This window comes from Ensifer sp. B1-9, assembly GCF_050474445.1.
GTDB lineage: Bacteria > Pseudomonadota > Alphaproteobacteria > Rhizobiales > Rhizobiaceae > Ensifer.
Genome location: NZ_JBCHVG010000001.1, coordinates 558151 through 614218, shown reverse-complemented (window position 1 = coordinate 614218; position 56068 = coordinate 558151). Strand labels below are relative to the sequence as shown.

General features: G+C 63.6%; 55 protein-coding genes and 1 riboswitch (2 of these 56 running past the window's edge). Of the genes, 27 read left to right on the top strand and 28 right to left on the bottom strand.

Annotated elements, in window-relative coordinates; translation table 11 throughout:
- From ACQ5BM_RS03070 to hemN, 4 genes are all read right to left on the bottom strand, one after another.
- Positions 1-682 carry the 5' portion of a beta-ketoacyl-ACP synthase gene (locus tag ACQ5BM_RS03070; RefSeq protein WP_429807586.1) on the bottom strand. Its footprint begins 521 nt before the window's first position, so the window shows 682 of its 1203 coding nt (coding positions 1-682); it begins with the start codon at positions 680-682; the stop codon falls past the left edge of the window.
- Between the two features lies 1 nt (position 683).
- Positions 684-1169, bottom strand: a complete 486-nt coding sequence (locus ACQ5BM_RS03065) for a 3-hydroxyacyl-ACP dehydratase FabZ family protein (RefSeq protein WP_173516803.1) — start codon at positions 1167-1169, stop codon at positions 684-686.
- Positions 1170-1284: 115 nt separating this feature from the next.
- The gene (locus ACQ5BM_RS03060; RefSeq protein ID WP_089044188.1) at positions 1285-1569 is read right to left on the bottom strand and encodes an acyl carrier protein; all 285 of its coding nucleotides are present in this window, start codon (positions 1567-1569) and stop codon (positions 1285-1287) included.
- Between the two features lie 115 nt (positions 1570-1684).
- A complete protein-coding gene (gene hemN, locus ACQ5BM_RS03055) occupies positions 1685-3034 on the bottom strand; it encodes an oxygen-independent coproporphyrinogen III oxidase (RefSeq protein WP_429807583.1) in 1350 nt (449 codons plus the stop codon).
- 304 nt (positions 3035-3338) lie between these two features.
- Between hemN and ACQ5BM_RS03050 the strand changes: the two genes are divergently transcribed.
- Positions 3339-4076 (top strand): Crp/Fnr family transcriptional regulator, encoded by a 738-nt coding sequence (locus tag ACQ5BM_RS03050; RefSeq protein ID WP_429807580.1) that lies wholly within the window; start codon positions 3339-3341, stop codon positions 4074-4076.
- 116 nt (positions 4077-4192) lie between these two features.
- Here the strand turns inward: ACQ5BM_RS03050 and ACQ5BM_RS03045 are convergent, their stop codons facing one another.
- The 6 genes from ACQ5BM_RS03045 to ACQ5BM_RS03020 all read right to left on the bottom strand — a co-directional run bounded on the left by ACQ5BM_RS03045 (position 4193) and on the right by ACQ5BM_RS03020 (position 9503).
- Entirely contained in the window at positions 4193-4582 is a 390-nt protein-coding gene (locus ACQ5BM_RS03045; RefSeq protein ID WP_429807683.1) for a L,D-transpeptidase, read from the bottom strand.
- Between the two features lie 188 nt (positions 4583-4770).
- A complete protein-coding gene (gene cbiB, locus ACQ5BM_RS03040) occupies positions 4771-5742 on the bottom strand; it encodes an adenosylcobinamide-phosphate synthase CbiB (RefSeq protein ID WP_429807577.1) in 972 nt (323 codons plus the stop codon).
- Positions 5743-6762, bottom strand: a complete 1020-nt coding sequence (gene cobD / locus ACQ5BM_RS03035) for a threonine-phosphate decarboxylase CobD (protein WP_429807574.1) — start codon at positions 6760-6762, stop codon at positions 5743-5745. It lies immediately after the preceding gene.
- A complete protein-coding gene (locus ACQ5BM_RS03030; RefSeq protein ID WP_429807572.1) occupies positions 6759-8060 on the bottom strand; it encodes a cobyrinate a,c-diamide synthase in 1302 nt (433 codons plus the stop codon). Before ACQ5BM_RS03030 ends, cobD begins: the two co-directional genes overlap by 4 nt.
- Entirely contained in the window at positions 8057-8896 is an 840-nt protein-coding gene (gene cobA, locus ACQ5BM_RS03025; RefSeq protein ID WP_429807680.1) for a uroporphyrinogen-III C-methyltransferase, read from the bottom strand. Before cobA ends, ACQ5BM_RS03030 begins: the two co-directional genes overlap by 4 nt.
- Positions 8897-9026: 130 nt before the next feature.
- On the bottom strand, positions 9027-9503 hold the full coding sequence (locus tag ACQ5BM_RS03020; protein ID WP_429807569.1) for a cobalamin biosynthesis protein: 477 nt from the start codon (positions 9501-9503) through the stop codon (positions 9027-9029).
- Between the two features lie 567 nt (positions 9504-10070).
- Here ACQ5BM_RS03020 and ACQ5BM_RS03015 point away from each other — a divergent pair.
- Positions 10071-10856 carry a TSUP family transporter gene (locus ACQ5BM_RS03015; RefSeq protein ID WP_429807566.1) on the top strand — a complete coding sequence of 262 codons (786 nt, stop codon included), beginning with the start codon at positions 10071-10073 and terminating at the stop codon, positions 10854-10856.
- A gap of 677 nt (positions 10857-11533) precedes the next feature.
- Here the strand turns inward: ACQ5BM_RS03015 and ACQ5BM_RS03010 are convergent.
- From ACQ5BM_RS03010 to cobU, 5 genes are all read right to left on the bottom strand, one after another.
- Positions 11534-11959 carry an EamA family transporter gene (locus ACQ5BM_RS03010; protein WP_429807562.1) on the bottom strand — a complete coding sequence of 142 codons (426 nt, stop codon included), beginning with the start codon at positions 11957-11959 and terminating at the stop codon, positions 11534-11536.
- A complete protein-coding gene (cobO, locus tag ACQ5BM_RS03005) occupies positions 11959-12603 on the bottom strand; it encodes a cob(I)yrinic acid a,c-diamide adenosyltransferase (RefSeq protein ID WP_429807559.1) in 645 nt (214 codons plus the stop codon). Before cobO ends, ACQ5BM_RS03010 begins: the two co-directional genes overlap by 1 nt.
- 147 nt (positions 12604-12750) lie before the next feature.
- A complete protein-coding gene (cobN, locus tag ACQ5BM_RS03000; protein ID WP_429807557.1) occupies positions 12751-16707 on the bottom strand; it encodes a cobaltochelatase subunit CobN in 3957 nt (1318 codons plus the stop codon).
- 102 nt (positions 16708-16809) lie between these two features.
- Entirely contained in the window at positions 16810-17874 is a 1065-nt protein-coding gene (cobW, locus tag ACQ5BM_RS02995; RefSeq protein WP_429807554.1) for a cobalamin biosynthesis protein CobW, read from the bottom strand.
- 3 nt (positions 17875-17877) lie between these two features.
- Entirely contained in the window at positions 17878-18402 is a 525-nt protein-coding gene (gene cobU, locus ACQ5BM_RS02990) for a bifunctional adenosylcobinamide kinase/adenosylcobinamide-phosphate guanylyltransferase (RefSeq protein WP_429807552.1), read from the bottom strand.
- A 443-nt stretch (positions 18403-18845) separates the two neighbouring features.
- Positions 18846-18994: riboswitch (cobalamin riboswitch) on the bottom strand.
- Between the two features lie 269 nt (positions 18995-19263).
- Here cobU and ACQ5BM_RS02985 point away from each other — a divergent pair.
- Positions 19264-20259, top strand: a complete 996-nt coding sequence (locus ACQ5BM_RS02985; protein WP_429807549.1) for a helix-turn-helix domain-containing protein — start codon at positions 19264-19266, stop codon at positions 20257-20259.
- Positions 20260-20446: 187 nt separating this feature from the next.
- Positions 20447-21274, top strand: a complete 828-nt coding sequence (locus ACQ5BM_RS02980) for an oxidoreductase (RefSeq protein ID WP_429807547.1) — start codon at positions 20447-20449, stop codon at positions 21272-21274.
- Between the two features lie 118 nt (positions 21275-21392).
- Here the strand turns inward: ACQ5BM_RS02980 and ACQ5BM_RS02975 are convergent, their stop codons facing one another.
- Positions 21393-22016, bottom strand: coding sequence for a class I SAM-dependent methyltransferase (locus ACQ5BM_RS02975; RefSeq protein WP_429807544.1), 624 nt, complete (start codon positions 22014-22016; stop codon positions 21393-21395).
- Between the two features lie 191 nt (positions 22017-22207).
- Positions 22208-23665 (bottom strand): cobyric acid synthase, encoded by a 1458-nt coding sequence (locus ACQ5BM_RS02970; protein ID WP_429807677.1) that lies wholly within the window; start codon positions 23663-23665, stop codon positions 22208-22210.
- Positions 23666-23915: 250 nt separating this feature from the next.
- On the opposite strand from ACQ5BM_RS02970, the gene ACQ5BM_RS02965 reads away from it, so the two are divergent.
- The 5 genes from ACQ5BM_RS02965 (at position 23916) to ACQ5BM_RS02945 (ending at position 28088) form a co-directional block, all read left to right on the top strand.
- Positions 23916-24059 carry a hypothetical protein gene (locus ACQ5BM_RS02965; protein WP_429807542.1) on the top strand — a complete coding sequence of 48 codons (144 nt, stop codon included), beginning with the start codon at positions 23916-23918 and terminating at the stop codon, positions 24057-24059.
- An 80-nt stretch (positions 24060-24139) separates the two neighbouring features.
- Positions 24140-24505: a hypothetical protein gene (locus ACQ5BM_RS02960; protein ID WP_429807540.1), complete on the top strand. Its 366-nt coding sequence runs from the start codon at positions 24140-24142 to the stop codon at positions 24503-24505.
- Between the two features lie 339 nt (positions 24506-24844).
- Positions 24845-25843 (top strand): ABC transporter substrate-binding protein, encoded by a 999-nt coding sequence (locus ACQ5BM_RS02955; RefSeq protein ID WP_429807538.1) that lies wholly within the window; start codon positions 24845-24847, stop codon positions 25841-25843.
- Positions 25844-26137: 294 nt separating this feature from the next.
- Positions 26138-27049, top strand: coding sequence for an ABC transporter permease (locus tag ACQ5BM_RS02950; RefSeq protein WP_429807535.1), 912 nt, complete (start codon positions 26138-26140; stop codon positions 27047-27049).
- A complete protein-coding gene (locus ACQ5BM_RS02945; protein ID WP_429807533.1) occupies positions 27042-28088 on the top strand; it encodes a quaternary amine ABC transporter ATP-binding protein in 1047 nt (348 codons plus the stop codon). The genes ACQ5BM_RS02950 and ACQ5BM_RS02945 overlap by 8 nt, the downstream gene beginning before the upstream one ends.
- Before the next feature lie 225 nt (positions 28089-28313).
- On the opposite strand, the gene ACQ5BM_RS02940 is transcribed toward ACQ5BM_RS02945, so the two are convergent.
- Complete coding sequence (locus ACQ5BM_RS02940) at positions 28314-29186, bottom strand: D-alanyl-D-alanine carboxypeptidase family protein (protein ID WP_429807531.1); 873 nt, start codon at positions 29184-29186, stop codon at positions 28314-28316.
- Positions 29187-29546: 360 nt separating this feature from the next.
- Here ACQ5BM_RS02940 and ACQ5BM_RS02935 point away from each other — a divergent pair, with 360 nt between their 5' ends.
- Positions 29547-30941 (top strand): O-antigen ligase family protein, encoded by a 1395-nt coding sequence (locus ACQ5BM_RS02935; protein ID WP_429807528.1) that lies wholly within the window; start codon positions 29547-29549, stop codon positions 30939-30941.
- Between the two features lie 176 nt (positions 30942-31117).
- Positions 31118-32134 carry a betaine--homocysteine S-methyltransferase gene (gene bmt / locus ACQ5BM_RS02930; RefSeq protein ID WP_429807526.1) on the top strand — a complete coding sequence of 339 codons (1017 nt, stop codon included), beginning with the start codon at positions 31118-31120 and terminating at the stop codon, positions 32132-32134.
- 203 nt (positions 32135-32337) lie between these two features.
- On the opposite strand, the gene ACQ5BM_RS02925 is transcribed toward bmt, so the two are convergent.
- The 3 genes from ACQ5BM_RS02925 to ACQ5BM_RS02915 all read right to left on the bottom strand — a co-directional run bounded on the left by ACQ5BM_RS02925 (position 32338) and on the right by ACQ5BM_RS02915 (position 36362).
- Positions 32338-34308 carry an acyltransferase family protein gene (locus ACQ5BM_RS02925; RefSeq protein ID WP_429807524.1) on the bottom strand — a complete coding sequence of 657 codons (1971 nt, stop codon included), beginning with the start codon at positions 34306-34308 and terminating at the stop codon, positions 32338-32340.
- A gap of 169 nt (positions 34309-34477) precedes the next feature.
- A complete protein-coding gene (locus ACQ5BM_RS02920; RefSeq protein WP_429807521.1) occupies positions 34478-35623 on the bottom strand; it encodes an aminotransferase class I/II-fold pyridoxal phosphate-dependent enzyme in 1146 nt (381 codons plus the stop codon).
- 103 nt (positions 35624-35726) lie between these two features.
- Positions 35727-36362, bottom strand: a complete 636-nt coding sequence (locus ACQ5BM_RS02915; protein ID WP_429807519.1) for a helix-turn-helix transcriptional regulator — start codon at positions 36360-36362, stop codon at positions 35727-35729.
- 186 nt (positions 36363-36548) lie between these two features.
- On the opposite strand from ACQ5BM_RS02915, the gene ACQ5BM_RS02910 reads away from it, so the two are divergent.
- Positions 36549-36896: a hypothetical protein gene (locus ACQ5BM_RS02910; protein WP_429807516.1), complete on the top strand. Its 348-nt coding sequence runs from the start codon at positions 36549-36551 to the stop codon at positions 36894-36896.
- Positions 36897-37187: 291 nt separating this feature from the next.
- On the opposite strand, the gene ACQ5BM_RS02905 is transcribed toward ACQ5BM_RS02910, so the two are convergent.
- The 3 genes from ACQ5BM_RS02905 to ACQ5BM_RS02895 all read right to left on the bottom strand — a co-directional run bounded on the left by ACQ5BM_RS02905 (position 37188) and on the right by ACQ5BM_RS02895 (position 40644).
- The gene (locus ACQ5BM_RS02905; RefSeq protein WP_429807513.1) at positions 37188-39209 is read right to left on the bottom strand and encodes a vWA domain-containing protein; all 2022 of its coding nucleotides are present in this window, start codon (positions 39207-39209) and stop codon (positions 37188-37190) included.
- A 2-nt stretch (positions 39210-39211) separates the two neighbouring features.
- Positions 39212-39739 carry an RNA polymerase sigma factor gene (locus ACQ5BM_RS02900; RefSeq protein ID WP_429807511.1) on the bottom strand — a complete coding sequence of 176 codons (528 nt, stop codon included), beginning with the start codon at positions 39737-39739 and terminating at the stop codon, positions 39212-39214.
- Between the two features lie 155 nt (positions 39740-39894).
- Positions 39895-40644 carry a phosphodiester glycosidase family protein gene (locus ACQ5BM_RS02895; RefSeq protein WP_429807508.1) on the bottom strand — a complete coding sequence of 250 codons (750 nt, stop codon included), beginning with the start codon at positions 40642-40644 and terminating at the stop codon, positions 39895-39897.
- Positions 40645-40797: 153 nt separating this feature from the next.
- On the opposite strand from ACQ5BM_RS02895, the gene ACQ5BM_RS02890 reads away from it, so the two are divergent.
- Positions 40798-41184, top strand: coding sequence for a hypothetical protein (locus ACQ5BM_RS02890; protein WP_429807505.1), 387 nt, complete (start codon positions 40798-40800; stop codon positions 41182-41184).
- 44 nt (positions 41185-41228) lie between these two features.
- On the opposite strand, the gene ACQ5BM_RS02885 is transcribed toward ACQ5BM_RS02890, so the two are convergent.
- The 3 genes from ACQ5BM_RS02885 to ACQ5BM_RS02875 all read right to left on the bottom strand — a co-directional run bounded on the left by ACQ5BM_RS02885 (position 41229) and on the right by ACQ5BM_RS02875 (position 44348).
- Positions 41229-41780: a hypothetical protein gene (locus tag ACQ5BM_RS02885; RefSeq protein WP_429807502.1), complete on the bottom strand. Its 552-nt coding sequence runs from the start codon at positions 41778-41780 to the stop codon at positions 41229-41231.
- Positions 41781-41961: 181 nt separating this feature from the next.
- A complete protein-coding gene (locus ACQ5BM_RS02880) occupies positions 41962-42666 on the bottom strand; it encodes a ferredoxin (RefSeq protein WP_429807499.1) in 705 nt (234 codons plus the stop codon).
- A 107-nt stretch (positions 42667-42773) separates the two neighbouring features.
- Positions 42774-44348 carry a trimethylamine methyltransferase family protein gene (locus ACQ5BM_RS02875; protein ID WP_429807497.1) on the bottom strand — a complete coding sequence of 525 codons (1575 nt, stop codon included), beginning with the start codon at positions 44346-44348 and terminating at the stop codon, positions 42774-42776.
- Positions 44349-44683: 335 nt separating this feature from the next.
- Here ACQ5BM_RS02875 and ACQ5BM_RS02870 point away from each other — a divergent pair, with 335 nt between their 5' ends.
- A complete protein-coding gene (locus ACQ5BM_RS02870) occupies positions 44684-45382 on the top strand; it encodes a corrinoid protein (RefSeq protein ID WP_429807494.1) in 699 nt (232 codons plus the stop codon).
- A 111-nt stretch (positions 45383-45493) separates the two neighbouring features.
- Here ACQ5BM_RS02870 and ACQ5BM_RS02865 read toward each other — a convergent pair whose 3' ends face one another.
- Positions 45494-45607, bottom strand: coding sequence for an entericidin (locus ACQ5BM_RS02865; protein ID WP_429807674.1), 114 nt, complete (start codon positions 45605-45607; stop codon positions 45494-45496).
- A gap of 82 nt (positions 45608-45689) precedes the next feature.
- Here ACQ5BM_RS02865 and ACQ5BM_RS02860 point away from each other — a divergent pair, with 82 nt between their 5' ends.
- From ACQ5BM_RS02860 to ACQ5BM_RS02800, 13 genes are all read left to right on the top strand, one after another.
- Complete coding sequence (locus tag ACQ5BM_RS02860; protein WP_429807492.1) at positions 45690-46310, top strand: DUF1638 domain-containing protein; 621 nt, start codon at positions 45690-45692, stop codon at positions 46308-46310.
- A gap of 216 nt (positions 46311-46526) precedes the next feature.
- Positions 46527-47120: a hypothetical protein gene (locus tag ACQ5BM_RS02855; RefSeq protein WP_429807490.1), complete on the top strand. Its 594-nt coding sequence runs from the start codon at positions 46527-46529 to the stop codon at positions 47118-47120.
- 231 nt (positions 47121-47351) lie between these two features.
- Complete coding sequence (dmeF, locus tag ACQ5BM_RS02850; RefSeq protein ID WP_429807487.1) at positions 47352-48341, top strand: CDF family Co(II)/Ni(II) efflux transporter DmeF; 990 nt, start codon at positions 47352-47354, stop codon at positions 48339-48341.
- A 27-nt stretch (positions 48342-48368) separates the two neighbouring features.
- Positions 48369-48644, top strand: a complete 276-nt coding sequence (locus ACQ5BM_RS02845; protein ID WP_429807484.1) for a metal/formaldehyde-sensitive transcriptional repressor — start codon at positions 48369-48371, stop codon at positions 48642-48644.
- Between the two features lie 183 nt (positions 48645-48827).
- On the top strand, positions 48828-49601 hold the full coding sequence (locus ACQ5BM_RS02840) for a pyrroline-5-carboxylate reductase (RefSeq protein WP_429807481.1): 774 nt from the start codon (positions 48828-48830) through the stop codon (positions 49599-49601).
- 262 nt (positions 49602-49863) lie between these two features.
- Positions 49864-50043: a hypothetical protein gene (locus ACQ5BM_RS02835; protein WP_429807478.1), complete on the top strand. Its 180-nt coding sequence runs from the start codon at positions 49864-49866 to the stop codon at positions 50041-50043.
- A 45-nt stretch (positions 50044-50088) separates the two neighbouring features.
- On the top strand, positions 50089-50892 hold the full coding sequence (locus tag ACQ5BM_RS02830) for a formyl transferase (protein WP_429807475.1): 804 nt from the start codon (positions 50089-50091) through the stop codon (positions 50890-50892).
- Positions 50893-51233: 341 nt separating this feature from the next.
- Positions 51234-51536, top strand: a complete 303-nt coding sequence (locus ACQ5BM_RS02825) for a virulence factor (RefSeq protein ID WP_429807473.1) — start codon at positions 51234-51236, stop codon at positions 51534-51536.
- Positions 51529-52131: a methylenetetrahydrofolate reductase C-terminal domain-containing protein gene (locus tag ACQ5BM_RS02820; protein WP_429807471.1), complete on the top strand. Its 603-nt coding sequence runs from the start codon at positions 51529-51531 to the stop codon at positions 52129-52131. The genes ACQ5BM_RS02825 and ACQ5BM_RS02820 overlap by 8 nt, the downstream gene beginning before the upstream one ends.
- Positions 52128-53219: a methylenetetrahydrofolate reductase gene (locus tag ACQ5BM_RS02815; protein ID WP_429807468.1), complete on the top strand. Its 1092-nt coding sequence runs from the start codon at positions 52128-52130 to the stop codon at positions 53217-53219. The genes ACQ5BM_RS02820 and ACQ5BM_RS02815 overlap by 4 nt, the downstream gene beginning before the upstream one ends.
- Positions 53220-53317: 98 nt before the next feature.
- A complete protein-coding gene (locus tag ACQ5BM_RS02810; RefSeq protein ID WP_429807465.1) occupies positions 53318-54283 on the top strand; it encodes a methyltetrahydrofolate cobalamin methyltransferase in 966 nt (321 codons plus the stop codon).
- A 156-nt stretch (positions 54284-54439) separates the two neighbouring features.
- Complete coding sequence (locus ACQ5BM_RS02805; RefSeq protein WP_429807463.1) at positions 54440-54778, top strand: hypothetical protein; 339 nt, start codon at positions 54440-54442, stop codon at positions 54776-54778.
- Between the two features lie 188 nt (positions 54779-54966).
- Positions 54967-56068: the 5' portion of an ASKHA domain-containing protein gene (locus ACQ5BM_RS02800; RefSeq protein ID WP_429807460.1), read on the top strand. The gene runs 971 nt beyond the window's last position; the window shows 1102 of its 2073 coding nt (coding positions 1-1102); the start codon lies at positions 54967-54969; the stop codon falls past the right edge of the window.

Genomic DNA, 56068 nt, shown 5'->3' with positions numbered 1-56068 from the left:
GGTGCCAGTCGCCGAGCGCGTGGCCCTGGATGGCTTCGATCAGGAGAATGATGTCGAGACGTTCGGCCGAGAAGGCGCCGCCGACGAGCGTATGGCTCGATTGGCCGGCCTTGATGCGGGCAAAGGCGGTTTCGATCGCCGAGATGCCGGCCGCTTCCTCGCCCATGAAGGTGCGCGACGAACCGGTGACCTTGTGCACGATCGAGATGTTGCCGGCGAGCAGGTTCGAAAGCTGCGCGAGGAACAGCGTCGGGCGCAGTTCGGTGGTCAGCTTTTCGTTGAGGAGCTGTTCGCGATCGTTGCGCTTCAGCGCTTCGTCGACGATCAGCGAGTCGACGTTGATGTCGCGCTCGCCGCCACCGGCAGCGACGATCATGTCCATGCTGCCGCAGGCTTCGAGATTGTCCTTGAGGCCGGCATCATCGAGCGCCAGGCCGGCGGCGAAGACGCCGAGGCGCTGCCAGTTTTCCATCTGGCGCTGGTCGCCACGCTTGGCGATCTGCTGCGACCAGTCGATTTCCGGCAGCGGATGTACCGGATAGGGGCTGAACTTCTCGGTCTCGACGCGCACGGCCGGCGAAGCGTCGGCGCTCAAGAGGGCCAGATGCGGCTCGACGCCGACGCCCTGGCTGGTGACGATGCCGACGCCGGTAATGACAACGTCGTTTGCGGATTTGGTCATCTTACTTCTCCGAACCGGCTGTCGCCGAAAGAGCCGCCATCAGGCCCAGTTCCTCGGCCCGCTTGCGAACGATATCGCCGAGCGGAACCTGATCGAACGGCATCGTCCTCAGTTTGAGCTGGGCGTCGCAGACCTTCTTGCCGGCCGAGGTAATCTTCGCCTTGGTAACGGCAAAGCCCGACCCCTCATGCTCGAGGAAGGCCTCGATCTCGAGTTCGGCCGAGGGCTCGACGAAGGTGCGCATCTTGGCGCCGTCGACCGACATCAGGAAGGGCATGGCGGCAAAATTGGTGGCGGCGAGCACCAGGAAACCGGAGGCCTGCGCCATGGTCTCGATCAGGAGCACGCCCGGCACCAGCGGGTAGCCTGGAAAATGGCCTTCGAACACCGGGCTCTTCTCGGGAACGACGGACCGCGCCGTCAGCCGGCCAGCCGAAAGATCGACCGTTTCGACACGATCGATCATCTGGAAGTATTCAAGGAGCATTGAGGCTCACCCTGTTCGTTTCGGGCTCAAGTAAAAACGCCAATGCCGCCTGTCAAGCGCGGGGCGCGACGGGCGGCATTGGAATTGGTGCGGCAAGGCTTGGGCGGAAGCCCGATCAGCCCTTGGCAGCCCGCAGTTCGTCGATCTTGGCGCAGAGGTTCTTCAGAACGAAATACTCTTCGGTCGAGACCTTGCCTTCGTTGACTTCCTGCGTCCACTGCTCGAGCGGGATCTTGATGCCGAATTCCTTGTCGATCGCGAAGACGATGTCGAGGAAGTCCAGGCTGTCGATGCCGAGATCGTCGATCGTGTGGCTTTCCGGCGTGATCGTCTCACGATCGATCTCGCTCGTCTCCGCAATGATGTCGGCAACCTTGTCGAATGTAGCTGTCACGCGCATACCTCTAGTAACTTAAGTCGAGTCTCGGCGATCCTATAGGTAAATGCGCCACAAAAGCCAATGGCCTTGATTGCAACCGTTCGCGAATTGAAAACCGGTGTTGCAGGCTTACGCCTCAAACGGCGACCGAATGCCGCCCGCGACCATTGCCGAGATAGGCGTCGAAGTTCGCCGCCACCGATCGCGCAAAGGGCCGTCCGCGTTCGGTGAGACTGAAGACACCGTTTTCGATCGTCGTTAGCCCGTCGGCGTCGCGCGCCCGGAAAAGCCGCGCCTCCTCGACCACCGCGCCGGCCAACCCCGGAAATGCCCGTTCGACCTCGTCAAAGGAGAAGGCGAAACGGCACATGATGTCGGCGATCACTTTTGCTCTCAACCGGTCGTCCGGCGTGAAGCGATAGCCGCGAGCCGCCGCCATGCCTGCCTGCTCCACATGGCGCAGATATTCGCCGGTCGCCGGCATGTTCTGGACATAGCCCTGACGGAAGTGGCCGATCGCCGAGGCGCCGAGGCCAACAAGCGTTTCCGCCGCATCGTCCGTATAGCCCTGGAAATTGCGGCGGAGGCGCCCTTCCCGGCTGGCGCGCGCCAGGTTGTCTTCGGGCTTTGCGAAATGGTCTATGCCGATCGCCTCGTAGCCGGCCGACAGCAGCATGTCGGCCGCCCGGCTCATCTGCGCGAAACGCTCGACCACGCCGGGCAGGCTCTCGTCCGGAATCATCTTCTGGTGCGTCTTCATCCACGGCACATGCGCGTAACCGAAGAGCGCGACACGATCGGGCGCGAGTGTCAGCACCGCCTCCATCGTCCGCTCCAATGACGAAAGACTCTGATACGGCAGCCCGTAGAGGACGTCGCAATTGACCGAGCTGACACCCCTCGCCCGCGATGCCTCGATCGCATCGCGGGTCTGCTCGTAGGTCTGGATGCGATTGATCGCCTTCTGCACCACCGGGTCGAAATCCTGGATGCCGAAGCTCGCCCGCGTCATCCCGATCGCCGCCAGCGCATCGTGACGCGCCTCGTCGAGGTCGTTCGGATCCATTTCGACGCTGATCTCGCAATCCGGCGCGAAGGTGAAGTGATCGGTGAAGCTGCGCTTGAGCGCGATCATGTCCTCCGGCCGGACGAGCGTCGGCGAACCGCCGCCGAAATGCAGCGCCGTTACCCGGGCTTCACGGTTCACCCGCCCGCCGACCGATGCAACCTCGCGATGCAGGCCCTGCAAATAGGTTGCGACGGGATCGTAGCGCAGCGTCTGCTTGGTGTGGCACGCACAGAACCAACAGAGCCGGTCGCAATAGGGCACATGGGCATAAAGCGAAATCGCCTCGCCCGGGCCGATCGCATCGAGCCAGCTTTCATAGTCCGTAGGGCCCACCGCCTCGGAAAAATGCGGGGCGGTCGGGTAGCTGGTATAGCGCGGCACCGGGCCTGCATATTTGAGGATAAGCGCGTCTTCCATCGGTCTCTCCGCTGTCATGACGATGGCATAGGGCGGATGCGCGAAGACGCCTTTGATTTTGATCAAGTCGCCGAATTAACACGTTAAAATTGACAATGCGCAAGTCAGCATGAGACATTGTTTCGCGCTTTCGGAATTAGCACCTGTCAACTCTTGATTTAACGACCCGCATCCTCTTTGGTCATCCTGCTGCATGCTTCCTTTGAAGGAAAAAACAGGCAGCACTTCAAAGTGCCACGGCGGCCTTTGCGCGTCTCATGAGACGCGCGGCGCCGTAAGAGCAGCGACATGCAGGTAGAAAGAATTGCAGATCGTGAACGAACATCGCCGCAAGGATATCCATAACTCGGACATTCCGGCCGTCTGCGTGGCCTGCGAGGCGCGTCATGGCGGCGTTTGCGGAACGCTCACCCCGGATCAGCTGCTCGACCTCAGCCGCCACTCGACCCGCCGCAGCATCGAGCCGGGCCGCGAGGTCGTCGGCCAGGGTGAAACGACCGACAGCTACGCCAACATCATCAGCGGCGTCGTCAAGCTCAGCAAGGTCCTGGCCGATGGCCGCCAGCAGATCGTCGGCCTGCAGTTCGCGCCCGACTTCATGGGTCGTCCCTTCACCCGCGAAAGCGCGCTCACGGCGGAAGCGGCCGTCGACACCGATATCTGTTGCTTCCCGCGCAACGTAATCGAGCGGCTCGTTTCCGAGGCGCCGGGTCTCGAACACCGGCTGCATGAGCAGGCACTGAAGGAGCTCGACGAGGCGCGCGACTGGATGCTGACGCTCGGGCGCAAGACCGCCCAGGAGAAGGTGGCGAGCTTCCTCTATATCATCGCCACCCATATCGATCCGGAACACGGAACCGCGAAGGAATTCGACCTGCCGCTCTCCCGCGCCGACATCGCCGACTATCTGGGCCTGACAATCGAAACCGTCAGCCGGCAGATCACCAAGCTGCGCAAGGACAACGTCATCCGCATCGAAAACAGCCGCCACGTCACCGTGCCGAGCCTCGACCGGCTGATGGATGTGGCCGGCATCGATTGAGCGGCGCTCGGCGTCGCTGCGCGGGCGTCGCGACGCTGCTCCCCGTACTCTATTTTCTTGAGCGGGATTACCCCCATCAGCGAACCGGACGAAACAGCACGGGCAACGCCGAGCCGTCAGCGCGTGATGACGATACGCGTATTCGCCAACCCGTGCTGCTGCGCCAGTGCGAAGAACTCGGCGGCGTTGTTCGGATGCAGCCGTACGCAGCCGTGCGATGCCGGGCGCCCGAGCCGCTTGATGTCATAGGTGGCATGAATGGCGTAACCGCCATTGAAGAACACCGCAAAGGGCATGGGGGCGTCGTCGTATTTGCTCGAGCGATGGTAACGCGAGAGCCATTTTGCCTTCCAGCTGCCGCGCGGCGTGACATAGCCCCTGCGGGCGGTAGACACCTTCCAGCGATACATGACGATGCCGTTCTGCGTCACGGTCATGGTCTGCGAGGACAGGCTGATATCGGCAATGAGATTGGCGGCGTTCACCGGTTGAACGGAAAATTGCATCAAGGCGGCGACGAGCACGGTCAAAAGCGCATTCCGCATGCTTCGCTCTCTCCGGGAGGGCAATACTTGCCGGTGGCACCAGACATCCGAAGAGAATAACCGGCCGAGTATGAAGCAATCTTAATACATATGGAAAGCAAAGTGTTAACGCGAAACTCGTTTTCGCAGGACGGGCGCCGCCGACGCGATCAAATCAGCGCGACGGCCAGAACGACAACGGTCATCACCGTGCAGGCGCCATAGAATACGGCGATGCCGGCATCGATATCTTCGCTTCGCGCAATGGCGCGCCCCGGACCGTTGATCATCGGCTCGCTGACCTTGACGCCGCCATAGATGCGCGGGCCGGCAAGCTGCAGGTCGAGCGCGCCGGCCATCGCCGCTTCCGGCCAGCCGGAATTCGGCGAGCGGTGCAGGCCGTGGTCGCGAAGGGCTACAACAAGCGCATCCTTGGCGGCGCGCGCGCCACGGTGGATCAGCGCGCCGGCAGCGACCAGCAGGATCGAGAGCCTTGCTGCCGGCAGATTGGCGAGATCGTCGAGCCGCGCCGAAGCCCAGCCGAAGTGCAGATATTTCGGCGATTTGTGGCCGATCATCGAGTCGGCCGTGTTCAGCATCTTGTAGGCGAGCAGGCCGGGCAGACCGGCGGCCGCATACCAGAAGGCCGGCGCCACGACACCGTCGGAGAAGTTCTCGGCGAGGCTTTCGATCGCCGCGCGGCAGACCGCCGGCTGGTCGAGCGTCTTCGGATCGCGGCCGACGATCATCGAAACGGCGCTCCGCCCCCCTTCGAGCCCGCCTTGCCGCAAGCCCTCGGCGACGCGGCGCACATGATCGGCCAGGCTCTTTTGCGCCAGAAAGACGGCGACCAGCACCGCCTCCAGCAGGAAACCGAGCGGGCCGAAGGCGGTGAACAGGCGATGCAGCAGGTGGCCAAGCCAGGCGCTGACGGCGAGCAGCAGCACGATCGTGGCGACGCCGCGAAACTTGCGCACGCCATCCGCCAGATCCTCGTGGTTCAGCCTGTCATCGAAGAAGGCGATGGCCTTGCCGAAAAAGACCACGGGGTGCGGCACGCGCGCCCATAGCCAGTGCGGATCGCCGACGAGACGGTCGATCACCAGCGCCAGCGCGAGGATGAGAAGCATGGTGCTGGACATTCAGAGTTCCATCCGGGCAAGCGCATCCGCCAGCCGCCGGTCACCTGCCGGATCCGGCGCCAGACCGATTCTGAGCCACGTCGGCGCATAGTCGAACTTGCGGGTCAGAATATGTGCCTCGCAGAGCCGCTCCTGCAGCAGAGCGGCCCTCGGGTGCTCGACCAGCACGAAAAGCCCGGTGCCGCCAATCCGCTTGAGCCCGGTCGCATCCAGGGCCGCATCGAGGCCGGCGCGCCGTTCGCGAATACCGGCCGCAATCGCTGCCGTATCGCCCTGCATCAGCGCGCGGGAGATGGTCAGCGCCGGACCGGAAACGGCCCAGGGGCCAAGCCAATCGCCGAACGCAGCAAGGACCGGCTCGCTGCCGACGACGAAACCAAGGCGTAAGCCGGCAAGCCCGAAGAACTTGCCGAACGAGCGGAAGACGATGAGGTTATCCTCGCCGCGCACATGGCCGGCGACGCTCAGTTCCGGCTCCAGATCGCCGAAGGCCTCGTCGACCAGCAGCAGTCCGCCGCTCGCGCGCTGCCGCGCGGCCAGTTCCAGAAGATCGGCGGCGGCGAAGGCACGGCCGGTCGGATTGTTGGGGTTCACCACGATGACCAGGCCATGCGCGGCGCTCACGGCATCGGCATTGTCGACGCGATCGACGGCAAAGCCGGCCGCCGACAGCACGCGGGCATATTCGCCATAGGTCGGCCCGAAGATCGCGACGCGGCTGCTTGCCGGCGTCTTCCCGTTTTCAGGCATGAGACGCGGCAAAAGCTGGATCACCGATTGCGTGCCGGGCACGGGCAACGGCAGCACGCCATGGGTGCGGTAGTATTCCCGGGCTGCCAGCCGCGCCGCATCGACCGTCTGCCGGTCGGGCAGCCGATGCCAGGCGCGCTCGGGTACCTCGGGTAAAGCAACCGGGCATGGATTGATGCCGGTCGAGAGATCGAGCCAGTCCTCGAGCCGGCCGCCAAAGCGGGCTGCGGCTTCGGTGATGCCGCCGCCGTGAACGATCGGTGCGCTCATGGTGCACCCGCAATATCGATGAGGTGCATGAAGGATCCGGCGACGTTGCCGCGTTTCAGCCCGGCATGGCCGAGATCGTCGCCGGCCGCGTCGCTCACCGCAAACAGCCGGTCGGCAGCACCTTCGGCGACGATGGTCGCATAATGGAATTCGTGCGCCGTCATGGGTCCATCGAAGAAGGCGTTGTCGACAGGTACGACCCGGCGATAGCCGAGGTGCCGCCTGCGCTCGGCGAAACTGGTGGTTAGCGGCAGCAGGCCGAGCATGTCGTAGCGTGCGCCATCGGCGGCGACAAGCCCTTCGCCGAGCACCATATAGCCACCGCATTCGCCGAAGATCCGGGCTCCCCGCCCGGCAGCCGAATGCATGCAGGAACGGAAGGTCGAAGCCGTACTTAAGCGCCCCGCATGCAGCTCCGGATAGCCGCCCGGCAGGTAGACGGCGTCGGCAGCCGGAGCCGGCGCCTCGTCGGCCAGAGGCGAGAAGAACGAGATTTCGGCGCCGGCGCTCCGCCAGTCGAACAGCAGGTGCTCGTAGCAGAAGGCAAAGGCGATATCGCGCGCCACGGCGATGCGTTGACCGAGAGGGCGCAGGCGCTCGATATTCGCGGCCGGTCCGCGCGGAGAGACCGCTGCAGCGCGGCTGATGGCATCGAGGTCGCATGCCGCCTCGACCCGCGCTGCGGCAGCGTCGATGAAGCCTTCGAGCGCTCCATGCTCGCCCGCCTGCACGAGGCCCAGATGACGCTCCGGCAGTTGAAGTGCACTGTCCTGCCGCAACACGCCGAACACCGGCATGCGCACCCGCTCCAGCGCATCGCAGAGCATCTTCTCGTGCCGATCGCTGCCGACCTTGTTGAGGATGACGCCAACCACCCGGATATCGCTGCGGTGATCCGCGTAGCCGCGGACGAGTGCGGCGACCGAATGCGACATGCGGGCGCAATCGACAACGAGAATGACGGCAAGATTGAGCGTCGCCGCGAGATCCGCAGGCGTTCCCGAGCCGTCAGCGGCACCGTCATGTAGCCCCATCATCGCCTCGACGATCAGCATGCGGCCGCCCGCGGCCGCCTGTGAGGCATTGGCAAGCAGCAGTTCCGGGCGCATCGCCCAGGGATCGTAGTTGAAACAGGGCTCGCCCGTTGCCGCCGCATGGAAGGCGGGATCGATATAATCGGGCCCGGCCTTGCCCGGCGCAATTGCCACACCGCGCTTCTTCAGCGCGCGCATCAGCCCAAGCGTCACCGTCGTCTTGCCCGAGCCCGACGAAGGTGCTGCGATCAGCAGTCCGCTCATGCCGGGTTCCTGCGCATGCGATTGGCGAAGGGATCGGCGGCAAGCTTGCGCCCGTCGAGCGCGCCGATCCAGTCGAGTGCCGCCCGAAGCCGCACCACTTCGCCGACGACGACGATTGCCGGCGGCTCCAGCCCGGCCGCCTCGACATCGGCCTCAGCGCGCGAAAGCGTCGTTTCGAGCACCGCCTGTTCCGGCGTTGCGGCATTGCAGACGAAGGCGACCGGCTCGTCCGGCGAGCGCCCACCGGCAATGAGGTTGGCAGTGATCGCGCCGATATGTTTCATCGCCATGTACATGACGATGACGGGTGAGCCGCTGGCAATCCCCTGCCAGTTGATGCGATCCGGCACCAGGCCGGAGGAATCGTGGCCGGTGAGGAAGGTGACCGCGTGATTGACCTCGCGGTGGGTGACGGGAATGCCGGCATAGGCAAGCCCGCCGATGCCCGCGGTGATGCCGGGCACGATGCGGAACGGGATCCGATGTTCGACCAACGTCAGGGCCTCCTCGCCGCCACGGCCGAAGACGAAGGGGTCGCCGCCTTTCAGGCGGAGCACCCGGTTGCCGGCACGCGCGAGTTCGACCAGCCGCAGCGAGATATCGCGCTGTTTCGGCGACGGTTTGCCGCCGCGTTTGCCCGCGAACTCGAACACGGCACCCGGCCGCGCGAGCTTGAGGCAGTCCTCGTTGACCAGCGCATCATGCACGATCACGTCCGCCTGGCGCAGCGCATTGGCCGCATGCAAGGTCAAGAGACCTGGATCGCCCGGGCCGGCACCGACGAGCCAGACCGAACCTTTCTCGAGCGCCGGCAACCCGGCAAAGAGGTCGTCGATCATTCGTGCTGTCCACCCTGTATACCGGCACCGCTTGCCGGTGCCCCTAACTCGATCTGCGAAGAACCGGATTCCATTTTAGAGAAAACCCGGACAAAAGATTGATTCAATTCAACAACGTAAGCACTCATCAGACGACCTCGGCCGCAGCCGGCACGCGCGCCGCCCCGTCTCCCCGTGGGCCGGCAAGCGCCGCCGTCGCATGCGCGGAGACGATCTTCGGCACGATCAGCACGGCCTCTTCCCCGGCGCCGACGAGGGCGGCACCTTCGGCAACGCCATGACAGCCCGTATGGGCAAAGACGATCTCGGAGGGGTTGGCGAGCCGATGAACCTCGGCTTCGAGCGTGACCGCATCGTAAAATGCCGCCGGAACGGAAAAATGTTTCGCCGCCGCCAGGATCGCCGGTTCCTCGGCGCGGGCATCGAGCGAGGCGACCAGCCGGAGATCCGCAGGCGCGGCACCGGCGGCAGCCAAGGCGCGCTCAGCAAGCGCGATCACTTCCTCGGCAGGCGTTCGCCGCTCGCAGCCGAGCCCGAGCACCAGCCCGGCCTCTTCTTTCGTCGTCTCGACCAGCGCGTTATCTTCACGCGATTCCGGACGCAAAATCGCTGCGCGCTTTTGCTGGAATTGCTTGTTTGTCTTTCGCAATTCCGGACGCAAAACCGCTGCGCACTTTTGCTGGAATTGCTTTGGTCCGCTAACCGATGCCATCGGTGGCCGGCTCCCTTCGTCGGTTCTCCTTAACGAAGCGCCGGCTGGAACAGACTGTTCCGGGCCGATCTGGACAGCACCGGCTGAAGGCCCCCTGCCTGGGTCGGCCGCACCGGACGCTCTTTCAGTCCGCCAAGCGGACGCCGTCGCATGTCCGTCATTTTTACCGAAGCACGTGAGACCGGTCAAACCGGATTGCGCCATCGTCATGTCGCGATTGGCGAAGACGGCTACCTATGCACTCTATCGCGAGGACAGCCTCTTCCGGCCGTCGCTCTATCGCCGGCGCCTTCCATCCGAAAACACAGCGACTCAGAACAAGGTTTTGAATCCTTGGCCTTTTGCTCTTTTGCGAGCTGCACCCGCGGCGGCACCGCAACAGAAGGCTTTGCAAAACGCGCCCGGCTCTGACACAAGGCGGAAAAGCCTCTCATGACAGCCCCCTCCTGAGTCCCTCCCGTGCAAGATCTCGCCTTCCACCTGCTCGCCTTCCTGTTTGCTGCCGCCTTCATTGCCGGTTTTATCGATTCGATCGCCGGCGGCGGTGGCATGATCACCATTCCCGCCATGCTGATCGCCGGCATTCCGCCGCTGCAGACGCTCGGCACCAACAAGCTGCAGGCGCTGTTCGGCTCCGGCTCGGCAAGCCTTTCCTATGCGCGGCGCGGACACGTGGACCTCAGGGAGCAATTGCCGATGGCGCTGATGTCGGCGGCGGGCTCAGTGCTTGGCGCGCTGCTCGCGACCGTCGTTCCGGGTGACGTGCTGAAGGCGGTGCTGCCCTTCCTGCTCATCGCCATCGCGATCTACTTCGGCCTGAAGCCGAACATGGGCGATGTCGACCAGCACCGGCGTGTCACGCCCTTCGTGTTCACGCTAACGCTGGTACCGCTGATCGGCTTCTATGACGGCGTCTTCGGCCCTGGCACCGGCTCCTTCTTCATGCTCGGCTTCGTGACGCTCGCCGGTTTCGGCGTCTTGAAGGCGACCGCGCACACGAAGTTCCTGAACTTCGGCTCCAACATCGGCGCCTTCGGCGTCTTCCTTTTCTTCGGCGCCATCCTCTGGAAGGTCGGCCTGATGATGGGATTCGGCCAGTTCCTCGGCGCCCAGGTCGGCTCGCGCTATGCCATGGCCAAGGGCGCCAAGATCATCAAGCCGCTGCTCGTCATCGTTTCGATCGCGCTTGCCGTCCGCTTGCTGGCAGATCCGTCGCATCCCCTCAGGATCTGGCTGGGGCTTTGAGGTCAGGCGCGCGTTCCCGGCTCGCAGAGACCGCAACGAGATGCCGCGGCTTCAGCGAACGTCACTCACTTGACTGTCAGGCCAACATCGGGCGCGCCTGTGGTTGACCAGCATGAGCATTCTTCGCCTGCCGGCCCCGCGCCGTAGCCACATATCTGTTTGGGGGTCTTGCATTGCCGAGGGCTGCGCGCTTCAGCACGCGCCTTTGCCTCGGCTTCGGCCGCGGCCCGTTGCTTTCGGCTCAGCTTTGGCGTCGGAGCCGCCTTTGCTTTCTCCGCCTTCTCGACGACGGATGCGCCGGTCCTGGTCGTTTGGGATGAGCCAGTTTCACTGCATGATGTGATTAGCAAAAGCGATGCGACGGCAAACGCAACTCTAGCAACGGTCTTCAAGCTTCACCCGCGATCTAAACCATGTGGAGCATCTATATGCATGCTTCCAGAAGTCCCTTCAAGGGCCGATCACGCCGCCGGATAACGGGCGCATTCCGCCTCGTTCCGGCACGAGAACGCGCGCCTTCTCAAGAAGCCTTTCATCGCCATCCCCAACGCCTCCAGCAGGCGCTTCATCTCGACGCCGTATACTTTCCAGAAGATCGGGTCGCCGGCTCTGATCGATAGCGCATTGGCGATCAGGTCGGCATGGTGACCGCGCTGATCGGCACGGTGGTGGCAAGTTCAAAACACCGCCAAAAGCAGAGCACCGGCGGCAATGAAAACGACGCCCAACCAGTTCATAAGGTTGAGCTTCTCGCCGAGGAAGAGCACGCCGAAGATCGCGACCATGACGATCGAGAGCTTGTCGATCGGTGCCACGCGCGCGGCATCGCCGAGCTTCAGCGCGCGGAAATAGGCAAGCCAGGAGGCGCCGGTGGCCAGGCCCGACAGCGCCAGGAACAGCCAGGTGCGACCGGGGATCTCCGAGGGCCTCTGCCACTGACCGGTGGCCGCGACGATGCCAGCGAGCACCAAAAGAATGACGACGGTGCGGATCAGCGTCGCGAAATCGGAATTGATCTGCGCGACGCCGACCTTGGCGAAAATCGCCGTCAGGGCAGCAAAGGCCGCCGAAAGCAGCGCCCAGAACTGCCAGCTCTGGCTCATCAGAATTCGACGCCCTGCTGCGCCTTGATGCCGGAGCGGAAGGGATGCTTGATCAGCTCCATCTCGGTCACCAGATCGGCGATCTCGATCAGATCTTCCTTGGCGTTACGACCGGTCAGGACCACATGGGTCATGTACGGCTTTTCCTCCTTCAGGAAGCGCACGACCTCGGCGACGTCGATGTAATCATAGCGCAGGGCGATATTGATCTCGTCGAGCAGCACCATCGAGTTGCGCTCGTCGCGGATCAGTTCCTTTGCCTTTTCCCAGGCCTTCTCCGCCATCGCCACATCGCGGGCGCGGTCCTGCGTTTCCCAGGTGAAACCCTCGCCGAGCGTGTAGAACTGGCAGATGTCGCCGAAATGCTTCTCGATCAGTTCGCGCTCACCGGTCACCATGGCACCCTTGATGAACTGCACGACGGCGCAGGGCATGCCGTGGGCGATATGGCGGAAGATCATGCCGAAGCCGGCGGTCGACTTGCCCTTGCCCTTGCCGGTGTTGACGATGATCAGACCCTTCTCGTCGGTCTTGGTCGCCATGATCTTTTCGCGTGCCGCCTTCTTCTTCGCCATTTTCATGGCGTGGCGGGCATCGTCCTTCTCGGCCGGGGCTTCGCCGCCTACTGTCGTCTCGTCGCTCATGATCACTCCCTCAGTTCTCAAGTTCGCGGGATGGACAGCCGCCCTCGTCCCGCTTCGGCTCATGTCCGCGCTCACTGAGCAGCGAACCGGAACCAGGTCTTTGCTTCCACGCAATTCCGGACGGAAAACCGTCAGCCCGGAACCGCCCTATTCGTTGCCGGCGCGAAGCCGGGTCGCGGCGTTGCCGATATCGGTAAGTTCAAAGCGCGCCGAGTTCGAGCGCGGGGTCCAGAGATTGCGGTCGATCGCTTCGAGGAAACGCTCGGCAAGCTCGGCAAAGGCGGCCGGGTTCTTGTCGCGCAGGAAGTCCGCCACGCGCTCGTCGACGATGAAGGCCTGGTAGGCGGCCTCGAAATGATGGTCGCGCACCGCCCCCGTGGTCGCGGCGAAGGCGAACATGTAGTCGACCGTCGCGGCAATCTCGAACGCGCCCTTGTAGCCGTGGCGCATGACGCCATCGATCCACTTGGGATTGACGACGCGCGCCCGGACCACGCGGCCGATCTCCTCCTCCAGCGAACGGATGATCGGCTTTTCCGGCCGCGAATGGTCGTTGTGGTAGATCACCGGCCGAGCGCCGCTTAAGTGTTCGGCGGCAGCGCTCATGCCGCCTTCGAACTGGTAGTAATCGTCGCTGTCGAGCAAGTCGTGCTCGCGGTTGTCCTGGTTCTGCACCACCGCCTCGATCGTACGCAGGCGTTCCTCGAAAAGATCGCGCTCGGCCTTGCCCTCCTCGCCGGCGCCATAGGCATAGGCGCCCCAGGTAAGATAGGCCTCGGCGAGATCGGCTTTGGTTTCCCAGCCCTTCTCGTCGATCAGCGCCTGCAGGCCGGCGCCATAGGCCCCGGGCTTGGCGCCGAAGACGCGGTAGGAGGCGCGACGGGCCGCCTCCGTGGCGTCCACGCCCTCCGCCTCCAGCCGCCGGGCCTCGGCCCGCATGCGCGCCGCGATCATGTTGTCGGCATCATCCTCTTCCAGCGCGCCAACGGCGCGGATCGCCTTGTCGAAGAGCGCGATCTGGTCGGGGAAGGCATCGCGGAAGAAACCGGAAATGCGCAGCGTCACGTCGACGCGCGGCCGCCCGAGCACGGCGAGCGGCACGATCTCGTAGCCCATCACCCGGCGCGAGACCATGTCCCAGGTGGGCTTGGCGCCGATCAGCGCGAGCGCCTGGGCGATATCGTCGCCGCCGGTGCGCATGTTCGCTGTGCCCCAGGCCGTGAGACCAAAGGAGGACGGCCATTCGCCATAATCCTGCAGATAGCGGCGGATCAGGAGCTCGGCCGATTTCTTGCCGAGCTCATAGGCCGCTGGCGTCGGCACGGCGCGGCTGTCGACGGAGTAGAAATTGCGCCCCGTCGGCAGCACGTCCGGGCGGCCGCGGGTCGGCGCGCCGGAGGGACCGGGCGCGACGAAGCGGCCATCGAGGCCGGTGAGGAAGCCCACCATTTCGGCGGAGCCGGAGCCGGAGATCGAGGGCTTGAGGCGGGTGTCGATTTCATCGAGCACGGCGCGGGTGCTGGCCCAGCTTTCCGGGCAGGTCTGTTCGCCCGCAACGAGATCTGCGGCCAGCAACTCGATCCGCTCGACCGTATCGCCGGCGGTGCGCCAGGGGGCGTCGGACAGATCGGCGAGGATCGATGGCTTCGGGCCGGTCCAGGGGGTGGACATGACGCAGTCGAGCGGGTCGAAGGCGAGCCCCGCATCCGCGGCGATCGCCCGCTGCAGGCTCTGGTCGCCGCCCTCGCCGAGGCCGCGCGGAACGCGCGCCAGCGCCACCGTCAGATCCGTCAGAAGCCGTCCCTCCGGCGCCACGCCGAAGACGTGCAGGCCGTCGCGGATCTGCATTTCCTTGAGGTCGCAGAGATAGGCGTCGAGCTTTTCCAGCGCCTTGTCGTCGCTGTCGCCCTTGTCGATGCCGGCGTCGCTGTCGAGGCCGATGTCGCGCACGAGGTCGAGGATCTGGCGGCTCAAGAGCCGGAGCCGCCGCGGGTCGCCGCCGGCAGCGTCGTAATATTCGTCGACGAGCGCTTCCAGGTCCTTGAGGGGCCCGTAGGATTCGGCCCGCGTCAGCGGCGGCGTCAGATGGTCGATGATGACGGCGCTGGTGCGGCGTTTCGCCTGCGTACCTTCGCCCGGATCGTTGACGATGAAGGGATAGATATGCGGCAGCGGCCCGAAGATCGCCTCGGGATAACAGGTCTCCGACAGGGCCAGCGCCTTGCCCGGCAGCCATTCGAGATTGCCGTGCTTGCCCATGTGCACGATCGCCTGCGCACCGAATTGTTGGCGCAGGAAGGCATAGAAAGCGAGATAGCCGTGCGGCGGCACGAGGTCCGGCGAGTGGTAGCTTTCCTTCGGATCGATGTTGTAGCCGCGCGCCGGCTGGATGCCGACCACAACCTCGCCGAAGCGGGCGAGCGGCAGGGCGAAGCCGCCGTCGAGGAAGAAGGGATCGGCCTCGGGCGCGCCCCAGCGGCCACTGACTTCATCCCGAATCCGTTTCGGAAGCGAATCGAAGAAGGCCTTGTAATCGCTTGACGAAATCCGTTCTCGAATCTCACGGTCATGGCTCGCCGCATTAGTCGGGCCGGCCATCAGGTAACGCATCAGCGCGTCGCCATCCCCGGGCACCTCGCCAACGGCATAACCTTCTCGCCCCATGGCGCGAAGCACCTCGACGGTACCGGCTGGGGTGTCGAGCCCGACGCCATTGCCGAGGCGGCCGTCACGGTTCGGATAGTTGGCCATGACGATGGCGATGCGGCGCTCGGCAGGCCTGGCGCGGCGAAGCTTCGCCCAGTTGACGGCGAGGCTGGCGGCAAAGCGCACACGATCTTCAAGTGGCTCATGACCGACGATATTGGCCTCGACCTTGGCGTCATAGATCGACGCCGCCTTGAAGGAGACGGCCCGCGCAAGAATGCGGCCGTCGACCTCCGGCAGCGCCACGTTCATCGCGAGATCGCGCGCCATCAGGCCCTGCGGCGACGTCTCCCATTGCGCCCGCGACGAGCCGGAGAAGATCACCTGCAGCACCGGCGCGCCGGTCGATTCCAGCACGGTCGGCTGCCGGTCGGCACCCGGCGAGGAAACGGCGAAACCGGTGGCGTTCATCACCACGTCGGGCGCCGCCTCGGCAAAGATCGCCTGCAGCGTGCCGACGGATACGGCATCCTTGAGGCTCGACACGAAGACTGGCAGCGCGCGGACACCTTCTTGCGCCAACGCATCGATCAGTGCCTCCACCGGCCGCGTCTCGCCGCTCTGGACAAGGGCGCGGTAGAAGCAGATGGCGACCGTCGCGTTTGTGGAAGCGTCACCCCCCTCCGCCCAGCCGGGCATCTCCCCCACAGCGGGGGAGATTGGCTTGGGGCGATCGCTCGATCCAGAATTCAGATTGACTGTAGATGCAAGCGCGGCAGTGGCGCCGCTCGACTTGCTGCCAATGGGCAGATCGGCTTGCCCGGAACGCGCCTCACGCTCTCCGCCCGCAGCGGAACGAGCGTCCGCATCCCTACCAACTACCCGCAACCATTCCGGAACCCCGATCACGCCCCTGCCCGGCCACCAGATGCCGGCCTTGAGCAAGGGCTTCGCCGGCTGCGGCTTCTCCGCACCTGTGACCAATGCCTCGGCATAATCGAGAAACAGGCCGGCATTGTCGGCGCCGCCCTCGGTGAAATAGGTCCAGAGTCGCTGGCGATCATCGGCCGCAACCGTCGAGAACGGCTCAAGCCCCGGATCCGGCTTGTCGTCGCCGGGCAGCACCGCGATCTGGAAGCGGTGGGTGACGGCGGCCGCATACAAGGCTTCCAGCAGATAGCGGAAGTAACTGGCCCCACCAAGTGGCCTAACGACGATAAGCTTCGCGTGACGCGCCGTGCGCTCGACATAGATGTCGACCGACATCGGGTGCATCAGGCTCATGAGGCTGGCGATGCGCAGGCTGAGACCACCGTCGCGGCGGCCGTGGGCGGCGGCGATCGAGGAAAGCTCGGTGTCGGCGGCCGAGAGAAACAGGATGTCGGCCGGCGATTGCCCCAGGTCGATAGCCTCGTTGCCGTCGGCGATCGTTCCTTTCTGGGCGAGAAGCAGATGCATTCGTTTTGTCCGTTCGGGCAATCCCGAACGAAACGCCGAAAGCGATTTCCGTCCGGAATTGCATCATTTCAATACGTTAGATCATTTCACTCAAGGAATGATCTAGACGAGCGCGGTGATCGCAGCGCGCACCGCCGCTTCGTCCATGTCGTGCAGGCCGATGACGACGAGGCGCGTGCCGCGCTTTTCGCCGGCCGCCCAGACGCGGTCGTAATACTGATCGATGCGTGCGCCGACCGCCTGGATCAGCAGGCGCATCGGCTTGCCGGGCACGTCGGCAAAGCCCTTGAGGCGCAGAACGTCGTGTTCGGCGATCACGCCTTTCAGGCGGTCGATGAAGGCAGCCGGATCAGCGACCGAACCAAGCTCGACGACGAAGCTGTCGAACTCGTCATGGTCGTGCTCCTCGCCCGCCTCGTGCTCCATTTCGTGGTGCGACTTGCGGTTGGCGATCTCGCCTTCCGTGCCGACACCGAGGCCGAGCAGGATGGCGGCGGCGACTTCGCCGTTCTTCGCCTCGATCATCGCCGGCTTGCGGCTGATGCGGGAGGCCACTTCCTCGCGCACCGACTTGATGCCGGAGGCGTCGATCAGATCGGTCTTGTTGAGGACGATGAGGTCGGCGGCGGTAAGCTGGTCCTCGAAGAGCTCCTCGATCGGGCTTTCGTGATCGAGATTGTCGTCCTCGACGCGCAGCGCATCCACCTTGTCGTGGTCGTCGGCAAAGCGGCCGGCGGCAACGGCGGCGCTATCGACCACCGTGACGACGCCATCGACGGTCACTTCGCTGCGGATATCCGGCCAGTTGAAGGCGGCGACCAGCGGCTGCGGCAAGGCGAGACCCGAGGTTTCGATGATGATATGGTCCGGGCGCCTCTCGCGCTCGAGCAGCTTGGTCATGGTCGGAATGAAATCGTCGGCGACGGTGCAGCAGATGCAGCCATTGGTAAGCTCGATGATGTCGTCCTCGGTGCAGGCCTCCGCACCGCAGCCCTTCAAGACGTCGCCGTCGACGCCGAGATCGCCGAACTCGTTGATGATCAGCGCGATGCGCTTGCCATCGGCGTTCTGCAATAGGTTGCGGATCATCGTCGTCTTGCCGGCGCCGAGGAAGCCGGTGATGACGGTCGCCGGGATCTTGCCGTGGCTGGCCTTCGCAGTGGTCATTTATCAACCCTTCATTTTCAGCGGCAAACCGGCCGCGACAAAGTAAACTTCAGCGGATTTCTCCGCAACGATCTGGTGAAGCCGGCCGGCATGGTCGCGAAACTCGCGGGCCATGCGGTTCTCGGGCACGATGCCGAGGCCGACCTCGTTGGAAACGAAGACGAGACGCGCTTGCGCCTCAGGCAGGTAGGCGGCAAGGGCAGCGAACTCCGCTGCCATGTCGCGCTCTTCGAGCATGAGATTGGTGACCCAGAGCGTCAGGCAATCGATCAGCACGACATGATTGCGATCGTCGATGCGGCTGAGGATGCCGACGAGATCGAGCGGCTCCTCATGCGTCGTCCAGCCGTCGCCGCGGCGGGCCTTGTGGTGGTCGATCCGCTCGCGCATTTCGTCGTCCCAGGCGCGGCCGGTCGCGACATAATGTTTTGCGAGCCCGGACGCTGCGACGAGCTTCTCGGAAAAGCTGGATTTGCCGGAACGGGCGCCACCGAGGACCAGAACGGGTCCGGCGCTGGAGATGCTCATCGCCGCCGCCTCAACACGCCGAGGTCAGCGGCGGCTGGCAACAATCGTTCGGCGCGCCGGCGGCGCGGTGGGGAAAATATCTGTGAGCCAAAACAACCTCCGTGATGGCATTGGAGACCACGGGTCTCCTCGGGCGGAATGCCCATGCCGGATGGCAGGTCTCCTGGCTCACGGCGTCACGGGCCCGCATCGCCTCGCCCGTAAGGGCGAGGTTCCGATGTCAGGACCCGAGCGGCCCGCCTCACCTTCCCGGCGCTTTCCGGTGCCACAACGAACCTTTGTGTGTCGTCTCCGACGCGAGGGCGCTGTGGGCGGTCTCGTGAAAGGCGGACGATTCGTAGAAGAAGAGGCGTCCAACCCGGCTGATCACGATGCCACGCCAGTGGCTTTTCCGGCTCGTTTCCGAATTGCCGCGATTGCCCCATGCAATCGCACGGCAAGCCTAAGCTCCGAGCCCGATGGCGAACCCTGACCGTTCTACAGTCGCGGGGTCGGCTGCGATAAGGATGCCCGATTTGGGTCCATCCGTCACATTCCCAATTATTCCCCCATGTCGCCACGACGAGGGGGAACCATCCAACACCTGATGATTAGGAAGCGGCCGGGGCAAAGTCAATCGACGCTTGCGACACCTCCCCGGCCTCGTTGCGCCGCGCGACGATTTGTCGGCACGGAATAGGCGGGCCGGAGTCCGCCCTAAAGGATAGCGCATCCGCCTAAGCTTTCACCCGGTACGTCTTTTCGCTCTCATCTTGCGCCAAAGCACTATCAGAATGTGCCAATATGCCATCAAGCTCTGGCGCGTCCGTATTCCCATGTGCAGAAAAAAGGGGAACGATGAACTCAAAATTGCAGGCGACCATGTCAAACCGCGTTTATCCCGTGGCCAGATCCATCACCCAGGTGGCCAAGCTGTTGAAAATCTCCGCCGAACAGGCGTTGCGCCGGGCCGGGCTGCCACGTGATATTCTTCGCAACGAGGGCAAGGGCCTGACGCCCGCCCAGGTGTTCGCCCTGTGGCGCGCCATCGAAGCCGAGGCTAACCGGCCCGATCTGCCGCTCTATCTGAGCAAGCTCTTTGCCCACGCACCGTTCACACCGGCCATGTTCTCTTTCTCGTGTTCGCCGGACGTGCGCATCGGGTTCCAGCGCCTGTCGGTGTTCAAACCGCTGATGGGGCCGATGAAGCTGGAGGTCTCCGAGGATGACAGCGGCCTGCATATCGAGATCGGTTCGGTGGACCCGGCTGTTCCGGCCCCACCGCAACTGGTCTGGTTCGAGGCCCTCTACCTCCTGGAATCCGCCCGTTGTTACACTGCAGAACTTATCCAGCCAGCGCAGGTCCAACTGCCCGAGTTGACCAATCTGGGCGAGGACGTGTTGGAATTCCTGGGCTGTAAACCGGACCTTGGCGGCGGAGCGCGCCTCTCCTTGCGCAAGGAAGATGCCGATCTGCCACTGATCACCGAGAACGAGGAATCCTGGCCCGAGTTCGAGAAAAAGTTGCGCCGCGAGATGGAGGCACATGAAACCGACACTCCCATCGTGCTGCGCGCAAAGCGGGTTCTGCATGACATGCTGCCGTCGGGCGAGGCCAATATCGAGGCGATGTGCAGGCGGCTGGCCATGTCGAAACGCACCCTGCAACGGCAATTGAAGGAGGAAGGTGAAACCTTCCAGACGGTGCTGGCATCGACCCGCGCGGAACTGGCGATGCATTATCTCGGCGAAGACGGGCTGAACGTCGAGGAAATCTCCTATCTCCTGGCCTACCGCGAGCCAAACTCTTTCTATCGCGCCTTCCAGGGTTGGACCGGCATGACGCCGGCCGAAGCGCGGGGAATGGTGGCGCACTGAGAAGTCCGATCAGGATCAGGGAAACGGGTGCGATCCGGCTCCCGTTTTGCATATGCGCCAGGAGATAGGGATTTGGCGCGTTCCGATAGTTGATTGGCACAAAGCGATTTTGAAGAAATTCGTGCGGTAAGCCAGATTGATCTCCAACGAACAACGGGCACGACGCCCGCAAGGATTGGAGAAGATCATGGCAAACGTACAGAAAACCGCTCTCGTCACCGGCGCATCCTCCGGCATGGGCAAGGTCATCGCAAAGCAGCTGATCAAGGATGGTCTGACCGTCGTCGTCGCCGCCCGCCGGGTGGAGCAGATGGACGATCTGAAGGCGCTCGGTGCATATCCCGTCGCGCTGGATGTCGCTGACGAGGCCAGCCGGAAATCCGCGGTGACCGAGATCACTGAGAAGTTCGGCGGCGTCGACGTGCTGGTCAACAATGCAGGCTTCGGGCTTTATGGGTCGGTCGAAGACGTGCCTCTCGACGAGGCCCGCTATCAGTTCGACGTAAACCTGTTCGGGGCCGCCGCGCTGATCCAGGATCTGGTGCCCTACATGCGCGGGAAGCGCGCTGGCAAGATCATCAACATCACCTCGATGGGCGGCAAAATCTACACCCCGCTGGGTGCGTGGTATCACGCATCGAAACATGCGCTGGAAGGCCTGTCGGACTGCCTTCGCCTAGAACTGCAACAGTTCGGCATCGACGTCGTGGTCGTTGAGCCCGGCATCATCCAGACCGCATTCGCCAACGTGATGGAGGGCCCGATGATGAGGTTCTCGGGCAATACCCCTTACGGCGCAATGGCGAAGAAGGTCTCCAAGGCCACCGCCGACAGCTACAAGGACGGCGGCGGCTCGTCGCCGCAGGTCATCGCGGACGTGGTTTCCAAGGCCGTGAAGGCCCGCAAACCCAAGACCCGCTATGCCGCCGGCAAATTCGCCAATATGATGATCAATACCCGCAAATGGTTTGGCGATCGTGCGTTCGACCGCATGGTCCTGTGGACCGTCCGCTGATCGGCACGAAGCGATAGAGCCTTGGCGCGATGCGAGATTATCGCGGCTCGCGCCAGGGACGACCTCTCAGCCCCGAACATCGCTTTCGCAAGTCGCCAGCGCCTTTGCGCCGCCCCAGCTACCCTGCCCGCTCCAGCACGCTGAACTGGAAGGCCTGGGTCGAGTTCCACGGGGTCCTGTGCTGGTGCTCGATATGCTCGACCAGCCGGAACGACGGCCCGATCACCTCAGCCAGCGCCGCCGGGTCGTAGCGCACCACCGGCAGGCCGCTGCAGCGCTCCGGCCCGTCGGGGGAGAAGGTGGCGATGATCGCGTGCCCGCCGGGCGCCACGGCCGCCGTCAGCCGCTCGACATAGGCGGCCCTGTCTTCCGCTTCGGTCAGGAAGTGGAAGGCGGCGCGGTCGTGCCAGATGTCGTAGCTTTGATCCGGTTCCCACTCGGTCACATCGGCGGCAATCCATCGCACCTCATCGGCCCGCAACCCAAGCCTTGCCTTGGCCGTCTCAAGGGCCGCCGGTGACAGGTCGAGCACGGTGATCGCCTTCATGCCCTCGTCAAGCAACGCGTCAACCAGCCGCGAGGCGCCGCCACCGATATCGATCAGCGACGACGAAGCGATTGCCGTATGCCTGCGGATGAGATCAAGGGAAATCGCCGGCATATCCTCGAACCAGCTAACGCCCGCCTCGCCTTTGGTCTGATAGGCATGGTCCCAGTGCGCCCGCGTGTTTTCGTCCTGCATTGAAACACCTGCCTCTCTACACGGCGGCCGCCGAACTCTCTTTCCTTGTCGACGACTTCGAACCGAAGTCGATTTCAGGCGACATGCAATAGCGCGGAAAAGCGAAAGCTGTGTGGCTTCCGCCGCTGCGCCGTCCACCCCAAGCAAGGCGCTTTACTGCCCGCTCGGCCCGACCGAGCCAAGGCGTCCGGTTAGCGTCCAAGCAACTCGTCCAGCCAGTGCCGATCGAGCACCGCCTCCAACTCGACCGCCACATCGTCCAGCGCCGCATCGACCGACTGGCGATAGTTGCTTGTGCCGCCTTCGATGCCGAAGCTCTTCAGGAGGGCTGCGCGATAGGCGTCGCTCGAAAACAGGCCGTGCAGATAGGTCCCCATCACCCGACCATCGGCCGAAAGCGCGCCGTCAGCGCGGTTATCGATGCGCACGGAAGGCCGGTCGCAATCCGCACCTTGCGTCTTGCCCAGGTGGATCTCGTAGCCCTCGAGCGCCACGTCGTGCTCCAGCGACCAGGCACGGCTGTTGCGCACGGTCTTTTCCGGCGCCATCTCGGTTTCGACGTCGAGCAACCCCAGGCCCTCGACCTCCCGCTCGCCGCCTTCGATGCCGTGCGGATCGGTCACGCGCCGGCCGAGCATCTGGTAGCCGCCGCAAATGCCGATGACCCGGCCGCCGCGGCGCACATGGCGTTCGAGGTCGCGGTCCCAGCCCTGCGCCCGGAAGTCGATGAGATCGCCGATCGTCGACTTCGACCCGGGAATGACGACGAGGCCGGCGTCGCCAGGGATCGGATGGCCCGGCCGCACGAAGACGAGATCGATCTCGGGTTCGGCCGAAAGCGGATCGAGATCGTCGAAATTGGCGATACGCGACAGCACCGGCACCGCAACCTTCAATGCCCGCCCCTCGCCACGCGCCAGTTTCTCCAGCACGACCGAATCTTCCGCCGGCAATCGTGCCGCCGCCTTGAGCCATGGTACGACGCCGAAGCAGGGCCAGCCGGTGAAGCGGTTCACGGCGGCAATGCCGTCGTCGAACAGCGTCACGTCGCCACGGAACTTGTTGATGAGATAGCCGGTCACCATACGCCGGTCTTCCTCCGGCAGGATCGCATGCGTGCCGACGAGCGAGGCGATCACGCCGCCGCGGTCGATATCACCGACGAGCACGACCGGCACGCCGGCGCGCGTCGCAAAGCCCATATTGGCGATGTCGCCGGCCCTGAGGTTGATTTCCGCCGGCGAACCCGCGCCTTCCACCACCACGAGATCGGCGCCGGCCGAAATCTGTTCGAAGCTCTCCATCACCGCGCCAAGCAGCTTGGGTTTGAGCGCCTGATACTCCCGCCCCTTGGCCTGGCCGGCCACCCTGCCCTGGACGACGATCTGGCTGCCGACGTCGGACTGTGGCTTCAGGAGCACCGGATTCATGTGCACGGACGACGGCACGCGGGCGGCCAGCGCCTGCAGCCATTGCGCGCGGCCAATCTCGCCGCCATCGTCGGAAACGGCGGCGTTGTTCGACATGTTCTGCGGCTTGAAAGGGCGGACCTTCAAGCCCCGGTTGGCAGCGAGCCGGCAGAGCCCCGCCACCAGTACCGATTTTCCGACATCCGAGCCGGTTCCCTGCAACATGATCCTGCGTGTCATGCGGCCATCGGTAACACTGAAACGCTCAACGGCAAAGGTCTGTTTCGACACGTTTTCGCCGCAATCGAGCCAGGGCGCTCACGCAATGTTTCGCGCCGTCGCAAGGCTTGTCGAAAGCGCCGCGACCGATAGCCAAAATGCGACATGGCATGGCGAGTTTGGCATTCATTTTTTTGCGGCGCACACCTATATCACCGCCAGCGCAACAAGCCCCGGAGGATAGGCCTCCGGCCTCTCAAGGTTCACGTCCATGCTGTACATTTTCAGCAAGCCCAATTTCGTCCAAATCGCCTGGAACTCCAAGGTTCCGAACAGCCAGTCGCGCGTGCGTAACCTCTTGGTCGACGCTCCCTTCGGCCCGCTCGGCGTCATCCGCACGTCGAACGTCGGCTGATCCCGCGACCGGGGCATTCTTCGCTCCTCGAACTCCCTCCCAGAGCAGCCTCGCACCGCCCCATCAGGGGCGGTTTTTTTATGGCGTCGCTGGTCCGGAAATGCGAAGGCCGCATCAACCTCGACAGAGGGATGCGGCCGCCAAAAAACACCTGGTCACTTCGGAGTAACGCACCGAAGGTTCGCTCGAAGCCCGGGACGCTCTACCTGATCCGGACCCGCGGCAGTTCCCCCGCCGCAGAAGAACAATTAGCTGGACATCGTTACCGGATGGTTATTGAGGATTTAATCAAAGATGAATTCCGGCCTTTTTTGATTTTTTTTCGCGACATGCACGACAATCTCCGTGGCGCAATCGCGATAGGAAAAGTCAGGATCTCGACAGGCTTCCCGATCGCGCGGCGCATAGCGCCTTCTTTTGCGGCAGGAATTGTCGCTATTGCTTAAATTCGGCCTTTCCCACGCCCATAAAACGCCCTTCGACCATGTCGCAGACAGAACGCGCGAGAAATGGCCGCGACCCGACCTTCCGATTGAAGAGGTTGATTTCTCAGCGAGAATACTTAGGCTTGGCTGGCGGTATAAGAGGAGATTGGCTGGCGACAGGGTTCCGCGGCCAGGGCTGAAAAAGAACTCCCACACCGTCCGCAGCAAGGGTGAACCTTGGCTTGTTTGATGCCGAACCTTCAGGCTGCACAGTTGCTCCGGGTGACGGAGGATGTCCACCATCCGCCGTGGATTCCCGTTTGGATATTGGCTGCAAAAAAGACTGGGAGGTCTTGCAACATGAAGAAACTCCTCGCTTCCACCATTCTCGCCGCGGGCCTCTATGCCCTGGCGGGTTCCGCGCAGGCCGCGGAATGCGGTGAAGTCAGCATTGCCGAAATGAACTGGGCCTCCGCCGGCGTCGCCGCCCAGGTGGACAAGTTCATTCTCGAAAACGGTTACGGCTGCACCGTGACGCTGGTCACCGGCGACACCATGCCGACCTTCGCCTCGATGAACGAAAAGGCGCAGCCCGACATGGCGCCGGAACTCTGGGTCAACGCCGTGCGCACTCCGCTCGACGCGGCGATCAAGGAAGGCCGGCTGATCGAGGCCGCAAAGATCCTCAGCGAAGGCGGCGTCGAAGGCTGGTGGATCCCGAAGTTCCTCGCCGACGCGCACCCGGACATCAAGACCGTACAGGACGCGCTGAAGCATCCCGAGCTCTTCCCGGCGCCGGAAGACCCGACGAAGGCCGCGGTGCACAATTGCCCGTCCGGCTGGAACTGCCAGGTTTCGACCGCCAATCTCTATAAGGCGCTGGATGCGGAAAAGGCCGGTTTCGTCCTGGTCGACACCGGTTCGGCCGCCGGCCTCGACGGCTCGATCGCCAACGCCTTCGAAAAGAAGACCGGCTGGCTCGGCTACTACTGGGCGCCGACCGCGATCCTCGGCAAATACGACATGACCCGCCTCTCCTTCGGCGTCGACCATGACAAGGCCGAATGGGACGCCTGCACGGCCGTTCCGGACTGCCCGGCCCCGAAGGTCAACTCCTACCCGGTCTCGGACGTCTTCACGGTCGTGACCAAGTCCTTCGCCGAAAAGGCCAGCGTCGCCATGGACTACGTCAAGGCGCGCAAGTGGGACAACGGCACCGTCAACAAGGTTCTCGCCTGGATGGACCAGAACCAGGGCACCAACGAGGATGCGGCCAAGCACTTCCTCGAGGAATTCCCTGACATGTGGACGCAGTGGGTGAGCCCGGAAGTGGCCGAGAAGGTCAAGGCGGCGCTCTGACACGCCATGACGGCAGGCGCGCCGTCGATGACGGCCGCCTTTCCGTTCCGGCATGATCCTGCGGAACGGAACAATGCAGCGCCCTTGCGGGTTCCGTTCGAGCGCGCGTCGTTCCGGAGGCGGCGAAGCATGACCGTCCGCGTCGCAAACAGTAAAGCGGGCGCCACATTTCGCTGACACAGTCTGAAAGCCGGGCCCAAAGAGGCCACTCGAAGTGTGCGCAGGAATCGACGCCAGTCGATGCCGAGACGCAGCCGGCTCGATAAAAGACTTCCGGCCAAGAAGGGGAAACATATGGCATCCATCTGCAGTGTCTTGCCAGCTTTGCTCTGCAAGTTCCCTGCCATTGACGACAGCACGATCCGCCTGGCACGCAAGACCGTCGACGACGGTTTCAAGAGCTTCGTCCGATCCTACGGAAACGCCATCGATACGGTGGTGCAACCGCTTCAATGGTTCCTGAATTATCTCGAAAGCCTGTTCGTCGGCTCGCCCTGGATCGTGATCCTGGCTGTCATGATCGCGATCGTCTATTTCGGCAGCCGCAACACCGCCGTCACCATCGGAACGGCGCTGTCGATGATCGTCATCGGCCTTGTCGGGCTTTGGAACGACACGATGATCACGCTGGCGATGGTCACGGTCTGCACGCTGATATCGATCCTGATCGGCATTCCGATCGGCATCCTCATGGCGCGGTCGGACCGGGTACAGGCCTTCGTCAATCCCGTCCTCGACGTCATGCAGACGATGCCGAGCTTCGTCTATCTGATCCCCGTCGTTATGGTTTTCGGCATCGGCAAGGTGCCGGGCCTGATCGCGGTCGTCATCTATGCCGTGCCGCCGATGATCCGGCTCACCAATCTCGGCATTCGCCTCGTCGACAAGGAAGTGCTGGAAGCGGCCGACGCCTTCGGCTCGTCTGGCTGGCAGAAACTGAAGAACGTGCAGATGCCGCTGGCTCTGCCGACCATCATGGCCGGCATCAACCAGACGATCATGATGTCGCTGGCGATGGTTGTCGTCGCTTCGATGATCGGCGTCGGCGGCCTCGGCAAGAACGTGCTGCAGGCCATCGCCAACCAGTTCTTCACCGTCGGCTTCCTCAACGGCTTTGCCCTCGTCGGTATCGCCATCATTTTCGACCGTACCAGCCAGGCCTTCGGCAAGCGGCTGCAAAAGCACTCGGAGGTTATCCATGGCTAGTCATGCAATCGAGGTGAAGAACCTCTACAAGATCTTCGGCCCCCGCGGCGGCGACTTCGTCGACGCCGTCAAGAAAGGCATGGGCAAGGCCGAGCTCAACGAGAAGCACGGCCACGTGCTGGGCCTGCAGGACATCAACATCTCCATGCCCGCCGGTGGCGTCATGGTGGTGATGGGGCTTTCCGGCTCCGGCAAGTCGACGCTGATTCGCCATATCAACCGGCTGATCGACCCGACCGCAGGCGAAGTGCTCTATGACGGCGTCGACGTCTGCAAGATGAACGACGCCGACCTCCGGCAATTTCGCCGCCACAAGACGGCGATGGTGTTCCAGAAGTTCGCGCTGCTGCCGCACCGCACCGTGCTCGACAACACGGTCTACGGCCTGGAAATCCAGGGCATCGAGCGCAAGGAAAGCGAGAAACGCGCCCGCGGCTGGATCGAGCGCGTCGGTCTCAAGGGCTTCGAGAACCACTATCCGAACCAGCTTTCGGGCGGCATGCAGCAGCGCGTCGGCCTCGCCCGCGCGCTCACCAACGATGCCGACATCCTGCTGATGGACGAAGCCTATTCGGCGCTCGATCCGCTGATCCGCGTCGATATGCAGACCGTGCTTCTCGATCTGCAGAAGGAGCTGAAGAAGACCGTGGTCTTCATCACCCACGACCTCGACGAGGCGCTGCGCCTCGGCGACAAGATCGCCATCCTGCGCGATGGCCGGGTGGTGCAGCAGGGCACGGGCCAGGAGATCGTGCTTTCGCCGGCCGACGACTACATCACCGCCTTCGTCAAGGAAGTGAACCGCGGCCGGGTGATCAACGTCGAAACGATCATGCGTCCGCTGTCCGGCAATGCCGATGGCGTGCCGCTTGAGGCCGGCACGGTGCTGGAAGCGGCAGCGCGCACGATGACCGCCGCCCGCGTCGCGAGCGCCCATGTCGTCGATACCAGTGGCCGTCCGATCGGCGCGCTCGACCTTTCCACGGTCATCGCCGCCATGGTCACGCCGACGAGCCATGAGGATCGCGCGGCGGCGTGAGATCATCCGCCTGCCGGCACCTTCTCCCCGTTCTGACGGGGAGAAGGGACTCGCGGCAATGCCGCATTCGCCGACGAGCAATGCCCATAAGAGGTTGGAAGTACCATTCAGAACGCCAACCCAAGGGCTGGCGGTTGCAGTCACCCTCGTCCCGCCTGCGGGGAAGGGTTAGCCCTCGGGTTAAACCCGAGGAGAGGGGCAAGCCTCACATCATCCGTTGAGAAATCAGTTCGTCGTTGTGGTCGCTGCCGTTGCCGCTGCCACCGGTTCGACGACGCTTGCGGCGCTCGCGTCCTGCTTCGGCGGCAGGAACTTGTCGAGCAGCGCGATCATGTCGTTGTCGCGCGATTGCGCCGTCTTGCCGCCCATGACGACGGCGACGAGGCGGGTGCCGCCGCGCTTGGCCGAGGTGACGAGATTGTAGCCGGACGCGTCCGTATAGCCGGTCTTGATGCCGTCGACGCCTTCATAACGCTTCATCACGTTGTTATGGCCGCGCAGCTTCATGCCGCGAAACTCGATCGTCTTGTTGGCGAAGAGCTGGAACTCCTCCGGAAAGTCGCGCATCAGCGCCAGACCCAGCGTCGCCATATCGCGCGCCGTCGTCACCTGGGCCGGGTCCGGCAGGCCGTTGGCATTCTTGAAGACTGTGCGGCTCATGCCGAGCGCCTTGGCCTTGCGGGTCATCATCTCGCCGAAGGCGGGCTCGTTGCCGGCAAGGGTCTCGCCTATGACGACGGCGGCATCATTGGCCGAAAGCACGACCATGCCCAAGACGGCTTCGCGCACGGTGATCTGCCGCCCGGCGCCGACCGCCAGCTTGAACGGCTCCAGGCCGTTGGCATGTTCCGACACCGTCAGTTTCTGGTCCCACTTGAGCGTGCCGTTCTTCAGCGCCTCGAAGGCGAGATAGATCGTCATCATCTTTGTCAGCGATGCCGGAAAGTTCAGTTCGTCCGCATTGTCGGCCTCGAGGATCGAGCCGGTCTCGGCATTGACGACAAAATGCGCCTGTCCGGCGGCAGCAAAGGAAACGCTGCCAAGCAGCAGGCTCACGGAGACCGCGGCAGACGCGACCATACGGATAAGGGACTGCATATCGTGTTTTCTCGTTTCGACGCTATCGAACGACCTCGGGACGAAAATCGTGATCGAATTATGGAAGGCATGCCGCAGAACACGGCAACGGCCGCGTTTTCCACGGCCGAGATATTCCCCACCTTTTTATGGGTCCCACCTTTTTACGGGTATGAAGACGGCGCGGCAAGCACCTGCGGCAATCGGCGCGCAAATATCGGATCTTCAAACGCCGGAGGCCCCAAGCGAGACGCGCACAGGTCCTTGGGCGTTTCACCGAGGTTTAACCTGATTGCGCCAAGGTGACGGCGGCCTCCCTGCCCGGCCAGCCCTGAACGGGCGGTGTCGGACTAGGAGCCGCAATCGACGATACCGCCCGCGTTGCGGCATCTGACCTTCACCCGTTTCGGCGCCGCCATGCACTCGAACTCAGCCACGGCAGACCACTCCACGACGCGCCAGCGGGTGCCGGCGGCCTTCGACGCCGGCTTGGCCGAGCTCGTCCAGGGTCTTGCCGCGCTGCTCTCGGGCCTTGGCCTGTTCCTCATCGTCTTCACGCTGATGCCCTTCCAGGGCGCGATCGAGACCGATCCGAACGCGGCCAACGAAGGCAACATCATCAACCAGGTCGGTTATCTGGTGCTCGGCGCGGTCTATCTTTTCGCCATGCTGCTTGCGGTCGACAGGCGGATATTGGCCCGCCTGGTCTCGCCAAGCTGGATCGCGATCTTCGCGGTCGCCTATCTTTCCTGCCTGCAATCCTACGATCCCGCCGCATCTGCCCGCGGCCTGACGCTGAGCCTGATCGCGATGATCATGGTGGCGGGCGTGCTGGTGTTGCCGCGCAGCGAACGGGATTTCGTCAATGCCGGCGCCAACGCCATTCTGCTCTTGATCCTGATCGACTATGCCGCGCTCTTCGTGGCGCCGGATCGCGCCATTCATTCGGCCTTCGGCGATGAACCCTGGCATGCGGGCTTCTGGCGCGGGCATCTGTTGCACAAGAACGTCTCGGCGCCGGTCTTTTCCATCCTCTGCATGTTCGGCATCTATTGCCTGCGCGCGGGCGCGCCGCTGCGCGGCTGGGCGATCACCCTGCTCGCGGCCAATTTCGTGCTGCATACGGGGTCAAAGACGACGATCGGCTTCCTGCCGATCGCAATCGGCCTCGTCTTTGCCGGCCGCGCGGTGCGCAGCCCCGGCCTGATGATCCTTGCCCACCTCGCCATGTCGGCCCTGGTCTTCGGCCTGACCCTCGGCAGTATCTATTCCGACACGCTGCTATCGCTCACCAAGGCGCTAATCGACGATTCGACCTTTACCGGCCGTGACGACATCTGGAAGTTCGCCAGCGCCAGCATCGCCGAGCGCCCCTGGCTCGGCCAGGGCTATGCAAGCTTCTGGCTGTCGCCGGTCATCATGGGCATGGAAGCGAATTTCGAGGCGAGCTGGGACGTGCGCGGCATCGTCACCGGCCACAACAGCTATCTCGACGCGGTGCTGATGTTCGGCGTGCCGGGCGGCATCCTCATGACGGCGTTCCTCTTCATCAAGCCGCTCTTCGATTATATGCGCGCCTATCGCCGCCCGCAGGCGCGCATCTTCGCCGATTTCTGCGTCATGGTGGTCATCTTCATGACCTATAACGCCATGCTCGAAAGCTTCTTCCTCAACCGCGCCGATCCGATGTGGCTCTTGACGGCGCTCGCCGTCTTCGGGCTTGGCCTTGCCGGCCGCATGAGCATGCGTGCGCAAGCGGCAACCTCCCAGCGCTGAACGCTTGCCAAGACATAAAGATATCTTTATATCTTACTGTTATTCGTTCCTAGCGGGACGAGGAAAGTGTGTGCGGTTTTCCGCCCGCGTCCCGCTCGGACTTACTAGAACCGATCACGTTTATGATCTTGGGTTGGCCCGACCCGACATCATCGTGATCTAGCCGGGAAAAACCGATGACCGCAGCATCCAATGTCCTCTCCGCTCTGCTTGCCGAAAAAGGCATTCTTCTCGCCGATGGCGCCACCGGCACCTCGCTTTTCGCCATGGGGCTCGAGGCCGGCGAAGCGCCGGAACTCTGGAACGAAACGAAGCCGGAGAACATTACCAAGCTGCACCAGGACTTCGTCGACGCCGGCGCCGACATCATCCTCACCAACACCTTCGGCGGCACCCGCCATCGCCTGAAACTGCACCAGGCGGACGACCGCGTGCATGCGCTGAACAAGCGCGCCGCCGAGATCGCCCGCGCCGTTGCCGACAAGGCACCGCGCAAGGTCATCACCGCCGGCTCCGTCGGTCCGACCGGCGAACTGCTGATCCCGCTCGGCGCGCTTTCCTATGAGGATGCCGTTTCAGCGTTCGTCGAGCAGATCGAGGGCCTGAAGGCCGGTGGCGCCGAAGTCGCCTGGATCGAGACCATGTCCTCGCCGGACGAAATCCGCGCCGCCGCGGAAGCGGCCGCCAAGGTCGGCCTCCCCTACGTCTACACCGGCTCCTTCGATACCGCCGGCAAGACGATGATGGGCCTGCATCCCAAGGATATCCACGGTGTCGCCAGCGATCTCGGCAACGGCCCCATCGCCGTTGGCGCCAATTGCGGCGTCGGCGCTTCCGACATCCTTTCCTCGCTGCTCGACATGACGGAAGCCGCCCCCGAGGCGACCGTCATCGTCAAGGGCAATTGCGGCATTCCGGAATTCCGCGGCTCCGAGATTCACTATTCCGGCACGCCGCCGCTGATGGCCGAATATGTGCGCCTGGCGGCCGATGCCGGCGCCAGGATCATCGGCGGCTGCTGCGGCACCACCTGCGGGCACCTCGCGGCCATGCGCGTCGCACTCGACGAGCATGTGCGCCGCGAACGCCCGACGCTGGATCTGATCATCGAAAAGATCGGCCCCTTGCGCAACAAGACCGCCAACGAAACGGCCGCCGCGCCGAGCCGCGAGCGCCGCAGCCGCCGCGCCTGACCTACAGCGCCGCGCGTCTTATCCGACGCGCGAAGGTCGCTGTAGCACTTAGAATTGCTGCATGTTTTTGTCCTTTAATCGGCTACGATTAAAGGAAACATGCAGTAGCAAGGCAGATCAACCAGCAAACGCCCCGGCATCGCATGATCCGGGGCGTTTGCTTTTTGGGGTCGGTGGATAGCGCTTGGCGACGGTGCGCGCCGTCAGAGGCGGGCGCTGTCGAAGGCCGGCGGGCCGACCGGCCGACGCCACGAAAAAGCATCGCTTTCCGCCGCAGCGACGAAGGAACGGTAGAAGTCGAAGGCGCGCCCCATCTGGCGAGAGCCTTGCTCTGAGAAATGCCCGAAGTCCTCGAAGAGCGGCACGCCCTTGTCCTCGACCTTGCAGCTATGCGCATCGCAGAGATAGCTCATGAAACTGACGACCGGATATTCGTCGGCGATATCGGCGACGACCTTCAGCACGTCCCGGTCATATTTGCGCACGTCCTTCAGCGCCGGCTCGCAGCGTTGATCCGGTTGGCCGAGCAGCCGGGTCCTGGCAATGCAGAGCCCCGTATCGCGCCCGTCATGCGGTGTCGGTGCCACGAAGACAGCTTCGAAGCCATTGGCTTTCAGCCAGGCGAGCGTCTCTCGCATGCCCTCGCTGAGGACGCTGGTTCCCGACGGCACCTCCTTGTGGCCGTCGACGAGCACGGTCTTCTCCTGCAGATACTGGCTGAGCTGCGAGGAGAGAACGACATAGCGGATCGAGCGGTTGGCGAGCAGGAAGCGGCGGACATCGTCGTTGTAACGCACGCAATCCCGCGGCCAGTTGCGGCCGAGCCGGGGAACGACCGGCGCCATTTTGAGGAAGGGGCCGCAATTGTTCTTGGCAAGCTGCACCAGCCGCACGTCCGGCTTCGAGGCGATGACGCCGTCGACGAGGTGGCGGGCAAAGGAATCTCCCCAGACCGCGACCTCGGGCTTCGGGCTGGTGGCGCATCTGAGATCGGCGACGGCATCGCATTTCTTGCCAAGGCCGACACTCGGCCGCGTCAACTCCGCGAGCGCGCGGTTCCTGGCAACCAGTCCGTCAGAGCCATCGAAGCCGAAGCCGAGTGCGATCGCCGCCGACCCGGCCGCAAGCGTCGCGCCGAAGACGGCGGCGCGCCCGAAGCGCTTGGGTTTGCGGAACGGCTGCTCGACGAAGCGCCAGCTAAGATAGGCCAGCGCGAAGCACAGCACGATCAGCAGCACATAACCGCCGGCCGGGATGCCGTCGATCGCCCTCAGTCGCGCAAAAGCAAAGACCGGCTGGTGCCAGAGATAGAGGCTGTAGCTGATGAGGCCGATCGCCACCAGCGGCTTCAGCGACAGCAACCGGCCGACGGCGGTATCGCCGCGGGCAAAGGCAAGGACGAGCGCCGTGCCGAGCACCACGGGCACCGTCGTCCAGCCGGGAAAGAAGGCGGATTGCGGAACGAAGAGATAGCTCGCGACGATCGCCGCCAGGCCAAGCGCCGAAAGCACTTCGCGGCGCCTCTTTGCCAGATCGAGCCTCTCGGCGCTGACAAGCGCCAGGGCCGCACCCACGCCGAGCTCCCAGAAACGGCTGGGCAGGAGATAGAAATTGGCGGCCGGATCGGCGCGTGCCAGAAGCTGCGTCATGGCGAAACTCAAGGCCACGAGAGCCAGCACGATCTTCAGGGCTGTTGCCGCCGACGCGCGGCGCAGGCCAAGCAGGAGCAGCGGAAAGACGAGATAGAACTGCTCCTCGACCGCCAGAGACCAGGTATGCAGAAGCGGCATCAGCTCGGTGCTCGGCGCGAAATAGCCCGTCTGCCCCCAGAACAGGAAATTCGAGGCGAAGAAATTCACCGCATAGAGGCTCTTGCCGAAATTGTTGAGCTCCTCCGGCAGCATCCACATCAGTGCGAACGGAATAGAGACGGCGCAAACCAGCAGCAGCGCGGGCGCGATGCGGCGGGCTCGCCGCTCGTAGAAGCGGACGACGCTGAAGCTGCCGTCGCGGATTTCGCAGTGAATGATCGAGGTGATCAGAAAGCCGCTGATGACGAAGAAGACGTCGACGCCGGCAAAACCACCGGCAACGAGGCCGAAACCGGCATGGAACAGGAGAACTGGAACCACGGCGAGCGCGCGCAGTCCATCGATTTCGGGTCTATATCGCATCAACAGGGGAGTACATCCGATGGCAGCAGCCGCTCGTTAACTTGACCCTAACGGCAGGGCCATTGCCACCGGTTTATATCCACATTCGCGCAATTTCGGGGCACCGCCGCCAACCGGCGCCACGGCGGCTGCATGCCGCCGCGGAGATATCCGTCCGCCTGCTGCGGCGTCAGGCCGATGCCCGGAGCCCGGCGATATGCCGACGCCAGGCATCGAGCCCGATCTCGATATCCTTGCGGCCGAAGCCGACGCGGAAGCGATCGGTCGCGACCGGGAGGAGATCCGAAACGAAGAGGCTCGACGGCAGCAGCAAAACGCCCGCTTCCTCCACGAGCCGCCGGCAATGGGTCTCGACGCCGTCGGCGCCGAGATAGCGGGCAAAACCGACGCAGCCGCCATCCGGTGCCCGCCATTCATAGAGATCCGGGAACTCGGCGAAGAAGGCCGAGAGCTTGTCCAAATTGCTGGCGACCAGCGCCCGGTTGCGGTCGAGGATCGTCGCACGCGCCTTGAGCGCGATCGTTGCGAGCACTTCCGACGGACGCGAATTGCAGATCGACAGGTAGTGCTTCATCTTCTCCATGCGCTCCAGCAAGGCGTGATCGCGGCAGGCGATCCAGCCGATGCGCAGGCCCGGAAGCCCATAGGCCTTGGACATGACATTCAGCGAAATGCCGCGTTCGAAGAGTTCTGCCGCCTGCGGCAGGCGCAGCGCGGGATCGCGCTCGAGGCCGCGATAGACCTCGTCGCTGAAGAGATGGATGCCGCGCTCGGCGCAGAGGCTCGCCAGCGCCCGGAACGTTTCCTGGTCGGCGATGGCGCCGGTCGGGTTGTTGGGGAAATTGACACAGATCAGCCGGGTGTTGGGACGCAAGGCCGCGCGCACATCGGCGATATCGAGCCGCCAGTTGTTTTCCGGCCGGAGCGGAACACCGGTGACGGCGCCGGCGATCGTTACCGGCAGAGTTTCCATCGACTGGTAGTTGGGCACCGTCACGATCGCATGGTCATCCGGCCCGAGCAGCGCCAGCATGGCGCAATACAGCCCCTCCTCCGCGCCGGCGAAGCAGAGGATGTCGGCGGCCGAAAGGCCCTCATAGGTGGCGGCGATCGCCGCCCGGAGCGCTGGTGCGCCATAGGTCTCGGTATAGCCGAGCGCGATGTTTTCCCAGGCGGCGCGATCCTCGTCGTCCGCAAGCGCCAGCAGGTCGCGCATGCTCATCGTCTGGCTGTCGCTCGCGGTCATGTGGTGGCGCGCATTGAATTCCCAGCGGGAGAAATGGGTTTCGAGCCGGAAATCGGGCAAGGTCGTCATGGAAATCTCCTCCTCTCGCGGCTGAGGCGCCCGCGAACGGTTATGGGTCAGGCAAGTCCGGAGAGCCACAAAGCGGTCTCCGTCCGGAATGCATGCGTTTCAATCAGGGTGCCTCGCCGCGTGCTGCAGCGAGGTAATTGTAGATCGAGGCGCGCGAGGCGCCGATGAGGCTTGCAAGATGGTCGACGGCATTGCGCGTCTGGAACAGTCCGCGTTCTTCGAGCGCCGCCACCAGCGCGACGCGATCGCTGCGCTTCAAGGCGGAGAGCGCCAGCCCCCGCTCCTTCAGCCAGCCATGCAGCGTCGCATTGATCTCCTCGCGCCAGTCCCGCGAAAACAACGCCTGCGGCCTTGGCTGCTCGGCGCCGGCGAAGGCCGAAAGCAGCTTCACCGCCGTATCGATCATCGACATGTCCAAATTGATGCAGAGCAGGCCGACCGCTTCGCCCGTCCCGTCCCGCAGCACGGCGGAGATCGACTTGAAGCGCCGGCCATCCGCGCCGGTCTTTTCATAGGGGCCGAGCACGGCGTCGGCGCTGCCGACCGCGGTAAACTCTTCCTCGATCAGAGAATCTTCGCCGACCGCGCGCCCGGAAAAACAGTTCCAGATTCCGGCGATCGTTCCGGTCGTCAGATCATGCAACACGACCTCTCCATGCGGATAGAGCAAGGCGCTGATCGCAGCCGCCGTTGGCGCATGCGTGGCGAGGGTGGAGGTGAAAGCGGGTGCAATGGTCATGCGCCGCTTATTGCTGGATTTGGATTTATTGTCAACATTAGACAAATTGTTCATGTCCAGCATATGCGTCACAGCTTGCGCACCGATGGCCGCTGTCCTATCCCCGATGACAAAGAGATTCGTTCAGCGACCGGTGCGCCCCAGAGAACGCGCCGCGGTCGGAAACGCAGACGGGGTGACACTGACATGAACGCCGGCCCAGCCTCCTTTCCCGACCGCGACTCCGTTGCCGAAAAGCTTGGGGCATTCGGCGAAGCGGACCAGTCCTTCCTGCGCCTGCTGATGGAAAACCCGGAGCAGGACGAGCGCCTGATGGATGGCCTCTACCGTCACCTCGACCTTGCCTCCGAGGCCAGGTTTCTCAACTCGCTGAAACTGGAAAAGCTCGGCCAGTGGCTGGGCAGCGAAGCGCCGGCGCGCCTGCAAATGCGCCTGACGGAGGCCGGCCGCTCCAGCCAGCATGCCGCCTATCAGGCCTTCAAGGCGGGTCTTTCGAAGTCCGGCGGACTGGAGCGCGCCTTTCCGAAGGTTTGACGCAGGGGCGCACGTGATCGCCCAATCAATCTGACTTGATGACGGAAAGGGTGGTTGCCCCTCTACTCGCGCAGCCTGACAAATGCCCCTCACTGTCCTGCCGGACATCTCTTCCCGCAAGCGGGGAGAGAGCCGCTGGGCGCACCGTCCAGCGCCAAACCTTAGGCATCATTCAATCTCAGCCTTCGCGATGGGCAAAACCGCCACCACTTGGTCCCTTCTCCCCGCGCAGCGGGGAGAAGGTGCCGGCAGGCGGATGAGGGGCAAATCCGCATGCACCAAATTCCGCCCTCAGTTCCTGGATCCGCCGAGCCCCTTCGCCAGCCGCACGAGGTTGACGAACTCGCCGCGATAGCCGAACGGATCGGCGCCCTTTGAAGCGGCGGCAAGGTCGATGATCGAGTCGTAGGAATAGTCGGCCAGCGCCGTCATGCCTGAGAGCTTCTGCCCAAAGGCCGCAACCGCGACGGAGAAGCGGACATCGTTCGGCGCCTCGACGAGCGACGGCACCGCATTGGCCTCGGTCACCGGCGTAGTGATCAACTCGCTCGCATCGCCATCCGGCTTCTTGTAGCGGATCTTCAGGAAGGCGAGTTCGCCGCCATGCGGGCTTGCTTCTGCCGCCGGTTTATCGGCCGTCGCATAGCGCAGGTCGTCGTTCAGCACCGCGGGGCTGCCCTTCGGCGTCACCTCGTAGATCGCGGTGACGCTGTGGCCGGAGCCGATGTCGCCGGCATCCACCTTGTCGTTGTTGAAGTCTTCACGCTTGAGGGCGCGCGTCTCGTAACCGATCAGCCGGTATTCGGCGATCGCCGCCGGGTTGAACTCCACCTGCAGCTTGACGTCCTTGGCGATCGGGAAAAGCGACGAGCCCGCCTCCTCCACCAGCGTCTTCTGCGCTTCCGCCAGCGTATCGATATAGGCGGCGGTGCCATTGCCGTTCTGGGCGATCGTCTGCATCAGCGTGTCGTTGTAGTTGCCGCGGCCGAAGCCGAGCACCGAAAGGAAGATGCCGCTCCTGCGCTTCTCCTCGATCAGCCGCTTCAGGTCCTCGTCGCTCGACGGGCCGACGTTGAAGTCGCCATCGGTCGCCAGCATGACGCGGTTGACCCCGCCCTTGACGAAAGCCTTCTCGGCAAGAGCGTAGGCAGCATCGATGCCTTCGGCACCGGCGGTCGAGCCGCCGGGCTGCAAGGTGTCGATGGCTGCAAGGATCTTCGCCTTGTCCTTGACCGCAGTCGGCTCCAGCACCGTTCCGGCATTGCCGGCATAGGTGACGATCGAGACCGTATCCTCGGGCTTCAACTTTTCGACGAGCAGCCGGAAGGCGCCCTTCAACAGCGGCAGCTTGTCCGGCTCGTCCATGGAGCCGGAAACGTCGATCAGGAAGACGAGGTTTGCCTTCGGCGCCTCTGCCGGCACAATGTCATAGCCCTTGATCGCCACATGCATCAGCCGCGTGCCGCCGTTCCAAGGTGTCGGCGTTACCGTCACCGTCGCCTTAAAGGGTTCGGCAGCGGTTGCGGGCCGCGGCCAGTCATAGGGGAAGTAGTTGACCATCTCCTCGACGCGCACGGCATCGCGCTCCGGCATCTGTCCTTCCATCAGCGAGCGGCGCACGAAGGCATAGGATGCGGTGTCGACGTCGATCGAGAAAGTCGAGACCGGATCGGTGGCAACGCTCTTCACCGGATTGCTTTCGGCCTTGCCGAAGCGCTCGCGGTTTTCCTCAGGCGCGGCGAGCATTTCGTCCTGGACGGCGGGTGCAGGCAGATAGGTCATCTGCGGTTGCACGGCATCGACGGCAGAGAGCGCGGCAGCACTGTCGCTCGCCATGCTGTTTGCGAGCGCGTCGGCTTCCGCGGACGCTGCTGCTTCGCGCTCGGTCTGTACGGCGGCCGGCGCCTCCACGGTTTTCGCTTCCTGTTGGCGCGCGAGTTCGGCGGCCGCTTTCTTCGCAGCCACCTGCGGTTCCGCCCCCTGCTTCGGCTTTTCCTTCAGCGCAATCTCCTGCGCGCTCTCGCCGAAGGGCGCACCGTTGCGCGTCAGTTCGAGCGTCAGAAAGGCTGCGGCTGGCACGACGAGAAGGGTTGCCAGTGCCGATCCGGCAAGCAGTTTCCGGTTCATGATGGGGCTCCATATCCGGTTGAAGATGGAGCTTTGACGAACCGGTCGGACCGATCCTTGGGTGGAGGTCGCATTTTCTTGCTGCTCATCGAAGGCCTGCATGGCGGCAGCGAGCGCGCGGGCGCGCGCTTGCCGAGAAGCCTTCGGCGGATTGAGCCCGCCAAGCTTTTCGAAATCGTCGCTCATGGTCACACTGCCTCCTTGCCGAGCAATGTCTTGAGGCGCTTGCGCGCCTCGTGCACATGCCAGGATATGGTTGCCTCGGAGCAGCCGAGCACGTCCGCCGCAGCCGCGTGGCTCAGCCCTTCGGCATAGACGAGCAACACCGCGTCGCACTGCTTTTCAGGCAGTTCCCGCACCGCCGCCCAGAGCGCCTCGCGCTGCTCCTCGTCAGGGTTTTCGGGCTCAGCCGTCGTCGCCTGCTCGCTGGCATAGGCCTGCATGCGCCGGTCGTCGCGCGCCTGCCGTCTCTTGTGGTCGCGCGCGGCATTCAGCGTCAGCGTATAGAGCCAGGTGCGAAACCGGCTGGTGCCGCGAAAGCCGCGGATCGCGCTGCCGAGACGCAGGCACACCTCCTGGGCGATATCCTCCGCATCCGAGACATTGCCGGACCAGCGCCAGGCGACCGCATGGACAAAATCATAGTGCCGCTCGACAAGCTGGCCAAAGGCCCGCCGGTCTCCGTTCACCGCCTTTTCGACGAGTTCAGCGTCCAAATCCGTGCCCGCCCTCACCTCATTTGAACCTTAGACGTTGCAGGCAAACCATTCCTTGGGTGGAAGAGAAAATTTTTTGGCGGGATCAGGAACAGCGCGTGCGGTTATCCGCCCGCATCCCGCACCAAAAGCCTGCATCCCATACCAAAAGAACGTCAGCGTGGAAATTTCCCGACGACGGCGATCATCGGCCCCAGCGGAAACAGCCGGTCATGGCGGTTGATCTCCGGCGCATAGACGCTGGAAATCGTGCCGTCGAGAAACAGTGCATTGGGGCAATCGAGAGCATCGCGGAAGAGCGTCGCGAAATCGTGGAACCGCACCGGGCGTTTCGAGACGACGAAGACCACCTCCCCCTTGGCCGTCACGCCGACGCCGTTGCGGGTCTTGAAGCTGGTGCTATCGGGCAGGAAACGCGGATGCAGCTTGCCGTCGATCACCAGCATCGGTCCGGATTGCGTGGCGAAACGTGGGGCGATCGCGGCGTCGCGATAGGCATCCGCCGCCATCACCCCCGCCTTGCCGTCACCGACATAGAACACCCCGTTCGGCAGCAGGTGGAAATTGCCCCAGCCGGTATTGGTGTTGAGCGGCGCCTGCTCGCGCCCCTCCTCGATGTGGAGGCCGACCGGCGACAGATCCTCGTGATACATGCCGCCATTCATGGCGAAGGCCATGTATTCGTCACGGTGACGCAGTTCGAGCGACAGCGCACGGAAGGAGCGGAAGGGCACGCCCGCCTGGTCCTTGTTGTAGAGACGGATATCACTTGTCGCCGGATCGAAGCTGCAGGCGACGTAATCCTGCCCAAGATGGCTGACGTCGCGGCAGGCGCCGAGCGCAGGCCCGGCAAGACCGGCGGAGAGAACGGCGCCGATGAGAAAAGGTTTGGGAAAAAGCGGCATGGCAAAAGGTCCAATCGAATCAGCCGTCAAGCATGACTGAGATTGCGGCGGTTCTGGCGCAGGATCGAAGAGAGCTGCCGCAATCCACTCTGAGGACAACGCCGCTCGAATCGTGTCAATTGGGCCGATCAACACCAGTCTTGTAGGTCCACGATGAAGTTCACCAGCTTTGCACGCGCAGCGCTCTGCGCAATTGTCGCGGGCTCCGCCTCGGTCGCAGCGGCTGAAGAGGTCAGTACAGTGGCGACTGACGAAGTGGTCATTCCTGCGAAATGCTTACTCCAGATCAAGGGCGTCAAATACATTACAGGGAGATGCGATTTCCGCCCGACCGGTGAGGGAGACTTCGTGCTCCAAGGCCGGGATTATTTCACCTACGTCTTTGTTTCGACCCAGGATGCCCCGAACATGGCCGAGGCCCATTGGAACGGGCGCCCAAGTTCCACGCATGCCCATAGTCCGCTCGGCAAATTGACGCGCGATGGCGCGTGCTGGGTCAGTGAAACCGCCAAGATATGCGCCTGGAAGCTCGACAAATAATCCGGCCAAACGCCCGCGCCACCTGGGCTGAAGACGCGGGAGGATCAACCGCCGACGGCAATCCCCATGGCCATGACGAGGCCGAAGCATCCGGCGGCGGCCGCCAGCCCGAAGATCACGCACAGGCAGGCAAGCCCGCCGACGCCCATCAGCACGTAGGAGCCGGGGTCGCGGTTGAGCACGTCCTGCGACAGGGAAAGCAAGAGCCGCTTTTCTCTGAGCGTCGTGGCAAGCTTGACCGCATGGCGTTTCGCCTCCTTCTGCACCTCGCTGAAATTGTTGCCGATCGCCAGGAAGGTGAAGAACAGGCCAAGGGCGCTGACGGTCAACGCGATCTTGCGGAGAATGTCGATCGCATCAGGAAGAAGGTCACCGCCGAGGACAGAACGGTCGACCAGCGCATCGAAGCCCGCGACGCAGGCGGCGATGACGGCCGCGTGGCCGGCGCCGATCGCCAGCAGGCGCTTCATGGCATCCTCGAGGATCTGGCTGTTTGCGGCGTGGATACTGTCGAGACGGGAAATCTGCGCTTCCACTTCCTCGCGCGAGAGGTGCGGAGGATAGTTGCTCACGGATACGACTGGGCTGCCTCTCATACGATGGACTCCAACGCCACGCCGTCCAAATCGGTGTAAATTCGATAATATTATCTTTCCAAGACATCTCCAATTTTAGTCATTTTGGAGATTTCCACCATCTTTGCGGGCAAAGACGGCAATGCGGTCGCGTCTCATGAGCGAAATCGAGACGCCGGCGGAAACCGCATATGGTTTCCGTTCAAAGCTCGAGCGCCGCCATATGGAAACGGAGCTGCTCCAGTGGATAGCGATAGGCGCGCCCGACAGGACAGGCATCGCGCGAAAGGCAGCCGGCGGAGAGGCAGCCCGCCCTGCCCGCCTCGCTGCGCAGATGCCCACGACAGAGGCCGACATCGAAGCGCTCATCGGCAAGCGCATCTGCCGGACAGGCCGAGATGCAGGGCTTCTCAACGCAGCGATCGCACGGGTGCGCCTCCGTGCGCTCGCCCGTGTCGCTCAGTGCCATTTCGAACCCGAGCGCGCCGCGATAGCCGTGCCAGAGCCCGTAGCGCGGATGGATGAGGATGCCGAGCGGCGACGCCTTCAGGCCCTCCGCCCGCATCGCCCATTGCTGAAACGGCTGCCAGGGCGGATCCGACGGGAAATAGGCGCTCGCCCCGCACGCGTCGGCGATCGGCCCGATCACCGCCTTCGACCAGGTGTCGAGCGGATCGGCACCGCCGCGATCCGGCAAGCCATCCCGCCAGGCGCTGAAGGGTTGCCAGAGCGAGCCGCCGATATTGCCGATCAGCAGCACGCTTGCCGCCCGCCGCCCATCGGAAAGCAGCGGCGCTGCCTCTGCGGAGGAGAAGTTCACCGTTCCGCGCAAAAAAAGTCCGTGCGGCGCCAGCGCCGCACGGACCATCTCGATAAGCTTGTCCGCTGTCGCGGAAGGCGCCGTCATTTCGGTTTCGGCCCCTGGTGTTCGTAATGCGGGCGCCAGACCTCCTTCTGGATCATGTCGGCCACTTGCGCCGCTCCGCCTTGCTCCCTGGCGCGCTCGGGAGCCTTTCAGGTGAAAGCGTCCGGCATCGAGTCCTTGCGGCTCGCGATATAGGTCTTGAGCTTTTCGTCGATCGCCGGATCCAGGTAAGGCGCTTCGTAATGCTCCAGCCAGGTGCGGGCGAGCGCATTGGCGCGTTGCTCGATCCGCTTTTCGCCTTCCACTTCCCACTGTTCGAAGGAGTTGTTGTCGGCAAGCGGCGAACGATAGAAGGCGGTCTGGAAGTTTGCCTGGGTATGGGCGCAGCCGAGATAGTGGCTGCCCGGACCCACTTCGCGGATCGCGTCGAGCGCCTGGGCGTTTTCCGAGAGGTCCACGCCTTCGGCCATCTTCTGCATCATGCCGAGCTGGTCCTGGTCGATCATGAACTTCTCGTAGGACGAGACGAGACCGCCTTCGAGCCAGCCGGCCGCATGCAGCACGAAATTGGTGCCGGCCAAGAGCGTCATGTTCAGCGTGTTGGCGGATTCGTGCGCTGCCTGCGCATCCGGAACCTTGGAGCCGCAGAGCGAGCCGCCGGTACGGAAGGGAAGCTTCAGGCGACGGGCGAGCTGGGCTGCGCCATAGGAGACGAGCGACGGCTCCGGCGTACCGAAGGTCGGCGCGCCCGACTGCATCGAGATCGAGGCGGCGAAGGTGCCGAAGAGCACCGGCGCACCCTTGCGGATGAGCTGGGTGAACGAGGCGCCGGCGAGAACTTCCGCGAGGATCTGCGTCAGCGTGCCGGCAACCGTCACCGGGCTCATGGCGCCGGAGAGGATGAAGGGCGAAAGCACGCAGGCCTGGTTGTGGCGGGCATAGACCTTCAGCGCGCCCACCATGGTCTCATCGAAGACCATCGGCGAGTTGGCGTTGATGAGGTTCAGCGTGACGCAGTTGTTTTCGACGAACTCGTCGCCGAAAACGATCTTTGCCATGGCGATCGTGTCTTCCGCCCGTTCCGGCGCGGTGACCGAGCCCATGAAGGGTTTGTCGGAATATTTGATATGGCTGTAGACCATATCGAGGTGGCGCTTGTTGACGGGGATGTCGACCGGCTCACAGACCGTGCCGCCGGACGAATGCATCGACGGCGCCATATAGGCGAGCTTCACGAAATTGCGGAAATCCTCGATCGTCGCATAGCGGCGGTTGCCTTCGAGGTCGCGCACGAAGGGCGGGCCGTAGACCGGCGCGAAGATCGTCGCCTTGCCGCCGACCTGGGCGCTGCGTTCGGGGTTGCGGGCGTGCCAGGTGAATTCGGCAGGTGCGGTCTTCAGCAGTTCGCGGCAGAGCCCCTTGGGGAAATGCACGCGCTGGCCGCGCACGTCGGCGCCGGCCTCCTTCCAGAGTTCAAGCGCCTCGGCGTCGTCGCGGAATTCGATGCCGATCTCTTCGAGCACGGTATCGGCATTGCGCTCGATGAGCTGCAGGCCTTCCTCGTCGAGAACCTCATATTCGCGAATCTTGCGCTGGATATAGGGCAGAGACGGTCCCGGACCGCCGCCGGTGCGCGACGCACGCCGTGCCGCCGCTCCCCGTCCCTCGCCACGCGCGCGGCGCCCGCCGCCTTCACCCGCGCCCTGATCTGTCACGTCGCTCATTCGCTTTTCCTCTCCCGCGCATCACTTCTTGCGCCTTCAAGCATCGATTGGCCCTAATGCTACCAAGCATCGGGGTCCTTGCGGGTCTCAATGCGCCAAGGAGTGGCGCAACTCGAACACTACCGAGAAGCGATCCCACGACGCTAAAAACCGCGTGGCGCGAATATATTGTTTTTGTTAAGAATATGCAGGGGTCAAAAGAACCTGCCCTCCCGTCGCTTTTTGTCATATGCGACGTCGCTTTCGAAAACAGATTTTTAGAAATCGAACGCTATGGATTGATGGACGCGCCCGAAATTTTCGTGCGACCGTGCCAGGAACCGAGGAACCCCAATATGGCAGACGATGAAATCATTCTCGAGGACCTTTCCGACGAAGAACTCGTGCAGCAGATGCATGATGACCTCTATGATGGTCTGAAGGAGGAAATCGAGGACGGAACCCGCATCCTGCTCAAACGCGGCTGGACACCTTACGACGTCCTGACCCAGGCACTGGTCGAAGGCATGCGCATCGTCGGCATCGACTTCCGCGACGGCATCCTGTTCGTGCCGGAAGTGCTGCTGTCGGCCAACGCCATGAAGGCCGGCATGACGATCCTGCGCCCGCTTCTCGCCGAAACCGGCGCACCGAAGCTCGGCAAGATGGTGATCGGCACCGTCAAGGGCGACATTCACGACATCGGCAAGAACCTCGTCGGCATGATGATGGAAGGCGCCGGCTTCGATGTCGTCGACCTCGGCATCAACAATCCGGTCGAGAACTACCTCGAAGCGATCGAGCGCGAGCAGCCGGATATTCTCGGCATGTCGGCGCTGCTGACGACCACCATGCCCTATATGAAGGTCGTTATCGACACGATGAAGGAAAAGGGCATGCGCGACGACTACGTCGTTCTCGTCGGCGGTGCGCCGCTGAACGAGGAATTCGGCAAGGCCGTCGGCGCCGACGCCTATTGCCGCGACGCGGCGATCGCCGTCGAAACCGCCAAGGACTTCATGAAGCGCAAGCACAACCGCCTGGCGGCTGGCTGAGCTTCGGGTCATCCGAATTGATAAAGCCGGCCGCAGAAGTGAAATCTGCGGCCGGCTTTCTTATATATAATGAATGCGTTGACGGCGCGCCGTCAGGTGACGGGCACCGCTTTAGTTGGCGGCCTTCGCCACGCTGCGGCCGGCATCCTGTGTCGCGTTGACCGCATTTGCGGTGTCCCTGCCGATACCGCGGATGGTGTTGCCGCAGGCGCTCAGCGTTGCCATGGCAACGAGAACGGCGCCGACGATGGCGAGGCTTCTTACTTTCATGGTCAGGTTCCTTCCCGCATAGCCAAGTGGAATCAAGATGGAAAAATTACAGCCGTCAAAAGAACCCGCACAACCGAAAAAAGTTCACGTGATCGGTTGTGGCGCCATTGCGCGTGAAATCCTGGCGATCTGCGAGGCAAACGGTCTCTCCCACATCGACCTCAACTGTCTGCCCGCCATCTGGCACAACACGCCCGAAAAGATCACGCCAGGCATTCGTGACGCGATCGCCAAGGCGCGCGCCGAAGGCTTCGAGCGCATTTTCGTCGCCTATGCCGATTGCGGCACCGGCGGCCATCTCGACCGGTTGTGCGAGGAGGAAAAGGTCGAGCGCATCCCCGGCCCGCACTGCTATTCCTTCTTTGTCGGCAACGCGGATTTCGCCCGCCGCTGGGATGACGACATCACCGCCTTCTTCCTGACCGACTTCCTCGCCCGCCAGTTCGAGGCCTTCGTCATCGAACCGCTCGGCCTCAACCGGCATCCGGAACTGAGGGACATGTATTTCGGCCATTACCGCAAGCTGGTCTATCTCTCGCAGCAGGAGGATCCGGCCCTGCAGGAAAAGGCGAAGAAGGCTGCCGATTATCTCGGGCTCGAGTACGAATATCGCTTCACCGGCTATGGTGATCTCGCGACGTCGCTTCTGAGGGCGTGAGGCGACGGCGCGCGGCTCGCCTGCGCCGTGTCATTCCATGGCGCGCCGTGTCGCAAAGAGGGCCAATATTCACCGACCCTGCCGGCGCGTGTTTACGCTGTCGGCTGAATAGCGCCTTCCAGCGGCACGCGGGCCACGGCGGACCTTTCCGCTCGCTCGAAAAAGCTGCACAACCTGCTGGCCGCAACTCCACCGCCGACCACAGGATTACTCGCCATGAGCGCACTGTTTCCTGCCGAACTCGCCTGGTATGCCACGGGTCGCTTCTACGAGGCGAACGACGGTACGCTGGCCGACTACGGTTACTTCCTGCACCTGCCTTTGCCTGATGCCGAGATCTTCGATGGTGAGCCGGGCGAAACAACGGCGCATTTCACCTTCGCGGCCAAGCCTTTCAAGGCGCAGGGGATGGCAAACGGCGCGCTGTCCCTCGGGCTCGACCCCGTCGGCGAGTTCTCCCTCTACCTGCAGCGCAAGCCGCGAGGAACTTTCGATGACCCCGCCTCCTTCGCAGAAGGCGAATGCATCGCGACGTTCCGGCGGACCAGCCTTGTGGTCGGCACCACGCTCTCTGACACTATTGGCGGGACGACGGCAGCCTTGTTTGGCACCAATGTGTTTTCGGCCCGCCTGATCGCAAGCGCTTCGTTCGATTGCGGCGGGCGTCGCCACGATCTGGCCGAGTATCTCGGCGTGGGCATCACGCAATTCGGCACGTCCGCCGCCACACAGATCGAGCCGACGCCTATGGGCTACAAGCGGGTCCTGCCGTTTACGGGCTCGGCCATCGCTCTCGGCGGGGCCGGTTAGAGCATTTGCAGTCAGGTGGAAACTCCTGACTGCAAATGCGGCAAAAACAAAGGGCCAGAGCGGCGGGCAGAACGCATGTGAGCGCATCCCGCTCTAAGGCCGACCGCGGCTCCGAAGGTGCCGGCTCCTTCTTCCCGCCGACAACCATCACCGACGGAACGATAGAGAAGACGAGCGCTTTACGCCGGCCTAAAAATAGGGTACCCCCCTATATCATATTGGAGACACGGCATGAGCAACCACCCGCACGACCATCATCACCATCATGGGCACCACGCGCATTCGCACGACGAGGCGCGCGTGCTCGCGGCGCGCCATGATCATGTCTTCCTCGGCGGCAATCACGAGCGCAACGAACGACGCACCTGGATCGTCATCGCGGTTACCGCGACGATGATGGTGATCGAGATCGCGGCCGGTGAGGTCTTCGGGTCGATGGCGCTCGTTGCCGATGGCTGGCACATGTCGACCCATGCGGCGGCAATGCTGATCGCCGCGCTCGCCTATCTCTATGCGCGCAAACACTCGAACAATCGCCGCTTCACCTTCGGCACCGGAAAGCTCGGCGATCTCGCCGGATTCTCCAGCGCCATCGTGCTGGCGCTCATCGCGGTGCTGATCGGCTGGGAAAGCCTGCGCCGCCTCAACGCGCCGGTCACGATCGATTTCAGCGAAGCGATTCTCGTCGCCGTCGCCGGCCTCATCGTCAACCTCGTCTGCGCCTGGCTGCTGAAGGACGATCACAGCCATCGCCACCACGATCACCACGGGCATCACCATGGACACCATGGCGGACAGGATCGAAACCTGCGGGCTGCCTATCTGCACGTGCTCGCCGACGCCCTGACCTCGGTTCTCGCGATTGCCGCTCTCGGCCTGGGCGCGATCTACGGCTGGCTGTGGCTCGATCCCGCGATGGGCATCGTCGGCGCAATCGTCATTGCGCGCTGGTCCTTCGGTCTCATCCGCGACACCGGCGCAACCTTGCTGGACTACATCCCCGAAGGCGAGGACTTGCCGGAGGAAATCGGAGAGATCGTCGCCAGGGAAGATGCCGAGATCGTCGATCTGCACGTCTGGCAGCTCGGGCCAGGCCACCACGGCGCCATCGTCTCGATTGTCGCCGACAACCCGCGGGCGCCCTCCTATTATCGAGAGAAGCTTGCCGCCATTCACGATTTGTCGCATGTGACGGTGGAGGTGGAACCACGGGCCGCATAGCGACGGCGCCCGAAACCGGAGTATCCGATGACCCATACCATCCGCGAAAAGCAGAAACTCATCAACCGGGTCCGTCGGCTCCGGGGGCAGATGGAGGCGGTCGAACGGATGCTGGAAGAGGAAAAGGGCTGCACCGAGGTCATGCAGCTGATTGCCGGCATCCGCGGTGCGGTCAACGGGCTGATGGCGGAAGTTGTCGAAGACCACATCCACATGCACCTGGCCGCGGCCGACCTGTCGCAGAAGGAGCGAGACGAAGCGGCAGCGGAACTGGTGGACGTGGTGCGCGCCTATATGAAATAGGCATGCACGGCGCGAAGACGCGCATGCGGCCGCTGAACGCCGCGGCATTCTCCGGCCGATCGTAAGGGGCCCGTTTCTCGCCGCGACGGCAAAGGATTGTGGGCAAGCCGATCGCCATGACTTGCCGCCGGGGCGCCGAGCACTATTGTGCGCCGGCAACGCACCAAAGCTACAGGACATCCCATGAAACTCGGCTTTATCGGCACCGGCGCCCTCTCCTCTGCGATCGTGACGGGGCTCAAATCGCTTCCGGGCGAAGCCACGGCGGTCGTGCTCTCGCCGCGCAACGAAGAGATCGCGGCAGGCCTTGCTGCCCGGTTTCCGGATGTGCGCGTTGCCGCCGGCAATCAGGAGGTGCTGGATGATTGCGACACCGTCATGCTCGCCGTCCGGCCGCAGATTGCCCGCGACGTCCTGCCCGGCTTGCGCTTCCGGCCCGATCATCATGTGGTCAGCCTGATCGCGACCTTCTCCTGCGACGAGATCGCCGCCATGATCGGTCCGGTGAAGCGGGTCACCAAGGCATTGCCGATGCCGATGATCGCGATCCGCCAGGGGCCGACGATCATCTTCCCGCCGGACCCGGAAATCGCGGCGTTCTTCGGCCGGCTCGGCAAGGCGATCGAGGTTGCGAGCGAAAGCGAATTCGATGCCCTGAGCGTCGCGACCGCCACCTATGCCAGCTACTTCAAATATCTCGAAACGATCCATGGCTGGCTGAAGGATCACGGCGTCGAAGAAGCGAAAGGCCGCGACTATGTCGCCTCCCTGTTTGGGGCTTTGGGTCAGGCGCCGGAGGCAACGCCGGATGCCAGCTTCGCCCACTTGGCCGCCGACTATGCGACACGCGGCGGCATCAACGAGCAGGTGCTGTGCGAACTGACGGAGCATGGGACGTTCGAGCGGTTCAAGGAAAGTCTCGGGGGTATTCACCGGCGAATTACTGCTGCATCGTGAGGCAACAGCGCGGCCTCCCCAGTCCCGGCAAATTCTACCTGACAACGCTGCGATCCGGCCACGTCCCCTCTCCCCGCCCGCGGGGAAAGTGCTGGTCCTGGGGTTGAACCCGAGGAGAGGGGCAGCGCGACGTGGACGATCCGGCGCGCGGTCTCGACAGGTTCGTCCCGCGCGATAAATAGGCCTTCCTAAACCGCATATTTGCGCTACCCTACGTTTCATCTCAGCACGCAATGGCTGCACGATGAGACGGGAGGCACCGGTGAAATTCCTCGACTACCTGCCCTACGCCATCGGATGCGCCGGCGGGATGCTTCTTGCGCTGCTGGTCGGCGAGATCTGTAACCTGACCGACGACATAAAGATGGTCGAGAGCGTGGCTCTGGTCGTGCTCGGCGGCGGCGTTGCCGAGTGGTACTGGAACCGGTTAAGCCGGCGGTAACGGGAAGTCTTCATATCTGTGGCCCTGTTGATCCGCGAGGCCGCCATGACCGAAATCGCCAGCCAGAATCAAACCGCGGGCAAGCGCCCGGGCCGCATCGTCGTGGTGACGGCGGGTGGCGAAAATCCGTGGATCATGATCAATGCGCTGGCCGCACGTTTTGCCGATGTCACCGTCATCGAGGAGCAGCCGGAACCGAAGGGCCTCTTCCTGCGCCGCCGCGCCCGCAAGCTCGGCTGGGTGACCGCGCTCGGCCAGCTTGCCACCATGATCGCCTCGCGCTTCGGCAAGCGCTTCACCCGCAAGCGGGCGAAAGAGATCCTCGCCACCTATAAGGTTTCGGGCACGCCCGATCCGTCGCTCCCGGTCAAATCGGTCGCCTCTATCAACGATGCCGAAGCCGTCCGGCAGCTTCGCGCGCTCGAACCCGATGTCGTCTTTCTCATCAGTTGCCGCATGCTGAAGGCCGCGACGCTTGCCGCGATCCCCTGCCCGGTCATCAATTTCCACGCCGGCATCAACCCCGCCTATCGCGGGCTGATGGGCGGCTACTGGGCGCTGGTCAACGGCGACGCTGGGAATTTCGGCGCCACCGTGCATCTGGTCGATCCGGGCGTCGATACCGGCGGCGTGCTCTATCAGTCGCGCCAGAAGCCCGCGCCTGAAGATACGATGCACACCTATGCGCTGCTGCAGACCGCCGCCTCCACCGAGATCGCGATTGCCGCGGTCGCGGATGCGCTTGCCGGAAATCTGCGGACTGTCGATGTCGCAGGTCCGTCACGGCAATGGTTTCATCCACCGATCTGGACCTGGGTGTGGAACGGTCTGACGCGGCGTACCTGGTAGGCGGATTGCCTGCGATCCTGTCGACCGGCTGCGACCTAAAAGCCTGAAACTGCGGGCAATCCGCCCTGATTGCGAACGTCGCCGTGCCAAGCGTCAACCGCCACTTGCGCACCGCTCCCAGGGCGTCTGATATGGCTTCTGCGCCAGCGTCGTTTTTGGACATATCCGACGTCGTGGCGAGATTAGCCCGGAAGCCTGTACATGCGCATTGTCGCACCTACAGCGCCGCGCGTCCTGTCAGACACGCAAAGGTCGCTGTGGCACTGTGGAGTGCTGCATGTTTTTGATCTTTAATCGGCTCCGATCAAAGCAAACATGCAGGGGGAGGAGAACGACACCCGATGGCAGATCGCATTATCGTCTACTGGCGCGACATTCCGGCCCAGGTCATCATCAAGAAGGGCCGCACGACGGCGAAGCGCGAGCTCTCGCTGCGCTTCACCGAAGCGATCGACATGTGCGCCATGCGCACGGGCGCTGCCGAAACCGATGACTATCTCGCCGAGTGGCGCAAGGCCGATCCGGTGCCGGTCTCCGATGATCTCGACGCCGAGGCCGATAGCGCCGCTGCCGAGCTCGAAGCCGCCTATGACCGCGAACGCCTCGTCGCGCTCGTCAAAGCCGGAGGCCGGGACAATGGCTGACGCCAAGCCTGCGGGCGAGCCGAAGATCATGAAGGGCAATGCCGCGCCTGCCGCCAAGGCCGCGACCGGCGCCTATACCCCGACCGGGGTTTCGCCAAGCCGCCGCTCGCGCCACAAATATACGGTCCGCCTCTGGGCGGTCCGCAACTCCCGCTTCCTCGAATGGTTCTACAACCGCTTTGCCGACATGTTCCTGCTGCTTCACCCGCTGTGGAACGCCATCGGCTATGGCCGGGTGGAGCGGCCGGTGACCTTCGTCGAGCGTCACGTCAAGGGCTTCCTCTTCGACTGCCGCATGTGCGGCCAGTGCGCGCTGTCTTCGACCGGCATGTCGTGCCCGATGAACTGTCCGAAGCAGTTGCGCAACGGCCCCTGCGGCGGCGTTCGCGCCAACGGCAATTGCGAGGTCGAGCCGGACATGCCCTGCGTCTGGGTGCAGGCCTGGAAGGGCTCGCAGAACATGGTGAAGGGCAACGCGATCATGAATGTGCAGAAGCCGGTCAACCAGTCGCTGCGCGAAACCTCGTCCTGGCTGCGCGTGACGGCGGAAGCCGCAGCGCGCCGTGAAGCGGCATCAAAGGAAGGCCAGGCATGAGCCCCGACATCAATCCCCATGATCCCGGCGCGCCGCTCGATCCCCTGCCCGGCCATTCCTCGCGCGGCCGCCTCGAGCGCGTGCTGCGCCGCGGTGAATTCGCCGTCACCGCCGAGCTCAACCCGCCCGACAGCGCCAACCCGCAGGACGTCTACGAGCGCGCGGCGATCTTCGACGGCTGGGTCGACGGCATCAACGCGGTCGACGCATCGGGTGCCAACTGCCACATGTCCTCCGTCGGTATCTGCGCGCTTTTGACCCGCATGGGCTACGCGCCGATCATGCAGATCGCCTGCCGCGACAAGAACCGCATCGCCATCCAGGGCGACGTGCTCGGCGCATCCGCCATGGGCGTGCAGAATATCATGTGCCTCACCGGCGACGGCGTGCAGGCGGGCGACCAGCCGGGTGCCAAGCCCGTCTTCGACCTCGACTGCATGTCGCTGCTCGAAACCGTGCGCATCATGCGCGACAACGCGAAGTTCCTCTCGGGCCGCAAGCTGACGACGCCGCCGCATGTGTTCTTAGGCGCCGCGATCAACCCCTTCGCCCCGCCCTACGACTTCCGCCCCTATCGTCTTGCCAAGAAGATCGAGGCCGGCGCCCAGTTCGTCCAGAGCCAGTATTGCTTCGACGTGCCGATGTTCCGCGAATACATGAAGAAGGTGCGCGACCTCGGCCTGCACGAGAAATGCTACATCCTCGTCGGCGTCGGGCCGATGGCGTCGGCCAAGACGGCCCGCTGGATCCGCTCCAACGTGCCGGGCATCCATATTCCCGATAGCGTCATTACCCGCCTCGAAGGCGCCCAGGACCAGAAGAAGGAAGGCAAGCAGCTCTGCATCGACATCATCAACGAGGTGAAGGAGATCGAAGGCGTCTCCGGCATCCACGTGATGGCCTATCGCCAGGAAGAATATGTCGCGGAGATCGTGCATGAATCGGGCGTGCTGAAGGGCCGCAAGCCCTGGAAGCGTGAGACGCTGCCGGCCGACGCGCTGGTTGCCGAGCGCCTGGAGCAGATCCGCGAGGGCAAGGAAGAAAACCAGCAGCAGATGGCCGAAGCCGCGGCTCATCATCCGCACTGACCAGATCGCAGACAAAATCGGCGCCGGCCATTCGACGCCTATCATCGATTTCAAGGGCGTGATTACATAGCCCGACGCTTCAGGACAAAGGACCCCGCATGACCCGCACCATCGTCGCTTCCGCCACCCGCGAGATCATCATCGGCTTCGATCAGCCGTTCTGCGTCATCGGCGAACGCATCAACCCGACCGGCCGCAAGAAGCTCGCCGCCGAGATGATCGAGGGCAACTTCGACACCGTGATCAAGGATGCACTGGAGCAGGTTGCCGCGGGTGCCACGATGCTCGACGTCAATGCCGGCGTCACCGCCGTCAACCCGAACGAGACCGAGCCGCCGCTGCTGGTCAAGACGCTGGAAATCGTCCAGGGCCTCGTCGACGTGCCGCTGTCGATCGACAGTTCGGTCACCGCCGCGATCGAAGCGGGCCTGCGTGTCGCCAAGGGTCGCCCGCTCGTCAACTCCGTCACCGGCGAGGAAGAGAAGCTCGAGGCGATCCTGCCGCTCTGCAAGAAGTACGACGTGCCGGTCGTGGCCATCTCCAACGACGAAACCGGCATTTCCGAGGACCCGGATGTGCGTTTCGCCGTCGCCAAGAAGATCGTCGAGCGCGCCGCCGACTACGGCATCAAGCCGCATGACATCGTCGTCGACCCGCTGGTCATGCCGATCGGCGCCATGGGCACCGCCGGCCAGCAGGTCTTCGCGCTACTTCGGCGTCTGCGCGAAGAGCTGAAGGTCAACACCACCTGCGGCCTCTCCAACATCTCCTTCGGCCTGCCGCACCGCCACGGCATCAATGCCGGCTTCATCCCCATGGTCATCGGCGCCGGCATGACCTCGGCGATCATGAACCCCTGCCGCCCGCAGGAAATGGAGGCCGTGCGCGCCGCCAACGTCTTGAACGGCACCGACCCGAACTGCACCCACTGGATCAAGACCTACCGCGACCACAAGCCTGCCGAAGGCGGCCACGTTGTTGCGGCCGCACCTGTGGCTGCCGCCTCCGGCGGACGTCGCGGCGGTCGTGCGGCCCGTGCCGGCGCCGGCGGCGCGCGCGAATAGTTTTGCTTCGGCATTGAACGGTTTTTGAAGGGAGAAGGACGACGAGAAGCCAACTGCGCTTTGCCGTCCTTCTCCTTTCACCGTCGATTGGCTGGGCGGGACACGGTAGCGGCGCACTTCACCGCTTCCATCTGCCAACGCAAAGTGGAGATCACCATGACACGCCGCCTTCGCCTCGATGCCGCAGCCCTCTGGTTTGAAGCGCCCTTCGTCATCGCCGTGCGCCTGCAGGAGATGCAGATGGCGGCGCTGACGGGCAAGTCGCAGGATGTGACCGAGCTTCATCGCATGATCTCCGAGAAAATCGCTGCGACCGCCGAGAGCGTCGTTGCCGTCAATGTGGCGCTCTGGAAGGCCGCCTTCGACAACACCATGCGGCTGATGACCGGCGGCACGGCATCGGGCCATGGAACGGCGATTGCATCCGCCGCACTCAGGCCCTATGGCAAGCGGGTGCGCAGCAACGCGAGGCGTCTGTCGCGCACGAAGCCGTGAGCAATTTATCCTTCATCGCCATCACCACCTGAAATGATGCTTTGAGATCGTTCCATGTCGGGATTGGACAACTATCGGGCGGCGTTCCGGTGCAGTCTGAAACCGTTTACCCATGCTTCGCTCGCGAGATGACTCACCTTACCGGTGCTTCACTCTGGAAAGAGCGGACCTGACGAAAGACTTGAAGCATGCGCATCGAAGGCACTTCCGAGATCGAGACCAACATGACCGAAGCCGCGCAAAAGGAACCTCTCGTGCTGTTCATGCCTTCGGGCAAGCGCGGCCGCTTCCCGGTTGGCACGCCGGTTCTCGATGCCGCGCGCAAGCTCGGCGTCTATGTCGAGAGCGTCTGTGGTGGGCGCGCCACCTGCGGCCGCTGTCAGATCGAGGTGCAGGAAGGCAATTTCGCCAAGCACAAGATCGTCTCCTCGCTGGAGCACATCTCGGCAAAGGGCGCCAAGGAAGAGCGTTACGAGAAGATCCGCGGCCTGCCGGATGGCCGCCGGCTTTCCTGCTCCGCCCAGATCCTCGGCGATCTCGTCGTCGACGTGCCGCAGGACACCGTCATCAACGCCCAGGTTGTGCGCAAGGCCGCGACCGACCGGGTGATCGAGCGCAATGCCGCCGTCCAGCTCTGCTATGTCGAGGTCGACGAGCCCGACATGCACAAGCCGCTCGGTGACCTCGACCGGCTGAAGGTGATGCTGGAGAAGGACTGGGGCTGGAAGGACCTCCTGATCGCGCCGCACCTGATCCCGCAGGTGCAGACCATCCTGCGCAAGGGCAACTGGGCCGTCACCGCCGCCATCCACCGCGACATGGACTCCTCCCGCCCCTTCATCGTCGGCCTCTGGCCGGGCCTGAAGAACGAGGCCTATGGTGTGGCCTGCGACATCGGCTCGACGACGATCGCCATGCATCTGGTGTCGCTGCTTTCGGGCCGCATCGCCGCCTCCTCGGGCGCCTCCAACCCGCAGATCCGCTTCGGCGAAGACCTGATGAGCCGAGTCTCCTACGTGATGATGAACCCGGATGGGCGCGAGGCGATGACCAAGGCCGTGCGCGAGGCGGTCAACGGCTTGATCGGCAAGGTCTGCGCCGAGGGCGAGGTCGACCGTCACGACATTCTCGACATGGTCTTCGTCGCCAACCCGATCATGCACCACCTGTTCCTCGGCATCGACCCGACGGAACTCGGCCAGGCGCCGTTTGCGCTCGCCGTCTCCGGTGCGTTGCAATACTGGGCGCATGAACTCGAGATCGACGTCAACCGCGGCGCCCGGCTCTATA

What these genes read in the sequence shown, in the direction of transcription:
- ACQ5BM_RS03065 (WP_173516803.1), bottom strand. Translation starts at nt 1,169, where the DNA reads ATGCTCCTTGAATACTTCCAGATGATCGATCGTGTCGAAACGGTCGAT.
- ACQ5BM_RS03060 (WP_089044188.1), bottom strand. Translation starts at nt 1,569, where the DNA reads ATGCGCGTGACAGCTACATTCGACAAGGTTGCCGACATCATTGCGGAG.
- hemN (WP_429807583.1), bottom strand. Translation starts at nt 3,034, where the DNA reads ATGGAAGACGCGCTTATCCTCAAATATGCAGGCCCGGTGCCGCGCTAT.
- ACQ5BM_RS03045 (WP_429807683.1), bottom strand. Translation starts at nt 4,582, where the DNA reads ATGCAATTTTCCGTTCAACCGGTGAACGCCGCCAATCTCATTGCCGAT.
- cbiB (WP_429807577.1), bottom strand. Translation starts at nt 5,742, where the DNA reads ATGTCCAGCACCATGCTTCTCATCCTCGCGCTGGCGCTGGTGATCGAC.
- cobD (WP_429807574.1), bottom strand. Translation starts at nt 6,762, where the DNA reads ATGAGCGCACCGATCGTTCACGGCGGCGGCATCACCGAAGCCGCAGCC.
- ACQ5BM_RS03030 (WP_429807572.1), bottom strand. Translation starts at nt 8,060, where the DNA reads ATGAGCGGACTGCTGATCGCAGCACCTTCGTCGGGCTCGGGCAAGACG.
- ACQ5BM_RS03010 (WP_429807562.1), bottom strand. Translation starts at nt 11,959, where the DNA reads ATGAGCCAGAGCTGGCAGTTCTGGGCGCTGCTTTCGGCGGCCTTTGCT.
- cobO (WP_429807559.1), bottom strand. Translation starts at nt 12,603, where the DNA reads ATGAGCGACGAGACGACAGTAGGCGGCGAAGCCCCGGCCGAGAAGGAC.
- cobN (WP_429807557.1), bottom strand. Translation starts at nt 16,707, where the DNA reads ATGCATCTGCTTCTCGCCCAGAAAGGAACGATCGCCGACGGCAACGAG.
- cobW (WP_429807554.1), bottom strand. Translation starts at nt 17,874, where the DNA reads ATGACCACTGCGAAGGCCAGCCACGGCAAGATCCCGGCGACCGTCATC.
- cobU (WP_429807552.1), bottom strand. Translation starts at nt 18,402, where the DNA reads ATGAGCATCTCCAGCGCCGGACCCGTTCTGGTCCTCGGTGGCGCCCGT.
- ACQ5BM_RS02985 (WP_429807549.1), top strand. Translation starts at nt 19,264, where the DNA reads ATGTCAAACCGCGTTTATCCCGTGGCCAGATCCATCACCCAGGTGGCC.
- ACQ5BM_RS02980 (WP_429807547.1), top strand. Translation starts at nt 20,447, where the DNA reads ATGGCAAACGTACAGAAAACCGCTCTCGTCACCGGCGCATCCTCCGGC.
- ACQ5BM_RS02975 (WP_429807544.1), bottom strand. Translation starts at nt 22,016, where the DNA reads ATGCAGGACGAAAACACGCGGGCGCACTGGGACCATGCCTATCAGACC.
- ACQ5BM_RS02970 (WP_429807677.1), bottom strand. Translation starts at nt 23,665, where the DNA reads ATGACACGCAGGATCATGTTGCAGGGAACCGGCTCGGATGTCGGAAAA.
- ACQ5BM_RS02965 (WP_429807542.1), top strand. Translation starts at nt 23,916, where the DNA reads ATGCTGTACATTTTCAGCAAGCCCAATTTCGTCCAAATCGCCTGGAAC.
- ACQ5BM_RS02960 (WP_429807540.1), top strand. Translation starts at nt 24,140, where the DNA reads ATGGCGTCGCTGGTCCGGAAATGCGAAGGCCGCATCAACCTCGACAGA.
- ACQ5BM_RS02955 (WP_429807538.1), top strand. Translation starts at nt 24,845, where the DNA reads ATGAAGAAACTCCTCGCTTCCACCATTCTCGCCGCGGGCCTCTATGCC.
- ACQ5BM_RS02950 (WP_429807535.1), top strand. Translation starts at nt 26,138, where the DNA reads ATGGCATCCATCTGCAGTGTCTTGCCAGCTTTGCTCTGCAAGTTCCCT.
- ACQ5BM_RS02945 (WP_429807533.1), top strand. Translation starts at nt 27,042, where the DNA reads ATGGCTAGTCATGCAATCGAGGTGAAGAACCTCTACAAGATCTTCGGC.
- ACQ5BM_RS02940 (WP_429807531.1), bottom strand. Translation starts at nt 29,186, where the DNA reads ATGCAGTCCCTTATCCGTATGGTCGCGTCTGCCGCGGTCTCCGTGAGC.
- bmt (WP_429807526.1), top strand. Translation starts at nt 31,118, where the DNA reads ATGACCGCAGCATCCAATGTCCTCTCCGCTCTGCTTGCCGAAAAAGGC.
- ACQ5BM_RS02925 (WP_429807524.1), bottom strand. Translation starts at nt 34,308, where the DNA reads ATGCGATATAGACCCGAAATCGATGGACTGCGCGCGCTCGCCGTGGTT.
- ACQ5BM_RS02920 (WP_429807521.1), bottom strand. Translation starts at nt 35,623, where the DNA reads ATGACGACCTTGCCCGATTTCCGGCTCGAAACCCATTTCTCCCGCTGG.
- ACQ5BM_RS02915 (WP_429807519.1), bottom strand. Translation starts at nt 36,362, where the DNA reads ATGACCATTGCACCCGCTTTCACCTCCACCCTCGCCACGCATGCGCCA.
- ACQ5BM_RS02910 (WP_429807516.1), top strand. Translation starts at nt 36,549, where the DNA reads ATGAACGCCGGCCCAGCCTCCTTTCCCGACCGCGACTCCGTTGCCGAA.
- ACQ5BM_RS02905 (WP_429807513.1), bottom strand. Translation starts at nt 39,209, where the DNA reads ATGAGCGACGATTTCGAAAAGCTTGGCGGGCTCAATCCGCCGAAGGCT.
- ACQ5BM_RS02895 (WP_429807508.1), bottom strand. Translation starts at nt 40,644, where the DNA reads ATGCCGCTTTTTCCCAAACCTTTTCTCATCGGCGCCGTTCTCTCCGCC.
- ACQ5BM_RS02890 (WP_429807505.1), top strand. Translation starts at nt 40,798, where the DNA reads ATGAAGTTCACCAGCTTTGCACGCGCAGCGCTCTGCGCAATTGTCGCG.
- ACQ5BM_RS02885 (WP_429807502.1), bottom strand. Translation starts at nt 41,780, where the DNA reads ATGAGAGGCAGCCCAGTCGTATCCGTGAGCAACTATCCTCCGCACCTC.
- ACQ5BM_RS02880 (WP_429807499.1), bottom strand. Translation starts at nt 42,666, where the DNA reads ATGACGGCGCCTTCCGCGACAGCGGACAAGCTTATCGAGATGGTCCGT.
- ACQ5BM_RS02875 (WP_429807497.1), bottom strand. Translation starts at nt 44,348, where the DNA reads ATGAGCGACGTGACAGATCAGGGCGCGGGTGAAGGCGGCGGGCGCCGC.
- ACQ5BM_RS02870 (WP_429807494.1), top strand. Translation starts at nt 44,684, where the DNA reads ATGGCAGACGATGAAATCATTCTCGAGGACCTTTCCGACGAAGAACTC.
- ACQ5BM_RS02865 (WP_429807674.1), bottom strand. Translation starts at nt 45,607, where the DNA reads ATGGCAACGCTGAGCGCCTGCGGCAACACCATCCGCGGTATCGGCAGG.
- ACQ5BM_RS02860 (WP_429807492.1), top strand. Translation starts at nt 45,690, where the DNA reads ATGGAAAAATTACAGCCGTCAAAAGAACCCGCACAACCGAAAAAAGTT.
- ACQ5BM_RS02855 (WP_429807490.1), top strand. Translation starts at nt 46,527, where the DNA reads ATGAGCGCACTGTTTCCTGCCGAACTCGCCTGGTATGCCACGGGTCGC.
- dmeF (WP_429807487.1), top strand. Translation starts at nt 47,352, where the DNA reads ATGAGCAACCACCCGCACGACCATCATCACCATCATGGGCACCACGCG.
- ACQ5BM_RS02845 (WP_429807484.1), top strand. Translation starts at nt 48,369, where the DNA reads ATGACCCATACCATCCGCGAAAAGCAGAAACTCATCAACCGGGTCCGT.
- ACQ5BM_RS02840 (WP_429807481.1), top strand. Translation starts at nt 48,828, where the DNA reads ATGAAACTCGGCTTTATCGGCACCGGCGCCCTCTCCTCTGCGATCGTG.
- ACQ5BM_RS02830 (WP_429807475.1), top strand. Translation starts at nt 50,089, where the DNA reads ATGACCGAAATCGCCAGCCAGAATCAAACCGCGGGCAAGCGCCCGGGC.
- ACQ5BM_RS02825 (WP_429807473.1), top strand. Translation starts at nt 51,234, where the DNA reads ATGGCAGATCGCATTATCGTCTACTGGCGCGACATTCCGGCCCAGGTC.
- ACQ5BM_RS02820 (WP_429807471.1), top strand. Translation starts at nt 51,529, where the DNA reads ATGGCTGACGCCAAGCCTGCGGGCGAGCCGAAGATCATGAAGGGCAAT.
- ACQ5BM_RS02815 (WP_429807468.1), top strand. Translation starts at nt 52,128, where the DNA reads ATGAGCCCCGACATCAATCCCCATGATCCCGGCGCGCCGCTCGATCCC.
- ACQ5BM_RS02810 (WP_429807465.1), top strand. Translation starts at nt 53,318, where the DNA reads ATGACCCGCACCATCGTCGCTTCCGCCACCCGCGAGATCATCATCGGC.
- ACQ5BM_RS02805 (WP_429807463.1), top strand. Translation starts at nt 54,440, where the DNA reads ATGACACGCCGCCTTCGCCTCGATGCCGCAGCCCTCTGGTTTGAAGCG.